The sequence below is a fragment of the Pacificispira sp. genome (assembly GCF_965228185.1).
GTDB lineage: Bacteria > Pseudomonadota > Alphaproteobacteria > UBA8366 > Aestuariispiraceae > Pacificispira.
This window is the reverse complement of sequence record NZ_CBDDHE010000011.1, coordinates 1-55,941: the sequence shown is the minus strand read 5'-3', so window position 1 is coordinate 55,941 and position 55,941 is coordinate 1. Positions and strand designations below refer to the sequence as shown.

The window sequence follows — 55,941 nt, the reverse complement described above, 5'->3', positions numbered from 1 at the left end:
CCGCAAGCCGGTGCAGGACGACGGAACGGTGATTTGGGATGTTCTGTTCTCGATTTAGTTCTTGACTTGTTCTCATTAATTTCTAAACTGAAGACCAAGAACAGGGCACACGTGTGTCCGCGTCCCGGAACCCGGCCCTGCCGGACAATTCTTCGGCGGACCGGCCCTGATCACCCCCGGCCGATAACCGTCCCGTCCCGCAATCGCGCGCTCCGGCGCCGCGTGCGGCGACCTCCCCCATCTGCCTGCGCACGTTCGGCACTGCCGCGTCCGCCGGGCGGGACGGCCGGTCTTCCCGGCCGCCATGCCCCAAAGTCCAAGGTCCAGGCTCCCCGGCCAACCTGTCTCGGCAGCGACAACCGGACCCGTAAGGAACCGCATTTCCGGAAAACTCTGAAAGGAAACCAGACATGTCCACGACTGTGGAACAGTCCTTTTCCCGGCAGTTCGAGGCCGAGGTCCATCTCGCCTATCAGCGCATGGGATCGAAGCTTCGCAACACCGTGCGCACCAAGGACGGAATCAAGGGCAGTTCGACCACCTTCCAAAAGGTCGGCAAGGGCACGGCCTCCACCAAGGCACGGCACGGCAAGGTGCCGGTGATGAATATCGATCATGTGCCGGTCGAAATCGCGCTTCAGGATTATTACGCGGGCGATTGGGTCGACGCGCTGGACGAGATCAAGCTGCGCCACGACGAACGGTCCGTTGTCGCCAATGCCGGCGCCTATGCGCTGGGCCGCAAGACCGACGAGCTGCTGATCGCGGCGATGGAAACCACGCCTTCGTCGCAAGACTCCGAAGACGGCACGACCGGCCTGACCAAGTCGAAAGTGTTGGAAGCCTTTGAAATGCTGGGCGCGCTGGACGTGCCGGACGACGGTCAGCGTTACGCCGTCATCGGTTGGAAGCAATGGAGCGACCTGCTGGATATCGAGGAGTTCGCCAATGCCGACTATGTCGGCAGTGACGACCTGCCCTGGCGCGGGACGCAGGCCAAACGATGGCTCGGCACGCTGTGGATGCCGCATTCCGGCCTCGCCCTCTCCGGCGGGGTGCGCAACGGCTACTGGTATCACAAGACGGCGGTTGGTCATGCCATCGGCCAGGACGTGAAGGCCGACATCACCTGGCACGGCGACCGCGCCGCCCATTTCGTCAATCACATGATGAGCCAAGGCGCCGGCGTTATCGACCCGACCGGGATCGTCCGCCTGCCCTGCCTTGAATCGTAATCGAAAGGACGCCGCATCATGGCTTTCAAATCCCAGGACCTGAGCGTGATCGCCTATGCGAACGGTTTCACGCTTTGGCATTACACCACCCCGGATCTGGCCGCCGAGGTCGATACGTCGGGTTACTTCAACGACGCGGCGACCATGCTTCGGGTCGGCGACATGATCCTGGCCAATACCGATACCGACAGCGGCCTGTCCTCCGGCATTCTGCATATCTCGGCAAATGATGGCGGCACCGTCGATGTCGACAACATGACCGCCGTCGGCGGTGCCGATACGGACTGATCGGCTTCTTTCATTCCCTCCAACTGGGCCGCCGGTTTCCGGCGGCCCGTTCTTTTTCGGGAGGCCGCGATGGCTTTGAACAGTATTCAGTTGGCCAGCCAGGCGTTGATCAAGATCGGCGCGATGCCGATTTCCAGTTTCGATGATGGTTCGGCGGAAAGTACCGTCGCGGCGGCGCTCTATGCCACGACGCGCGATGCGCTGTTATCCGCGCATCCCTGGAACTTCGCGACGGCGCAACGTGACCTGCCGCGCCTCGAAATCGGGCCGGTCGCGGATTACGGCTGCGCCTTTCAGCTTCCCGTCGATTTCCTGCGCGCGCTGTCGGCCGGCGGGGGCGGGCGGGGGCGCGGCATCGAATACCGGATCGCGGAGAACCGACTGCATGCCGACGTACCCGCAATCACGCTGACCTATATCTACCGGCCGGTGGAAAACGCCTTCCCGGCCTTCTTCGATGAGGCCCTGATCGCGCGACTGGCAGCGGAGTATTGCCTGCCGCTGACGGAGAGTACCTCGCGGGCCGAGGCGCTGCACCGGTTGGCGGAGGAACGGGTCCGCACCGCGCGTTTGATCGACGCACAACAGGACACGCCCGCCCGGTTCGACGACTTCACGTTGGTGGAGGTCCGGGGCTGATGGCGCGCGTCAAGACGATCAAGACCAACTTCACCGCCGGAGAAATTTCGCCCCATCTTCTGGGGCGCGGCGACCTGACCGCCTATCAGAACGGGGCTGCGAAACTGCGCAATGTACGCATTTTCCCGACCGGCGGGGTCACGCGGCGGTCCGGCCTGCGTTTCGTATCCGCCGCGCCGGGGCCCGGTCGGCTCGTATCCTTCGAATTCAATACGGAACAGGTCTATCTGCTGGTCTTTACCGATTTCCAGGTATCGGTGTTTTCCGGTGACGCGAAGATCGCGGATCTGGCGACGCCCTGGTCCGAGGGCCAGTTGGCGCATCTGACCTGGACGCAAAGCGCGGACACGTTGCTGCTGGTTCATCCGGATGTGCCGCCGAAGCGTCTGACCCGCAAAGCCGCGCTGGACTGGACGCTGAGCGATTGGAAGTTCCACGAAAAGGACGGACGGATCTTTCAACCCTTCTATCGGTTCGCCGACGAGGAGATCACGATCCAGCCCAGCGCCACGACGGGCCAGGTCACGCTGACCGCGTCGCAGGACATCTTCGAGATCGGTCATGTCGGAACGCGGTTCCGCTTGTCCGACAAGGAAGTCGAGATCAATTCGGTCGGCGGCCCGCGGACGGCGGTAGCGACCGTCCAGGAAACGTTGATCGGGACCGGGGCGCAGAAGGATTGGGAGGAGGCCGCTTTCTCTCCGGTTCGGGGATATCCGGTCTGCTGCTGCTTCCATCAGGACCGCCTGGTGATCGGCGGCAGCCGCGATCTGACCAACCGGCTCTGGCTGTCGAAATCCGCCGATCTGTTCAATTTCGACCTGGGGGAGGCGGAAGACGACGAGGCGATCGAATTCGCCATCCTGTCGGATCAGGTCAACGCGATCCGCGCCGTCTTTTCCGGCCGCCATCTGCAAGTCTTCACCTCCGGCGCGGAATGGATGGTCACCGGCGATCCGCTGACACCGTCCGCGATCCAGCTGAAGCGTCAGACCCGTGTCGGGTCGCCGGTGGATCGATCGATCCTGCCGCGCGACGTGGACGGTGCGACCTTGTTCGTATCCCGCAGCGGGAAGGAGTTGCGCGAGTTTCTGTTCACCGACGTGGAGCAGGCCTATCAATCGAATGACCTGGCCGTCTTGTCCGGAGAGATGCTGCGCGATCCCGTCGACCAGGATTTCCACAAAAGCGAACGCATCATGTATCTGGTCAACGGTGACGGCAGTCTGGCGCTTGTCACCGTCTTCCGGCCGGAAAAAGTGACGGCCTGGTCCCTGACGACCACGGACGGCGCCTTCCTGTCGATCGCCGTGGTCGGAGAAGACGTCTATACCCTGATCGACCGGCACGGCCGCCATTCCATAGAGCGGTTCGACGCGGAACTGCTGACCGACTGCGCCTATAGCGGGACGGTCGCGGAAGGCGATGACGGGCGACGGATCTGGAACGCCCTGCCATGGCTTGAGAATTGGGAGGTCGACATCATCGCCGACGGGGTCGTTCGCGGCCGTCAGGCGGTTTCGAACGGTGCCGTCACCCTATCCGATCCGGCTTTCCGGATCGAATCAGGCCTGCCCTACAGCCACCATATCGAGCCCCTGCCGCCATTCCTGCAAGGCGCATCGGGCATCAGCCAGGGCACCGCCTTCCGGTTGGTGCGGGCAACGTTCCGCATGCTCGATACCGCCGCCTTGTCGGTCGATACCGGCAGCGGATTGCGCTCACTGTCCTTCGAATACTTTGGCGAATCCCGTTTCGATCAGCCGATCCGCCGTGTGACCGGGGACCGCACCGTTCGGGCTTTGGGCTGGCGGCACGGTGACCCCAAGCCGCTTTGGCGGATCGAACAGGCGGATCCGTTGCCCTGCACCCTGCTTTCGGTCCTGACCGAAATTTCGACAAACGGCTGAGCTTGGAAGGAGCCCATCATGGCCGCAGCCCCCGCCTTGGCGATCGCATCCCTTGTGATGTCCGCCGCGCAGACCGTCGTCAGCGCGAAACAGGCCAGCGCCAGCCGAAAGGCGCAGGCCGCCCGCATCGAACAGCAGCAACAGCAGGCCGCCCTGCAGCAACGCATCGACGAGCGGAATCTCGAACGAAAACGAAAGCAGGAGATCGGTGCCGCCCGCGCCAGATTGTCTGCCTCAGGCGTCGGCACAACGGGCGGGTCCGGTGAGGCCGTTCTGCGCGGCCTTAACGGCGCCTTCGACCGACAACTTTCCGAAGGCCGGGCGCTCTACGATTCCGGGCAAGCCGGCGCCGGCAGCTTGTTGGACGATAAGTATGGCGGCATCCAGTCGATGCTGTCGTCGGGCCAGCAATTGGTCGGCATCGGCCAGCAGATCGTCTCAATGAGCGGCGACTGAGACAACTACGGCCTGGCCGCCATCCCCCTATTGTGAATGGACCAAGACCATGAATGACCCCCTCTCCGGCGGAACGCCGTCCCGTATTCAATACATTCAGGCCGAGCCGGGCGGCATGCGGATTTTCGACTATCCGTTTCAGATTCTCGCGGACTCCGACCTTACGGTCGCGGTCAACGATGCGATCCTCGACCCGGAAACCTATTTTGTCAGTGGCATCGGCAATCCCGGCGGCGGTGAGGTTTCGCTGACCGAGCCCCCTGAAGTGGGGTCCCGAATTACCCTTTGGCGGGCCATGCCCTTCACCATGGACGAAGCGTTTGCGACCGGCACCGAGATTCGCGCCGCAGCTTTGAATGGTGCTTTCGGGCGGCTGACGATGATGGTCCAGCAGGTTGCAGATGAAACCGCCAATGCGGTACGCGCCTCGATCACCGATCTGGAACGCGACCTGACCCTTCCAACGGTCGCCGAACGCGCCGGTCGCTATCTGAGTTTCGATGCCGATGGTCGGCCGGAAGCCGTGACCGCCCGCTTTATCGGCGACATGCGGAACTTGGGTCTGGTCTATCTGGGCGCGTATTCCACGATTGCCGCGCCGACCAACCGGCTCAACGGGACGTCCCTGCAGGTGGGCGACCTCTATTTCGATATCGACGCCGACGAGATGAATATCTGGCGGGCCGGGGGATGGACGACGGCCGCTGCACCTGACGCGACCCTATTCCGGCATGACGGAAGCCTGGCCATGAGCGGCGATCTCGATATGGGCGGGCACGATATCGTCAATCCCGGATTGATTGACGGACGGGATGTCGCCGCGGACGGGGCGGTGCTCGATGCGCTGAAAGAGATTATCACGGATTGGGAGTTCACGACCCGCTATATCGCCATGCGCAATGCCTGGGAGATCGCCCAATTGCGCGGCCTTACGGTACATGCGCTGGCGAACACCTATCTGGACACGTTCCAGGATTTGAGCGGCGTCGAAACCGGCATGATGGCCATCGGCTCGAACGAGGGCACCGTCATCAGCGGCACCGACGGATCTATAAATGCCGTGAACGGTCTCTGGGGGCCGGATTACGCGTTCGACGGGCGCGCCCATGATACGGGCGCCCAGGCCACCGGAGGCCCCACCTTCTTCTATATCGGCAAGGATTGGGGTGCCGGCAACGCACGGACGATCACAAAAATCCGGGCATGGGGCGAACCCGGCGCGCTGGGCTTCGCGGCGCAAGCCACCACCTGTGCCCTTTCTTTCCAGGCCTCCAATACCGGTGCCTGGGCGGGGGAGGAAACAACCCTGTGGTCCGATCCCAGTTTCGCAGATCCAGGCGGCGCGTTCGTTGAGGTTGAGATTGCCGACACGACAAGTGCTTGCCGGTTTCATCGCTTTTTGATCGAAGAAACGGAGGAGGCCCAGGAGCTACAGGTCATGAACCTCACCTTGTTTGAGGGGCTGGACCTTCCGCTTTCGTCATCCGGGATTCGTCTCGATCAAGTGAATGGCGGCCTTGCCAATGGCGATGGCCCGCATTCCGTCTTGTCTTCTACGGAGCATTGGTCGACTCGAACCGGGTTCGCCCATTCCGGAGATGTCATCAGCGTCTCACCGAATGCCGGTGCAATTCGAACGAAACTACCCCTGATCGGGAATTTCGATGTGGAACTCACCTTGGGAACGGTGTCCTCCAATCGTCTCTGGCGGTTCGGCCTGTTCGCGCAGGGCGAGATCGCCAGTTTCGACCCCTCCCTGGTCCTGGGTGGACTTCCGATCGATCCCGCTTCCACCGCGGGTATCGGAATCGACAATGGCATCGGCTTGTCGCTCGAACAGGATTTTCTTCAGATTCTGAAAGTCCAGAACAATGTCGCTGGCCCGGACGGTTCGGCAAGTGTCGGACTCTTGTCTGGAGATCGCCTGACCGTTCGTCGGCGAGCAGGCGTTTTGAGCATTTTGCTCAATGACACCGGTGTCATCGAAACCACCCTTGATCCGGCAACCGCCTACTACGCTGTGCTGGGATCCGGTGCCGAAGCCTACGATTTCGAGAGCCTGTCCTGGACGGAATGGCGGGACGAACCCATGGCGTTGATTTCCGCACCGATCCTGACGGACGGTATCGTCAATGACCTCCATATTCTGGTTGAAACGGAAGGTCTGTATCGCGGCGAGAACGCTCTGCCTCTGTCAAACGACTTTCTGGCGGCCCCTTGGATCCAGGCCGGCGCGACCCTGGAGGTTCTCTCTGATCAATCCGGTCCCCACCAGGGCTTTCGACTGACGGAAACCGAAACGCCCGGTGTCCACGCCCTGATCCGGATCGTGCCGATCCGGCCGGGACAGACCTATACCGCATCGCTCTTTGCCAAAGCAGCCGAACGAACAAGGCTTCGCTTGCTTTGGGGCAATCAATCCACCAGTCGTTATGGATATGCCATTTACGACTTGGAGTCTGGAACAGTCGGCAATCCGGTTTCGATCGGTACAGCCTCGCCTTTCACGGCAACGATCATCCCGGCCGGTAGCGGCTGGTATCGATGCGTTCTGACGGGCTTGCTGGACACCAACTCCAACCAAGGACAGTTCAGCGTTTACTGTTTGAATGATTTCAATCAGACACACTATCCTGGAGTACTTACCTCGGGCCTCACTGTTTCCGGAGCTCAATTGGAGGCTGCCGAGACTGTCGGCCCTTACTTTGAAACGTCGAATATGGTGCCGGGACCTCGCCCGGTCCTAGGGCGGGATGTTGAAATCTCGATTAGTTCGGATGGCGGCAATTCGTGGGAAGATGCGAAACTGGTCCGTCCTCCACTTCAATCATCCGACCATCTGATTGCACATTATTTCGCTGAATTGACCGGCGTTCCTCAAGGCGACGATCTGAGGATCAGATTCAATCTGGATCGCGTGGAAAGCGTCCGGCTTAAGCGTTGGGCGCTACAGGCAGACTGTCCCCTTTTGTTGAACGACTGAAACTCCCACTAGTACGGAAGGACGCCAATTATGGAACCCGAAAGCCGGGACGCGAGTTGGTACCGAACCCAATTCATTCAGCCAAGCGGTTCAACCAACCGGGAGTTTCGGGCTGATCTTCCGCTAGGACCGAACTGCCGGCCGCATGTCTCTGTCAATGATCGTATTTTGTCAGGTCGGCAGTACGTCCTGATGGATATGCCTGACGGTGGCATCACCGTAACCCTTTCCGAAATTCCGAAGTCGGGCGACGTCATTACGATCTGGGTCTCGCCCGAAGACACGTCTGCAGCAAGCTTTTTGCCCGGGCAATCGGTCCAGAATGCGGCGATCAATGCCCAGATTCTGCGTCTAATCGAGTCTGTAACCGCCATCCGAAACCGGGCCGGTACAGCACTTCGATTCACCAAGACGGATGTCTCGATGGCGCAAAGCCCACTGCCACATGTCATGTCCCGGGCCGGTAAAGTATTGGGTTTTGATCTGGATGGACACCTGGTGGCGGAGGGCGCACCGCCCCCAGCCATGCCGGCTCTCGAAAGGCCTTGGCTGCTGGATAGCTCCCCCGAAAGCGGCCTGCCGCTCACAAGGCCCGGCGACTTGGCATTGCGCGTGGGTGATCTTGTAAGGGATGTCGGAACAGGGACCCTCTTTGCTTGGGCGGGTGATTCCTGGCGACCGTCCTATTCCGCCCTTTCGGACTATCTGCCGCTTAATGGAGAATCCTCAGCGACTGGCCCATTGCAGCTTGCGAATTTCGCGGTAATCGGCGCGGAACGGATCGCCGGTCGGTCAATCGGGACCGACGGAGATGACGTGGAGAACCTCAACCGGCATGCCAACGCATCGCTAGTCCACCTTGCGAATCTGGCGGAAAGAAACGCTTGGGATCTTTCGACGGTTCAACTTTCCGCGCCCGGAGCCGTCGCCAATCTCTACTTGGACGATTTCGCGACGCCCCAGGGTATTGCCTCTGGAGAGAACGGAAACATCGCGATTTGGGACGATCAGGATTGTGGGACGGTCTTTGTCCGCAAGGCTGGCAGACTGGCCGTGCAATCCGGTTCGACCAGCAGTTTTCAGTACATTGCGGCCCGGAGCTCTCGATCCAATGGGCGCATCTACGTCGAGTTCATTCACACCAAAACCAAACCGGTCGCCTCCGCCCATACCTGGCACGGCCTCCGTCTGGTCGGGACAACGGCTGTGAGCGGCAATCCACCGCCGTTGGGCTATATTCTATGTGCCAATGACGGGGACGTCTTCGACGGGTATTCCGGGTTACCACGCGGCCAAAGTTTCACGGAAGCCTGGCCCGCCAACCATGTCGGCGATGGCGCGGTCGGCACCCTTGCGGTGGACATCGACCGGGGAGAGGTCTGGATCGGATTCGTGGCCCCCGACCTGTCGACCTGGTGGCACGGCGATGGCGACCCGGATACCGGGGAACGACCAACCGTCCGGTTTCCGCCAGGCGCCGCCGTGGCATTGGCCTGCGGGCTTTGGGGCGCGGAGCCGTTCGAGGTTCTGCTCAATGCCGGGCAGCAAAGCTTTGCCGGGTCGGTGCCAACGGGATTCCGGGCAGGTTGGCATGATGGCGATGCAGACAATGTCGTGTCGGACCATGTCGACCTGGATGCGGAATCGCGCACATGCCGACCTGTTCGGACAACCCTGGCGACATTGAATCCCAATGTCGAATGGACTCAAACCCCGCATTGGTATGGCTATCGCAACCCCGTCGTCAGCCAGCGGGCACATATCGGCCGGTCGTCCTGGCTCCTGGAAACCGGCGGCGCCGGGTCCCCGACGATGCTTCACCTCGATTGGAGCAAGGAACAGAACCAGAAGCTCATAAATGCCACGCAAATCGAAGTCTGCGTATCGGTCGCCAGTTCGCACATGACGTTTGGTGGGGCGGGATACGGCACCAATATCCAAACCGGCTGGGTCGACGACCATGACGCACCAGCCCACCATATGCGCCTGGGAGCCTACTTGCTGGCGGGCAGCGTTCAATCACTCGTCCATCCCGGCGGTAGTCTGGTCAACCCGTGTCCGCATATCGCCTTGGCAGATGACACCTGGTACGATTTGACCTGGCGCCTGACCAAGCCCGCCGGATTTGCCGCCTCTACCCAAAATCTGGAATTCCTGATCGACGGCGACATCGCCTGGACCGGCAGTTTCACGGCAAACCCGGCCCTCGCAGTGGAAAACGGCATCTGGGCAGGATCGAATGACGGCCTGCAGTACTTCCATCAGCATGATGGCTACCCCTATTGGACAAGCGCGCTCAGCGACTGGTCGGTCCGCACGAGTTTCGACACGCCGCAACCGATGTCGCTGATCTCCCGGCCCGTTCTATGCGAAGCGGTGCCCGGGAAAGTGCGGCTGCTGGCGGAAATTGGAAACCTGAGCGGTCTGACGGAGAATCAGGATTTTGCCTTCTCCATCCGGCGAGACGACAGCGGCGACTGGCTACCGGTTCCGGTCAGCAAAAGGTATCAGACCGGCATCGATCGCTGGATTTGCGAAGGCGAGTTAGACTTGACCGAAGCTGCGGGAGGCACCCGCCTGCGCGTGCGCCTGCAAACCTTCAATCAATCCGACCCTGTCCTTCACCGTTGGCTCTTCGCTGCGGACACGCCATTTTATCAATAGAACAAAAAGGGATCAATTATGCCACAGATCATTGAATCTAGCGGGCCGATGAGCGCGGTTCGGCGCATCCGAATGGAAGCGGAACGGCGCATCGCCCGAGGTATCCTGGTAAACGGCGTGGCCTTTCGCGCCGACGACGCCTCGACACAGCGGGTCGGAGAGTTGCTGCAATCCTTCCGGGACGGTCTGATCGGACCGGACGGCGCCCGTTTCCGCACCGCAAGCGGCATCGACCTAATCCTGCATTCCGTCGACGCGGCCCGCCGCATTCATGAGGCCCAGCGCCGATACCGCGCCGCCTGCCTCGCCAGTTCGGCGGCGTTGCAGGAAACCCGCCCGGACGATGTCGCCAGCGATCGGCACTGGCCCTCACCGGAACAGGTCGATCTTTAGATCCCAAACCCCACCCCATCTTTGGAAGCGCCCCGCCGATGGCGGGGATTTTTGTTTCCGGTTGTCGCTTCAACGCAAGGATTACCGACAGTGAAGAAGTCCCATTCAAAGCGTGCCCGGCCCAGACGGGGGCGGGTTCGCACCATGCGGTCCCAGTTGTTGCAGAAACTGCCGACAATGTTGGATGCCGCAATCGAGGCCTATCAGCGCATTGCGGAAACACCGCCTTCCGACGACCCGAAACTGTTCGCCGCCTCCCAGACCGCCGCCAAGGCCGCCCTGGCGCATATCGAGCAGATAATGGATCTGGCGGAATCGGCCCTGAAGAAAGAGGACGCCCAAACCGGTCCGGGTTCCGGCGAGATCGAGTCGCTTCTGAAATCGGCCCGCCTTGCGGTGGCACAGGATCGCCGCGACCACCCCGAAGCCGGGGACGGCAGGACCGATGAGTGACTGCACCTTTCCGGAGTTCGTCTGGATCTGGAACCGGTTGCAGGGCCGGGATCTGCCGGTTCTGCACCGAACGATCTGCGATTGGCTGGACCGGCGTTGGCGGGACCGGGACCGGAGGCTGCTGCTTCAGGCCTTCCGGGCCGCCGGAAAATCAACCTTGGTCGGTCTGTTCTGCGCCTGGCTGCTGAGAGTTGACCCCAATATCCGCATTCTGGTCCTGGCGGCCGAACAGGATCTGGCGGGCCGAATGGTGCGCAATGTCAAACGCATCATCGAGCGGCACCCGCTGACGTCGGGTCTGAAGCCGGATCGCGCCGACCAATGGGCCTCCGACCGGTTCACCGTGCGGCGGTCGCTGGAGCAGCGGGACCCGTCGGTGCTGGCGCGCGGGATCGGCGCCAACCTGACCGGCAGCCGGGCGGACGTGATCATCTGCGACGATGTGGAAGTGCCGAATACCTGCGACAGCGCGGGAAAGCGGGCGGATTTGCGCGCGAAGCTGGGGGAGGTGGATTACGTTCTGACACCGGACGGAACGATCCTGTATGTCGGAACGCCGCACAGTTACTACACGATCTACGCGGAGGAAATTCGCCCCGAAATGGGAGAGGAAGCGGCTTTCCTGGAGGGTTACCGGCGGCTGACGATCCCGATCCTTTCCGGGGACGGCCGCTCCGCCTGGCCCGACCGGTTCGATCTGTCCAAGATCGACCAACTGCGCCGCCGTCATGGTGAGGCGAAGTTTCAGAGCCAGATGATGTTGCGCCCGGTGAACATCGCGGGCGCGCGGCTCGACCCGGACCGGATGCGCATCTATGACGGTCAGCCCGACCTGATCGAGCGGAACGGCGAGACAGTCTTGATGCTGGATGGCGAACGGATGCTGTCCGCCTCGGCCTGGTGGGACCCGGCCTATGGTGCAACGGCGCGTACGGATTCGTCGGTTGTCGCCTGCGTCTTCACCGGTCGGGATGGCCGCTACCGTCTGCACCGGGTTCAGTACCTGACCGTCGACCCGCAGTCGGAGCTGGACGAGGCGCGGCAGCAATGCCGCGCCGTCGTGCGCTTCATCCGCCGCAACCACCTGCCGTCCCTCACTGTCGAGACCAACGGGATCGGCAAGTTTCTGCCTGGGTTGCTGCGCCAAGCCCTGGGCGAGGCGCGTGTGCCTTGCGCGGTGCTGGAACACCATTCCCGCGACAACAAGGATACCCGAATTCTGTCGGCTTTCGATGCCGCCCTGGCAGCCGGACAGATCGCCTGCCATCGCAGCGTGATGGAAACACCTTTTCCGATGGAGATGCGGGAATGGCGCCCCGGCCTGTCAGGACGGGACGATGGGTTGGATGCCGTCGCGGGCTGTTTGAACGCGGAACCGGTGCGTCTGCCGCGCCATGCGGCTGCTTACTCCCGGCGCGATTGGCGCGGCTCGGGCGCGGTCCGGGCGGAATCGGATTTCGACGTCTAACCCCCTCACCAAAAAGGAAACTGCCATGAACGGCACGTCGATCGACGTGATCTGGTGGATCACGGTCGTGGAGTTACCGGCATTGACCGGGCTGTGGTGGCTGGTTTGGCGCACCCGCCGTGACCAGGACATCGCCATGGACCAGCACCGCCGCCGCCTGGACGCGTCCGTCGCCCAGGCCCGCGAGGCGCTGGCCGCCTACAAGCTGGAAGTCGCCAAGACCTACGCTTCCACCAGCCAGCTGAAGGATCTGGAGGAACGGCTGACCGACCACCTTCTGCGCATCGAATCCAAGCTTGATTCCCAAACCCTGACCGTAAGGAGACACCAATGACGGCTTTCGAAACGCCGCCGCACATTGCCGCCCAGGAAACGGCAATCGATACCCTCGCCCGCACGATCTGGGGAGAGGCCTATGCCGAACCGGTTCGGGGCAAGGAAGCCGTGGCCGCCGTTGTGATGAACCGGGTCAAACAGGCCCGCAGCCGTTTCGGCTTCGACTGGTGGGGCGGAACCGTCGTCGAAGCCTGTCTGGGACCGGAACAATTCGAATGTTGGCGGCATTCGCCCGGCGCCCGGCGCGATCTGATGAATGTCCGGCCGGACGATCCGGTCTTCGCGGTCTGTCGCCGCATCGCCTGCCGTGCCGTACGCGGCGCATTGGTGGATCCGACCCGCGGGGCCGTGCGCTATCACCGTGCACAGGAAACGCCCTGGTGGGCCCATGGTCTGGAACCGACGATCGCCATCGGACGGCGGCTGTTCTATCGCGATCCGCATGAGATCCCGGACGACGACGGCGCGGACACAATGTCTCTGTTCGACGAGGTACCGGCATGATTCCGATGCTGCTGGCCCAGATCGGCCTGCCGCTGCTGGTTAAAGCCGTCGGCGGGGCCCTGTCCGAATCCGGCAATCCGGTCGCCAAGGCGGCCGGTGCCGCCCTGACCGAGGTCGAGGCCGAGATCGGCGCGGGCCGCCTGTCCGGTACCGACCTTCAGGAGGCCAATCGCCATGTGGAACGGATCGCGGAAATGGCGGCACAGACCGACCGGACCTGGCTGGAACAGGTCAACCGCACCATTCGGGCCGAAGCGCAAAGCGATGACGCCTATGTCCGCCGCATGCGCCCGACCTTCGGCTATATCATGGCCCTGACCTGGGCCGCGCAGATGGGGGCCGTCGCCTATGTCGTCGCTTTCGAGCCGGACAAGGCCGGCCCCGTCATCGCGGCCATCGCCTCCCTGGGCACGATCTGGACCGTCGGTCTCTCCGTCCTGGGCATCTATGTCTACAAACGGTCGTCCGAGAAACTTGCCGCCCAGGAGGATCGGCCTGGATTTCTTTCGACGCTCATCGGCCGGTTGTCCGGCCCTTCCTGACCCGGCGCTTCCTGACGTCGGCTCCGAGGCCGTCAGCGGGCTCTTTTCCTTCCGACCCCCATCGGGCACAGTTTCGGCAATCAAAAACGAAGCCCCGCACCGCGCCAAGGAAGGATTCAGATGACGAACCCGTTCGAAACCGGACTGGACCGGAACGAGGCCAATTATACGGCCCTGTCACCGCTGAGCTTTCTGAAGCGTGCCGCCCGGGTCTTTCCCGACGGCGAAGCGGTGGTTCACGGTCCGGCCGTTTTCACCTGGTCGCAGACCGAGGCCCGGTGCCGGCGGCTGGCCGCGGCCCTGGCACAGCGCGGCGTCGGGCCGGGCGATACGGTCGCGGTCATGGCGCCCAACGTGCCCGCGCTCTATGAGGCGCATTTCGGCGTCCTGATGCTGGGCGCCGTCCTGAACGCGCTGAACACGCGGCTGGACGCGTCGACCATCGCCTTCATCTTGAATCACGGCGAGGCCAAGGTCCTGATCACCGACCGGGAATACGCCGACACGATCAAGCCCGCCCTGGCGGAGGCCGGCCGCGATATCCTGGTGATCGACATCGACGACCCGCTGGCCGCCAGCCGGGGCGAGGCGCTGGGCGAGATGGAGTACGAGGCCTTCCTTGAAACCGGCGACCCGGATTTCGACTACAGTCCTCCCGCCGACGAATGGCAGGCCGTGGCACTGAACTATACCAGCGGCACGACCGGCAATCCGAAGGGTGTCGTCTATCACAGCCGGGGTGCCTATCTGCTGGCGCTGGGCAATGTGGTGACCTGGGGCATCAACGGCGCGGCGCGCTATCTCTGGACCTTGCCGATGTTCCATTGCAATGGCTGGTGCTTCCCCTGGACCCTGGCCGCGATTGCCGGAACCAGCGTCTGCCTGCGCCAGGTCAGCGGGGCCAACATCTTCAACGCCATCGCCGATCAGGGCGTCACCCATTTCTGCGGCGCGCCGATCGTCCTGGGCATGGTGATCAACGCCAAGCCGGAGGAACGGCGCGAACTGCCGCATAAGGTCGAGGTCATGACCGCCGCCGCCCCGCCCCCCGCCGCCGTGCTGCAGCGCATGGAGGAACAGGGCTTCCACATCACCCATGTCTATGGTCTGACCGAGGTCTATGGCCCCGCCGTCGTCTGTGACTGGCATGCGGACTGGAACGCCCTGCCGCCCGAGGAGCGGGCGCGGTTGAAATCCCGTCAGGGGGTGAATTATCACGTGCTGGAGGATCTGATCGTCGCCAATCCGGAGACGCTGGAACCGGTACCGATGGACGGTCAGACGATGGGCGAGGTCTTTTTCCGCGGCAATGTCGTCATGCGCGGCTATCTGAAGAACCCGAAGGCGACCGAGGAGGCGTTCCGGGGCGGCTGGTTCCATTCCGGCGATCTGGGTGTCTGGCATCCGGACGGCTATATCGAGCTGAAGGACCGGTCCAAGGACATCATCATTTCCGGTGGCGAGAACATTTCCACCATTGAGGTCGAGAACGCGCTTTACGGTCATCCGAAAGTGCTGGAAGCCGCCGTCGTCGCGCGGCCGGACGAGAAATGGGGCGAGACGCCCTGCGCCTTCGTCACCCTGCGCGACGGCGAGATCGCGACGGCGGAGGAAATCATCGACTTCGCGAAGGAAAAGCTGGCGCGCTATAAATGTCCGCGCCACGTGGTCTTCGGACCCCTGCCCAAAACATCGACCGGCAAGGTTCAGAAATTCGTCCTGCGCGACCGCGCGGCGGAAATCTAAAGGGGGGAAACATGGAAAGCGTGCGCAACGAACGCAGCGTCTATCTGAACGGCGCGTTCGTGCCGGAAAGCCGGGCCCTTCTGTCCTTTCGGGATTCCGGTTTCGTCTATGGCGACGCGGTCTTCGATACGGCGCGGACCTTCGACGGACGCCTGTTCCGTCTGAAGGAACATGTCGACCGCCTGTTCGACAGCCTGGCCTATTGCCGGATCGCCATCGATCTGGACCGCCAGGATATCATCGACGCGACGGAAGAACTGGTCCGGCGCAACCGGCCGCTGCTGGCGCCGGGTGAGGATTACTGGGTGTCGCAGCGGATTTCCCGCGGTGTGATGCAGTTGGACGGCGAACCGCCGATTCAGGACGGCCCGACCGTCCTGATCGAATGCACGCCTTTGCCGCTGCGGGCCCGGGCGGCGATGTTCCGCGACGGGATCGAGGCCGTGATCGCGCCCCTGAAACGCATCCCGCCGGAAGCGCTGAGCCCGAATGCGAAGATCAACAATTACATGAATGCCATGCTGGCCCAGCGCGAAGTGACCGCCGTGCGGCCCGGCGCCTGGGCACTGCAGCTGGATATGAACGGGAACCTGGCGGAAGGCATCGGCTGCAACGTCTTTTTCGTCCGCAACGGCAAGGTCCAGACCCCGCGCACCGACTATATCCTGCCGGGTGTCACGCGCGGCGCGGTGATCGACCTGTGCCGGAACAACGGCATCCCGGTTGAAGAACGCGACATCCCGTTGCATCTGGCGACGACGGCGTCGGAATCCTTCTTCACCTCGACCAGCCTGTGCGTCTGCCCCGTGCGCAGCCTGAACGGACGGCCCTATTTGGGATCGGCCGGGCCGGTCACGAAGCGGATCATGGGGCTGTTCGCGGACCTGGTCGGCATGGATTACGCCGCCCAGTATCTCAGTTTCCTGCGCGACGGCCAAACGCGCACCGGCTTCTGATAAAGAGTCCCGGCGACGCCTTTTGGTTGCGTATTAACAAATTCGAATATTTAAGGTATAATTTCGGCAACTCGCTACCGAATATGCTCGGCAGTGTCTGGATTCCGGCCGAATCGACGATCCGCTGAACGTTCCGGGGACCGGGCGCGCTTGGAAGGGGATCGGCAAGCGGGACGATGTCGAGACACTGCGAGTATGAGGAGGCAGGAGCATGTCGATATCTCGTTGCGGTGAGATTTTCCGGGCATCCACAATCCTGTCGGAGCAATCGGGCCGACCCTGTCGCCGCGCGACGCAAGGCCAGTCGGCAGCCCGGCGCCGATGGCGAATTTGCGGCGCCGGGATTCTGACGGCTTTGGTCATGGTGTGGCTCGTCCTGGCGGCGACGCCGTCCCGGGCCATGGCCCAGTTCTATCAGGGGCCGGTTCTTGACGCGGTTCATGTCGACACACCATTCCATGCGCAGGACACGCTGGTCTGGTGCTGGGTGGCCACCGCCAAAATGGTCGTGGAATCGCTCGGCGAATACGCGCCGAACCAGTGCGAGATGCTGGAACAGGTTTATGGCGCGCCCTGCTGTTCCAATCCGGGATTGTGCAGCCGCCCCGGCCATATTTCCGAGATACAGAATCTGATCGCGACCTTCGGCTATTCCATGAGCCGCCTGAGTTCTCATGGCGACGGTCAGCAAATCTTCGACATACTGCAATACACGGGCGCACCGATCGTCGCCTGGGTCGACGGCAGCCATTTCGTGGTCATCACAGGCATGACGGTCGCGCCGTCCGCAGTTGGTCCGTGGGGGATTGTTCGGATCTACGATCCGATCCGGGGGCGTTTCGATCAGGATTGGCCCGTCTTTTCGAGACGCCTGGGGGCGATTCTCTATGTCGATTGACGACATGCACGCGGCGAGCGGGTCGGCGACGCCGGACATGACCCTGTCCGAACGCGTCCATGTGCTAGAGGAACGCACTCGCCCAAAATCGAAAGGATTGGTCGATCACGTCAAGGATTGGGGCGGCGTCGCCTCGCTGGTGATCGCGCTGCTCTACAGTTTCCCGCTCGGGCTCTGGGACCGCTTCATCGTGTCGGAGAAAGTCCGGACGGCCCGCGAGATTTCCGAGCTACGCGCCGTGGTCGAGGAATCCACGATCATCTTGTCGGATGGCGCAAGGGCCCTGTCCGCGATTGTCGATCCGTCCTTGCGGGACATGGTCCAGCGCGCCTTAAACACCCGGCTCTATATCGTCATGTCGCGGCACAAGGAGGCGCTCGGCAGGCATATCGACGCCTTCACGCCCCCGGAAGCCCTGGTGATCGGCTATAACTTCCAGATCACGAACCAGCACGAGGCCGCGATTGACTTCTTCCGCTTCGCAAAAGAGCGCGCCGAGGCGGACGAGGTGACCCGGCTTGAAGCCGTCAGGATGGAGGCCAAACTCTTCTTCCTGCCGGGAAACATGCAGGACAGGGCGAAGGCCCGGCAATTGTACGACGCAGCGGCAGCGCAGATGCATGCGTCGCTCACCCCGCTTAATGCCGGCACCTATCTCACGCTGCTGTCGGAATGGGGAATGTTCGAACTGATCGACGGCGACTGGATGTGCGGTCAGGAGAAAATCCGGGCAGTCCATATGACCTATCCGCAATTCGCCCCCTTTCTGAACGATCAGGGCAACTTTCTGCGGATGATCGCGCAGCGAACGCAGCCGCTTGCCCGAAGGCCGGATCAACCGGCCGAAGGATGCTGACGGCAAGAGCCGACACGATTAAGGCAGTGCGGCCGGTTCCGGGTGAAGCGGGGTCGCGGCAGGCACTGTCCTTCGGGATCCCGGATCTGTCAGCCGCGCGCCAGCGCCCGCATCATTTCGGCGACCTTGGACTGCAGCCGGTCGTCGCCGATCCGCTGCCAGTCGCGGGCGACCTTCGACGCCTTGACGTTCAGCGGCCCTTCTTCGGGCAGGACAGCGACGTCCTGAAGCCGCCCCAGACCTTCGAAGAAGGACGAGACGGGAATGTCGAGCACGTCCGCGATCTGCACCAGCCGCGACGACCCCATGCGGTTGGTCCCGCGTTCGTATTTTTGAATCTGCTGAAAGCTGACGCCCACCCGTTCGCCAAGCGCCTGTTGCGACAGGCCCTTGCGGATCCGGAACTCGCGGACCCGATTCCCAACGGTGACGTCTACTGGATGCGGCATAATCATGTACCCTTTGTCTTGTTGTGGCCGCGGCAACGCCCCTATGCGCCGTCCGCGGAGAACGCCCTTCCATCGACCTAACGCTCATCTCCCGGAATTCCTCCCATTCATTCAAGGATTCCGGAAATTTTCAAATTGAATTACTTTGCGCAGCACGCCTTACAGGTTTGTTTATTAACCTCAACCCATAAGATAAAAATAATACTGATTTTTAGACAAATACGCAGAAACAACTTATACTAAACTTAACCTTCCATCTTCCAAGTAACACAACGAAACCGACAGCCCGCGACCATCGGCACGTGCAGAATCCGACATCCCTACTTGCCAGTAGTTGTTCGCGTCGGAATGACCATTAAAATTGTGAGATCGGCAGAAATCGCAAGACGCCGATTGGGGTAATTTTCGGTCAAAAATATGACCGGCCGTCGATTCGGCCCGGCCAGGGCGCCGAACACCCCTGAATTGGCCCATACGACAAGGCGCACGAGCGGGGCTGTCATCCCAGCGTGTCGCCGCTGGATGTACGGTCCGACCCCGCCCGAAACCGCGCCGAGATGGCCGTCATTCGTCCGGGCAGGTCGGAAGCCACCCAAACCACCGCACAGAACCGTCCCCGAAAGTCCTGAAATCGGTCCTGCGATATTGGCGGTTGGGCAGTGGAAAGAAGGGCGCTACGCGCCGAGCGCGTGCAATTCGTCCTTGATTTGGAGCTTTTTCTTCTTGAGCGACAATAGCTTCGCTTCGTCCGGCATCGGCCTGGCGTTTTCCGCCATAAGGTGCTGATCGATCTGGGCGTGTTTGGATTTCAGACTTTCGATGCGGTGGACGGTGCTCATTGCAACAAGTCTCCCTCAGTTTCCAACATGGCCTAACCGGTTCGGCCGTCGGACTGACGGCTGGACGGAGGCCCGATTGGGGAGACCAAGGCGCGCACGCTTGGTTTGCGTCGAAGGCGACGGTAAGTGTCTCCGGCGACAGAAATCACGTGCGGATGGGTATGAAACCTCCCTTTTTCGCCTTGTTGCGTCTCTCGCGTCGCCCCGCATGCCTGCGGAGCCTCGGAACCTGCGCCCGGCGGGGTCGTCTTGGCGACACTGCGTCCGAAAGACGGACCGAACGGTTCCGGATACCGATCGTATAGCCGCCAGAGATGGCTGGCGGATTGCGATGGTATCTCTATCTTCTAAGATACTATACCCAGGATCGATGTGAAGGGTGAATCGATGGTGCAGCGCAAACTCGTTGTCGGAATCAGCGGCGCCTCCGGCGTGATCTACGGCATCCGCATGCTGGAAGCCCTGCGTGCCGCCGGGGTCGAGACCCATTTGATCCTGTCCAAGGCGGCGGAAATGACCCTGGCCTATGAGACCGATCTGAAGCCCCGCGACCTGCGCGACATGGCGGACGCATCCTATGCCATCGGCGATGTCGGCGCGCCCTGCGCCAGCGGATCCTTCCCGTCGGACGGCATGGTGATCGCGCCCTGTTCGATGAAGACGCTGGCGGAAATCGCCACCGGCGTGACCGGCACCCTGTTGAGCCGCGCCGCCGACGTGATCCTGAAGGAACGCCGCCGGCTGGTCCTGATGACCCGCGAAACGCCGCTGACCCTGGTTCACCTGCGCAACATGACGACCGTGACGGAAATGGGCGGCATCATCGCCCCGCCCGTGCCGGCCTTCTATGCCAAACCCGACAGTCTGGACGCCATGGTCGATCATTCGGTCGGCCGGGTCCTGGACCTGTTCGGCATCGAAAGCGACCTGGTGCGCCGCTGGAAGACCGAAGAAACCACCCGCGACGCCGCCGGCGCCTGAATTGCGCCGGTTCAGGGGCCGGTGAAGCCCTCACCCACCCTGCCGACCGCCCTGGATTCCCGCCTGCGCGGGAATGACGGCCGGGATGCACCATAAGACTTAAACGCGGTGGGCAACGGCCCCTTATCGGCCTCAGCGTTCCGTCATTTGCGTCACGCCAGTTTGCGCCGGACGGCAAACATGAACGAAACCCGTGTTCCTGCGAAAGCAGGAACCTTCGATGATCCGGCACCAAGCAACGTCAAAGAAGGCTCCTGCTTCCGCAGGAGCACGACAGGTGCGGGCAGGAGATACCGCCGGGACGCACCACAAGATTGAAACGCGGAGACCACAGAGTTTCCGCAGAGGGCGCAGAGACCGGCTGTGGCCTCTCAGCGGCCTCAGCGCCGCCTCCGCGTCCTCCGCGTTCCGTCTTCAACCTGCTACCCGCCGCGTAAGGAAAGCGACCGTCAACCCTGGCCGAAGCCGGCGGGTTGTTTGCCGCCGATCGCGGCGGTGATCGACGCGGCGATGCGGCCGATCAGGGCGCCCAGTTCCGGCAGTCTTTCGTCCGGGATCCGTGCCTGCGGGCCGGAAATCGAGATCGCGGCGACCGGTTCTTCATATTCGTTGAAGACCGGCGATGCGACACAGCGCAGGCCGACAGCATGTTCCTCGTCATCGACGGCGAAGGCGCGCGACCGGGCGCGGGCGATATCTTCCAGCAACGCGACGCCGTTGCGCACCGTCTTGTCGGTGTATTTGGCAAAGCCGAGCGACTTGATCTTCTCGCCCGCCGCATCCGGGGACAGTCCGGCCAGCATGGCCTTGCCGACACCCGAGGCATGCAGCGGCGCCCGGCCGCCCGGCGGGGCCAGGGCGCGCATCATCTGGCGGCTTTCGACCTGGGAGAGATAGATCGTCTCCGTCCCGTCGAGGATCGCCAGATTGACGGATTCGCCGCTTTCCTCCATGGCGCGGTACATGAAGGGCCGGGCGATGCCGACCATGTCGCGGTTGCGCAGGAAGCCGGTCCCGACGATGAAGGCCTGAACCCCGGCGAACCACAGGCCGCGTTCGGCATCCTGGGTCACATAGCGGCGCGATTCCAGGGTCTTCAGCAGCCGGTGCGCGGTGGACGGGGCCAGATCGGCGCGCTGCGCCAGATCGCCCAGGGTCACGCCCTCGGCATGGGCAGCCACATCCTCCAGAAGGGCCAGGGCGCGGCTCAACGACCGGACGCCGTCGCCGCCGCCGCTGCCGCCGCCATCCCCCGCCGGCCGGCCGCGCCGCCGGGACGGTTCGGCTTCCGTTTTCCGCAAGTCTTCACTGAAATCCGTCATACCCGGCCGCTCTTTCGGTTTTGGCTGAATTTTTATTTTTCCGCAGAATGGAAATGCTTTCCCTGATGTGCCGCGCCGGGTGGGATTTTTCAAGCAATCATCGTTACGCTTGATTATCGTGCGCTGCGGTATGACTCTGGCCCCGGGTCGACTGTCTCATTGCCAAGGAGTCCGCGCCGATATGCGCCGTCAACACCGTACCAAAATCGTCGCCACTCTGGGTCCCGGCACCGGCGATGCGAAATCCATCGCGACCCTGTTCCACGCCGGCGCCGATGTATTCCGGCTGAATTTCAGCCATGGCGCCCATTCGGAGCATAAGGCCCGCCTGGACGCGATCCGCGAGCTGGAGCGCAGCAGCGCCCGCCCGATCGCCGTGATGATGGACCTGCAGGGCCCCAAACTGCGCATCGGCACGTTCAAGGGCGGTCCGATCGAGCTGCGGGAAGGCGCCGCCTTCCGGCTGGACCTGGACGAGGCCGAAGGGAATACCGACCGCGTCACCCTGCCCCATCCGGAGATTTTCCAGGCCCTGGAACCGGGCGCGGATCTGCTGCTGGACGATGGCCGTATCCGCCTGACGGTGGAACGCTGCGACGCCAAATCGGCCGATTGCCGCGTCGCGGTCGGCGGGCCGCTGTCCGAACGCAAGGGCGTCAACGTGCCGGGCGTGGTGCTGCCGCTGTCGCCGCTGACCGAGAAGGACCGGGCCGATCTGGCGTACGGGCTGACCCTGGGCGTCGACTGGGTCGCGCTGAGCTTCGTGCAGCGGCCGGAGGACATCGAGGAGGCGCGCGCCCTGATCCAGGGCAAGGCCGGGATTCTGGCCAAGCTGGAAAAGCCCGCCGCGATCGACAAGCTGGACGAGATCGTCGCCGCCGCCGACGCGCTGATGGTGGCGCGCGGCGATCTGGGCGTGGAAATGCCGCCGGAAGACGTGCCGGTGCAGCAGCGCCGCATCATCGAGGCCTGCCGCCTGGCCGGGAAGCCGGTCGTCGTGGCGACCCAGATGCTGGATTCCATGGTCGAGCGCCCGGTGCCGACCCGCGCCGAGGCCTCCGACGTCGCGACCGCCGTCTATTCCGGTGCCGATGCGGTCATGCTGTCGGCCGAAACCGCCGTCGGGGACTATGCCGAAGAGGCCGTGGCGATGATGAACCGCATCATCGAGCGGGTGGAAAAGGACCCGGTCTATCGCAAGGGCCTGGAGGCGCAGCGCCAGAAGCCTGAGCCGACCACCGCCGACGCCGTCGCCACCGCCGCCGCGCAGATGGCGACGACCCTGGCGGTGAACGCCATCGCGACCTATACGACATCGGGTTCGACCACCCTGCGCGTCGCCCGCGAACGGCCGCCCGCGCCGATCCTGGGCCTGACCCCGCGCGACGACACCGCCCGCCGCCTGGCCCTGGTCTGGGGCGTCCATCCGGCCCGCGTGCCCGATGCCCAGGACCTGGATGACATGTCCGCCACCGCGACCCACCAGGCCAAGATCGACGGGTTCGGCAATGAGGGCGACCGTATCGTCATCACCGCCGGCGTCCCCTTCAGCACCCCCGGCAAGACCAACCTGCTGCGCATCGCCCGCATCGGCGGCGCGTCGGAGACAAGTTGAGGCTTCGCCTCTAACCCCGCCCGTTAATCCCGGTTAAAGAACGCGCGATCCCCGGTCGCGCGGCGAAGCCGTTTGGGCCGTTTCAGCTACTCCAGATTTTTTCCGGAAAGCGATACTCGTTTTTCGAGTATACTCATTGTTTCCACCGTGGAGAGGAGGATTTCATGCCAGCCCCATCCCATTACTTTGAGCGCCTGTGCGGCGTGCCCGTGCATTACGACCGTCCGCCCGTGGCGGACTATGGCAGCCTGGGCGTGCCGCGGCGGTTCTATGCGACGCCGGCGACCGAGGCGGCGCTGGACGCGCTGTTTCAGGAGGTTTTCGCCCTGGCCCCGCCGCGTTTCGGCGCGCCCGTCGCGATCCTGAGCGCCGGGGCCTATGTCGACAAGCCTGGCCAGCACGGCGCGGGCAAGGCCTTCGATCTGGACGGCATCCTGTGGCAGCACCGCCGCTTCCTGACCAGCGAGCAGCGCCAGGACAAGGTGCTCTATCTCGGCATCCAGGCCTGCTGCCTGCGCCATTTCGGCACCGTGCTGGGCTACAATTACAACACCGCCCACCAGGACCACCTGCATATCGATCTCGGCCGGCCCGTCGCCTTCCGCGAGTCCAAATCGGTCACGTATTTCTATCAGGAAGTCCTGAACGCCTTCTTCGACAAGAACCTGATCATAGACGGCGAATACGGGTCTGGCACCAACGACGCCCTGCGCGCGGCGCGCACGAGCATGGGCCTAGGGTCGATCAGCAAGGTCGACAATTACCGCGCCTTCCTGGCCGGAATCGCCGCGATCGTGAAGGACACGCTGGCGGTCCAACCGGAAACCGCCCTAGTGTAAGTCAGGGGCCAGGACAGAGGTATACCGCAGAGCCATGAGACGCAGACGCGCCAAACGCGGTTTCCGACGCACGGCCTTCGTCTTCGGTTCGATAGGGCTTCTTCTCGCTATTTGCCTGCTTTTACTCGCAGAGGCCCTTCATTCCGAAGTTTCCTTCGGCCCGCAGTTGCTTCTGGTTTCTCTTTTTCTGGGCCTTGTCAGTGGCCTCGCCCTGCTTTGTGCCACGGTCGTCCAGGTTGCTCTGCTCATCCGTGCGGGCGACGACGGCAGCGAATCGGGTGGATGGAGTTGGGGCGATGGCGGCGCTGACGGAGGCGGCGGCGAGTAACGCCTATTCCGCCGCTTCCACCTGTTGCTCGATCCGGGTGACCTTGGCCGCGCAGAACTTGAATTCGGGGATTTTCCCGAACGGGTCGAGTTGCGGGTTGGTCAGCATGTTGGCCGGGCCCTCGGCGAAGCAGAAGGGGATGAAGACCATATCCTCGGTCACGTCCCGGTCGGCCCGTGCCTTGACCTTCACGGCGCCGCGGCGGGTGTAGACCTCGACATAATCGCCGGGTTTCACGCCGTTGCGCGCCAGCCAGCGCGGATGCAGATGGGCGACCGCCTCCGGCTCCAGCGTATCCAGGACCGTCGCGCGCCGGGTCATGGCGCCGGTATGCCAATGTTCCAGCAGCCGCCCGGTGGTCAGGACCATCGGATAGTCGTCATCCGGCAATTCCGCCGGCGGGACCAGATCGGTCGGCACGACCTTCACCCGGCCCGATGCGGTCGGGAAGCGTTCGGCGAAGATGATCTCGTGGCCCGGATGGGTCTCGTCGTCGCAAGGGTAGGTGACGGCGTTCTGGGTCTCCAAACGCTCCCAGGTAATGCCGTTCAGCGATTGCATGATTTCGCCCATTTCGGCGAAGACGTCCTTCGGGTGCTGGTAATTCCAGTCGAGGCCCAGGCCGCGCGCGATCTGCTGGATCAATTCCCAATCCTGGCGCGCCTCGCCGGGCGGGGTCAGGGCCGGGCGGGCAAGCTGCACCTGGCGGTTCGTATTGGTGAACGTGCCCCATTTCTCGGCCTTGGCGGAGGCCGGGAAAACCACATCGGCGTGATAGCAGGTCTCGGTCAGGAAGATATCCTGGACGACCAGATGCTCCAGCTTGGCCAGCGCCTCGCGGGCATGTTTCGCATCCGGGTCCGACATGGCCGGGTTTTCGCCCATGATATACATGCCGGTGATCTCGTCCTCCAGAATGGCATGGACGATCTCGACCACCGTCAGGCCCCGGTTCGGGTCCAGCTTGGTGCCCCAGAAATTCTCGTACATCGTGCGGATTTCCTCCGCTTCGACGGACTTGTAATCCGGGAAGACCATCGGGATCAGGCCGGCATCGGACGCGCCCTGGACATTGTTCTGGCCGCGCAGCGGATGCAGGCCGGTACCGGGGCGGCCGACCTGGCCGGTGATCGCCGCCAGCGTGATCAGACAGCGCGAATTGTCGGTGCCGTGCACGTGCTGCGACACGCCCATGCCCCAGAAGATGATCGACTTTTCGGACCGGGCATAGGTGCGGGCGACCTCGCGGATCGTTTCGGCGTCGATGCCGCAGACCGGGGCCATTTCCTCCGGCGAAAAGCGTTTCGCGTTTTCCTTCACCGCCTCGTAATTGTCGACGCGGGCCTGGACGAATTGCTCGTCGACCAGGCCTTCCTCGATGATCGTGTGGATCATCGCGTTCAACAGCGGGACGTCCCGGCCCGGCGTGAACTGCAGATGCTTCCAGGCATAGCGCGCCAGGTTCTGGCCGCGCGGATCCATGATGATCAGTTTCGCGCCGCGCTTCGCCGCCTGTTTCAGGAATGTCGCCGCCACCGGGTGATTCTGGGCCGGGCGCGCGCCGATGACGATCATGCAGTCGGCGTCCTTGGCCGCCGTGAAGGGCGCGGTGACGGCCCCGGAATTCACGCCTTCCATCAGCGCCGCGACCGACGAGGCATGGCACAGGCGGGTACAGTGATCGACATTGTTGGTGCCGAAACCGGTGCGGACCAGCTTCTGGAACAGATAGGCTTCCTCGTTCGAACCCTTGGCGGAACCGAACCCGGCCAGGGCCTTGCCGCCCTTCTCGTCCCGGATCTTCTTCAGGCCGTTGATCGCGACCTCCAGCGCCTCCTCCCAGCTCGCCTCGCGGAAATGGGTCAACGGGTTGGCCGGGTCGATTTCCATGTCCCAGGCCTTGCCGACGCCCTCCTTGCGGATCAGCGGCTTGGTCAGGCGGGCCGGATGGTTCGCGTAATCCATGCCGAACCGGCCCTTCACACAGAGCCGCTGTTCGTTGGCCGGGCCGTTCTTGCCCCGGACCTCGACAATCTTGTTGTCCTTCACATGGATTTCGGTCTGACAGCCGACGCCGCAGAACGGACAGACGCTGTCGACGACCTTGTCGGCCTTGCCCAGATAGACCTGATTGTCGTCGACCTTGGTTGCCGGCATCAGCGCGCCGGTCGGGCAGGCCTGGACGCATTCGCCGCAGGCGACGCAGGTGCTCTCGCCCATCGGGTCGTCGAAATCGAAGACGATCTTGGCGCCATGACCGCGATAGGCCATGCCGATGACATCGTTGACCTGCACTTCGCGGCAGGCGCGGACACACAGATTGCAGTGGATGCAGGCGTCCAGATTGACCCGCATCGCCGGGTGGCTGGCATCCGTCGCGGGGGTGGCACGGCGCGGGAAGCGCGACGTTTCGACATCCATCCGGTCGATCCAGGTCCAGAACTTGCTGTCGGTCTCATGGGCCTCTTCGCGTTCCGGCTGGTCCGCCAGCAGCAGTTCGAAGACCATGTCCCGCGACGCCTTGGCCCGCGCCGAGGCGGATTTGACCACCATGCCTTCGCTGGGCTTGCGGATGCAGGACGCCGCCAGGGTGCGCTCGCCCTCGATCTCCACCATGCAGGCACGGCAATTGCCGTCGGCGCGATAGCCCGGTTCCGGCTGCCAGCACAGATGCGGGATCTCGACGCCCGCACGCTGGGCAACCTGCCAGATGCTTTCGTCGCCATAGGCGGTCACGTCGCGGCCGTCGAGCTGGAAAGTGACGGTTTTCAACGCGGTATCGGGCATGGTCGGTCCTCTGTCTACGCGGATGTCGGGGCGCGGGTGCACAGTGTCACCGGACAGGCGCCGCCTGTCCAGCCGTGCCGCAGAGTGCCGCAGGGACCGTGGGAATTATAGCCAATATGCGGCGTCGAGGGAGATAGGAGCGTCAAGCGCCCCGGCGGCCGGTCAGGGGCCGCCGGTATTGAACGCTCAGCTCTGCGGCTCCAGGGCGTAGCCGGCGGAGCGGACGGTGCGGATCACGTCGGCCTCGCCGCCTTCGTTCAGGGCCTTGCGCAGGCGGCGGATATGCACGTCGACGGTGCGCAGCTCGACATAAACGTCGCGGCCCCAGACGGCGTCCAACAATTGTTCCCGGCTGAAGACCCGGCCCGGATGCTCCATGAAATGGCGCAGCAGGCGGTATTCCGTCGGGCCCAGCTTGATCTCGCGGCCGGCGCGGTGGACGCGGTGGGCGGCCAGATCCATCTGCAGATCGGCAACGCTCAGCGCCTCGTCCGACAGGGCCGGACGCGACCGGCGCAGCAGCGCGTGGACGCGGGCGGTCAGTTCGGCGGGCGAGAACGGCTTCGTGACGTAATCGTCGGCGCCGGAATCGAGGCCGCGAACCGTATCCGCCTCTTCGCCGCGCGCGGTCAGCAGGATGATCGGCAATTGCTTCGTTGCCGGGCGGCGGCGCAACTGGCGGCAGACCTCGATCCCCGACAATTGCGGCAGCATCCAGTCCAGCAGGACCAGATCCGGCGGGTTTTCCTCGATCGCGACCAGGGCTTCCTCGCCGTCGGACACGGCGTCGACCTCGAAACCCTGATGTTCGAGATTGTAGCGCAGCAACGTAACGACCGCAGTTTCGTCTTCGACGATCAGGATCTTGGGTTTCATGCCGCTCATCGGTTTGACCCCTCCGTGATCCCGGATGGCATCAGGCATCGCTCTCGTCCTTGTCTTCTCTAAGGTCGTCATCATCGTCGTCACCGTCTTCGTCTTCCGGCTGAAGCGTCGCATAGTTCGACGCATCGGCCTTCGGGCGCCGTTCGCCCAGGGCCACGCCTTCGACCTGGAAATGGATGGTTTCCGCGATATTGGTCGCGTGATCGCCGATCCGTTCCAGGTTCTTGGCGATGAAAAGAAGATGCGTGCAGGGCGTGATATGCCGCGGATCTTCCATCATGTAGGTCAGCAATTCGCGGAACAGGCTGGTATAAAGCGCGTCGACATCCTCGTCGGCTTCCCAGACCTCGATCGCCTTGCCGGTGTCGCCCTGCAGATGGGCGTCCATGACGTCCTTCAGCATGGCCTGAACCGGGCGGCCGATCCGCACCACGCCGCGCAGCAGCGGTTCGGCGGGCAATTGGTTCAACGCCAGGGCGCGCTTGGCGATATTCTTGGCGTAATCCCCGATCCGTTCGATATCCGACGAGGTGCGCAGCGTGGCCACGATATAGCGCAGATCGTTGGCGACCGGCTGGCGCAGGGCCAGCATGCGAACGACGAGGCTCTCGATCTCGCGCTCCAGCGCGTCGATTTCCTTGTCGCCGTCCTTGACGGTTTTCGCCAGCGCGTTGTCGCGTTTTTCGATCGCGGTCAGGGCATTGGTAAGCTGACTTTCCGCCAAACCGCCCATTCGGGAGATCAGCTTGGTCAGCTTTTTGAATTCCGCGTCATAGGCGGCAACGATGTGGCCGTGGGATACGTCTGCCATGATTTTCGTACTTTCTGTGAGAATCCTGTCGGGCCGCCGTCATCGGCAGGCCCGCCCAGTATACAGGATTCGTGCGATATCAGCCGAAACGGCCGGTGATATAGCCCTGGGTGCGTTCGTCCTTCGGATTGGTGAAGATCTGCTCGGTCTCGCCGTACTCCACCAGATTGCCCAGGTGGAAGAAGGCCGTCTTCTGCGAGACACGCGCCGCCTGCTGCATCGAGTGGGTCACGATTGCGATCGTGTAATTTTCGCGCAACTCGTGGATCAGGTCCTCGATCTTCGCCGTGGCGATCGGATCTAGGGCAGAACACGGCTCGTCCATCAGGATCACTTCCGGCGCGACCGCGATGGCGCGCGCGATACACAGGCGCTGCTGTTGGCCGCCGGACAGGCCGGTACCGGGCGAATCGAGCCGGTCCTTGACCTCTTTCCACAGGCCGGCCTTCTGCAGCGAGGTCTCGACGATCTCGTCCAGTTCCGCCTTGTTGCGGGTCAGGCCGTGGATACGCGGACCATAGGCGATGTTCTCATAGATCGACTTCGGGAAGGGGTTCGGTTTCTGGAAAACCATCCCGACCCGCGCGCGCAGATAGACCACATCGACGGAACGGTCGTAGATGTTTTCGCCGTCCATCGTGATGTCGCCGGTAACGCGGCAGATATCGACCACGTCGTTCATTCGGTTCAAGCAGCGCAGAAAAGTCGACTTGCCGCAGCCTGACGGGCCGATCAGCGCGGTGACCTCACGCTCCATGATGTCGATGTTGACGTCGAACAGGGCCTGCTTCTCGCCATAGAAGACGCAGACGTCCCGGCCCTTCACCTTGACCTCGCCAGTACCGGCCTTAACCGGGGCTCCGACAAACTTCGAGTCGTCCTCGGTGGGTTCGGATGCAGTGTCAGACATGTTCGTGGACATCTTTTCCTACCATTTTCTTTGAAAGCGTTGACGGAGCACGACTGCCACCAGGTTCATCACGACCAGGAATCCGATCAGTACCAGGATCGCCGCAGAGGTTCGGGCAACGAAGCCCCGTTCCGGGCTGTCCGCCCAGATGAAGATTTGTGTCGGCAACGCGGTCGCCGGATCCATGATCCCGCCGGGATCGGACGTGATGAAGGCGTTCATGCCGATGAGCAGGAGCGGCGCCGATTCTCCCAGCGCCTGAGCCAGGCCGATGATCGTCCCGGTCAGGATGCCGGGCATCGCCAGCGGCAAGACATGGTGCTGAACCACCTGCTGATGCGACGCGCCGATGCCGAACCCACCTTCGCGGATCGACGGCGGCACGGCCTTCAACGCGGCACGGGTCGAGATGATGATGGTCGGCAGCGTCATCAGGGACAGAACCATGCCGCCGACCAGCGGCGCGGATCGAGGCAGCCCGAAGAATTGGATGAAGACCGCCAGACCCAGCAGACCGAAGACGACCGACGGGACCGCCGCCAGATTGTTGATGTTCACTTCGATCAACGCCGTGATCCGGTTCTTCGGCGCGAATTCCTCCAGATAGATCGCCGCGGCGATGCCGACCGGGAAGCTGATCAGGAAACAGACCAGAAGCGCGTAGAACGACCCGACGATGGCGCCGGACATGCCGGCCAGTTCCGGGAACCGGCTGTCGGCCGAGAAGAACAGGGTCCAGTTGAACGGTGTGCTGATCCGGTCTGCGGCGACAAGCTTGTCCCAGACGCCGACCTGGAAATCGTTCACCTTGCGCTGGTCTTCCGGCACGTCGCGCGGAATGACCCCCTTGTGGAACTGGTCGAACGCATCGGAAACCGGCACGGTGACCGAAATCGTTTTCCCGATCAGGTCCGGATCGTCCAGCACCAGATCGCGCACCTGATATTGTGCGCCGTTGGACGGGATCTGGGACAGGGCCCTAAGGTCGGTGCGGGACTGAACTTCCGGGAACATTTCTTCCAGCGACCGCCGGACGACGACGCGGAAATTCCCCTGCTGGATTTCGTCCGCCTTCACCAGTTCCGGGTCGATCGTCACTTCCAGATCGATATGCGTCTGGATGAAGGACGATGCCCCGGTATAGAGCAGCGAGGTGAACAGCACGCCCAACATCAGGATCGCCAGGCCGATCGCCCCGATTCCATAGGCCTGCAGCCGGATATTCGCACCGCGTCTACGCTGATTGTGCTTCTTACGCGCGCCCGTGGCGACGTCGTCTGAAACTTGAGTTGCCATTTTCGATTTGCCCCCGGATCAATCGTATTTTTCGCGGTATTTCTGCACGATGCGCAGCGCGAAGACGTTAAGGCAGAGCGTGACGACGAAGAGCACGAGACCCAGCGCGAACGCCGCAAGCGTCTTCGGGCTGTCGAATTCGGTATCGCCGATCAGCAATGTGACGATCTGCACCGTCACCGTGGTCACGGATTCGAAGGGGTTGGCGGTGATCTTGGCGATCAGGCCGGCGGCCATGACGACGATCATGGTCTCGCCGATCGCTCGGCTGGCGGCCAGCAGGATGCCGCCGACGATGCCGGGCAGCGCCGCCGGCAGCAGCACCGAGACGATGGTTTCCGCCTTGGTCGCCCCCAGGCCGTAGGATCCTTCGCGCATGGAATGCGGCACGGCGCTGATCGCGTCGTCCGACAGCGACGAGACGAAGGGGATGATCATGATCCCCATCACCGCGCCGGCGGCCAGGGCGCTGTTCGGTGCCACATCGAGGCCGATCGCGGCCCCCATGGAACGCATCGCCGGCGCCACCGTCAGAACCGCAAAGAACCCGTAAACGACGGTCGGGATACCGGCCAGGATCTCCAGGATCGGCTTGACCACCGCCCGGACACGGCTCGACGCATATTCCGCCATGTAGATCGCGCTCAGGAGTCCGATCGGCACCGCAACGCACATCGCGATGATCGAAATCAGGATCGTACCGACAAAGACCGGCACCGCCCCGAATGCGCCCTCGCCCGCGACCTGATCGTCGCGCATGGCGATCTGCGGCTCCCAGCTGAGCCCGAAGAAGAATTCGTACCAGGGAACCAGCTGGAAGAAGCGGAAGGCTTCGAACAGCAGGGACATGATGATGCCGACCGTGGTCAGGATCGCGAAGACCGAGCACAGGATCATCATCCAATTGACGATCCGCTCCACGCCGGTGCGGGCCCGGAAATCGCTATGCAGCCGGCTGCGCGTCAGGCTGAGCCCGAGGATCGCCACGAAGGCGCAGGCCGCGACCATCGCCCATTCGGCGATCGACTGCCATCCGTTCAGCGCTGCGGCTGCGGCCCGGACATCGGGGCTGGGCTCGCCGAAAATTTGGCCTGCCGCCACGGATCGCACTTCGCTGATCAGCAGATTGCGTTGCGCCTCGCTGCGGCCTTCGATGGCCGATTCGGGGAACGACCCGAGGATCATGGTGTCGAGGACCTGGCCCTGCAGCGCGGCCCAGATCAGAAGCAAAAGAATGGCGGGAAGGGCCGCCCAAAGACCGACATAGGCGCCGTGATAGCCGGGCAAGGAGTTCAGCCGTTCCGCGCTGCCCGCGGGGGCCATTCGCCGCGCGGCACTGGCCGCGATCATATAGCCAAGCACGGCGAGCGCGACGATCACGATCAAGGAGATACCGAACATTTTGTCCCCCCAGAGGCCGGCGCCCGCAACAGATCGGGCGGTCGGAAAAAAGCTACTCGGAACTTACCGACGGTTGCCGCACGCGCCCGGGTTGAGCGCGTGCGGCTTCCGAAGGTATTCGCTGATTACGAGCCGTAGCGCGTCATCATCGAGCCGCTCATCACGGCGTTCTTCAGTTCTTCACGCTTGGCGTCGTCCAGAGCGACCAGACCGCGCTCTTTCAGGTAACCGGCCGAACCCATGGCGTTGTCGCTGACATATTCCGACAGGAACTCTTCCAGGCCCGGGATCACACCGCGGTGGGCGTTCTTGACGTAGAAGAACAGCGGACGCGACAGCGGGTAGGAACCGTCGGCGATGGTTTCGAAGCCCGGCGAGGTGCCGTTGATCTGGACGCCCTGCAGCTTGTCCTGGTTTTCGTACAGGAAGGAGTAGCCGAAGATGCCGTAGGCGTTCGGGTCGGCTTCCAGGCGCTGAACGATCAGGTTGTCGTTCTCACCGGCTTCGATGAACGGGCCGTCCTGACGCATGCGGTGGCATTTCGTCTTGGCTTCGTCCTTGCTCAGCGCGGCGTGTTCCGGCAGCTCTTCACAGCCGACTTCCATCGCCAGTTCGACGAAGGCGTCGCGCGTGCCGGAGGTCGGGGGCGGGCCGAAAACCTGGATGGCGACATTCGGCAGGTCCGGATTGACGTCCGACCAGTTCTTGTGCGGGTTCGCAACCCACTGACCGTCGACCGGAACTTCCGCGGCCAGCGCCAGGAAGATGTCTTTCTGGGTGACGGAAATCTGCTGGCCTTCACGGGACACCGCGATGGACAGACCGTCATAGCCGATCAGGGCTTCGGTGATGCTGTCGACGCCGTTTTCCATGCAGGTCTTGAATTCGGACTCTTTCATCGCGCGCGACGCGCCGGTGATGTCCGGATGATCCGCGCCGACACCGCCGCAGAAGATCTTCATGCCGCCACCGGTACCGGTGGATTCCACGACCGGCGCAGCATTGCCGGTTTTCGCGGCATATTCTTCGGCGACAGCCTGGGTGTACGGGAACACCGTCGAGGAACCGACGATACGGATCTGGTCACGGGCCTGGGCGGCACCGGCAAACGCAACGGCACCAAGCGCGGCAACCGCGAGCGTCGTCTTGAAACCTTTCATGTCTTCACTCCATTCTGACTAGGGTCAGGCTTTGTTCGGAAGTTTCCGTCGATGGGAATTGACGTCGTGAACTCCTACGTGCCCCGGATGATTTCGCGGCACATACCACTCCTCGCTTCGCCTTTGGATTTGGCTCGCCGCACGCGAGCCCGTGCGTCTCCGCCCCCCATGACGTTGACGCCTCATTTAACGGGGAGTGCTGACGGTTTTGTGATGCGCAGGAGACGTTTTCGTTACACAAGCGAAAATTGGTCTATACGATAATGTGTCAGGCAGACAGTCGATCTGGCCGGGTTCGGCCTGAATCATCCTTGGATTCCAGAGATTTATCATCCTGGGTTTCGCGTGTGACCGCAAATGGCAGCGTTACGGAAAAGGTGCTGCCCTTGCCGATTTCGCTCGTCACATTCAGCCGGCCGCGATGCCGGTTCAGAATATGTTTCACAATGGCGAGGCCAAGTCCGGTTCCGCCCAGCTCGCGGGACCGCGCGGCATCGACGCGATAAAAGCGCTCGGTCAGCCGGGGCAGGTGTTCGGGCGGAATGCCGGCGCCCCGGTCGATCACGTCCACGGTCAGCCGCCGCTTGTCGCGCTTCCGGACCCGGACCGTGACCCGCTTGCCCTTCGCGCCGTATTTCAGCGCGTTGTCCAGAAGGTTCTGGAAGACCTGGAACAGCTGATCCGAATCGCCCCGCACCGGCGGAATAGTCTCATCCCAATCGGTTTCGATCTCGACGCCCAGCTTTTCCGCCTTCTGTGACAGCATCTCGATCAGCCGGCGCAGCAGATCGGGAATCGCGACCTCGCCGCGCGGTCGGCTGTGCTCGTCCAGTTCGATCCGCGACAGGCTGAGCAGATCGGAAATCAAGCGGAACATCCGCTCCGACTGCTCCTGCATGATGGCCAGGAAGCGCTCATGCGCCTCCGGATCGTCCTTCGCGGGACCGCGCAGGGTTTCGATGAAGCCGGTCAGGCTAGTCAGCGGCGTGCGCAGCTCGTGGCTGACATTTGCGACGAAATCGACGCGCATCTGTTCCGACCGGCGCAGCGCGGTCACGTCCTGGAAATCGATCAGCACGATCGGCGCGTCCCGTCCCGCCGGCATGCCGGGCGGCGGATCGACCGGTTCGACGCGCACGATATATTCGGTTTCGACCGGCACCGGCAGTTTCAAATCGACCGATTGCGGCCCGTCGCCTTCGATCGTCCGGTCGATCGCGCTCAAGAAGGCGGGATCGCGCAGACCGTCGGCGATGTCCCGTCCGGTCAGATCGGTATCGACCAGGGCATGCGCCACCGCATTTGCCCGCACGACGCGCCGGTCCCGGTCCAGGAAGAAGATCGGATGCGGCAGGGACGAGACGATCCGATCCGCGACCGCCGCCTTGTAGCTGAGCGCGTCGAGCTGCGCCTGGGCTTCGGCGGTCAGCCGATTCAGGCGGCGCATCACGATCTTTTCCGCCGTCAGCCGGCGGCGCACGGCGATCCCGGCGCCCAGCAGGATCGCCAGCCCCAGAATGGCCGCGACATGGATCGCAATGACCCCTTCGGACAGCATCAATGCCAGGACGATGGCCGCCGGGGCGACGGCCAACAGTATCGATCTGATCCAGGATCCCGACATGGCGTACCAGCGTCCTAGTCGATGGCGTCGTGGGCGGCCAGGGCCGCCAGCGAGACGAGGTCGCTGACGCTGCTGCCCATCTGGGCGACCTGCACCGGATGGGCGAGGCCCAGCATCAGCGGCCCGATCATCGTGCCGCCGCCCAGGCTTTGCAGCATCCGCGTCGCGATATGGGCCGAATTGATGCCCGGCATGACCAGCACATTGGCGGGACCCTTCAGACGGCAGAAGGGATAGAGCCGCTGCATCAGATCGTAGTCCAGCGCCGCGCTGGGCGAGATTTCGCCGTCATACTCGAAATCGACCTGTTCCGAATCCAGGATATGGACCGCGTCCCGCACCCGCTTGCCGCCCGGCCGGTCCGGATTGCCGAAATTCGAGGCATAGAGCATGCCGACACGCGGCTCGTGACCCAGGCGCCTGGCATAGGCCGCGGCTTCCTTTGCGACTTCCGCCAGGATGCGTCCGTCCGGCAATTCGTTGACCGAGGTATCGGCGATGAAGATCGTCCGGCCGCGCGCCACCATGATGGTCAGGCCCATCGCGGTATGACCCTCGGCGACGTCGATCACCATGCGCACGCCTTCATAAGCGACGTTGAAGGCGCGCGTCGCCCCGGTGACCACGGCGTCGACCTTGCCCTTGGCCAGCATGCAGGCGGCGAAGACGTTGCGGTCCTGATTCACCAGCCGCTGGCAGTCGCGATGCAGAAAGCCCGACCGCTGAACCTTGGCATAGAGGTAATCGGTATACTCTTCATTGTCGGAGCTGAGCCGCGCATTGTGGATTTCGAACTGGATCGATGCGTCCAGGCCCAGTTCCCGCGTGGTCTCGCGGATGCGGTCCTCGCGCCCGACCAGAACCGGCGTGCCGTAGCCCGACGTCTGGAACAGCGCCGCCGCGCGGATCACGCGGGGATCCTCGCCTTCCGCGAAACAGACCCGCTGCGGGTTCTGGCGCACGCGTTCGAAGATGAAATGCAGCATGTTGGCGGTCGGGTCCAGACGCGCCTTCAGCTCCTGGCGATAGCCTTCCATATCCATGATCGGGCGGCGCGCGACGCCGGACTTCATCGCCGCTTCCGCCACCGCCGCCGGGACGGCGACGATCAGCCGGGGGTCGAAGGGCACCGGGATGATGTAATCCGGCCCGTATTGCAGCGCCTGACCGCCATAGGCATTCGCGACCTCGTCCGGCACGTCCTCGCGCGCCAGCCGGGCGATTGCCTCGGCCGCCGCGATCTTCATGTCGTCGTTGATCGTCGTCGCCCGCACGTCCAGCGCGCCCCGGAAGATATAGGGGAAACCCAGCACATTGTTGACCTGGTTCGGATAATCCGACCGGCCGGTCGCCACGATCGCGTCCGGGCGCACCGATTTGGCGTCGTCCGGGGTGATTTCCGGATCGGGATTGGCCATCGCGAACAGGATCGGCTTATCCGCCATGGACTTCACCATTTCCGGCGTCACCGCGCCCTTGACCGACAGGCCGAAGAACACGTCCGCGCCGTCCAGCGCCTCGGCCAGGCTGCGCGCGTCGGTGACGGCGGCATGGGCCGATTTCCACTGGTTCATGCCTTCCTTGCGGCCCTGATAGATCACGCCCTTGGAATCGCACAGGATGACATTGTTGGCAGGCACCCCCATCGCCTTGACCAGTTCGGTGCAGGCGATCGCCGCCGCACCGGCACCGTTCACCACCAGCTTCGTGTCCCTGATGTCGCGGCCGGTCAGATGCAGCGCGTTGATCAGGCCGGCAGCGGCGATGATCGCGGTGCCGTGCTGGTCGTCGTGAAAGACCGGGATGTCCATCTCTTCGCGCAGGCGCTGTTCGATGATGAAGCATTCCGGCGCCTTGATATCCTCCAGATTGATGCCGCCGAAGGTCGGACCCAGAAAGCGCACGCAGTTCACGAATTCGTCGACATCCTCGGTCCCGACTTCCAGATCGATGGAATCGACGTCGGCGAAACGCTTGAACAGCACCGCCTTGCCTTCCATCACCGGCTTGGACGCGAGCGCCCCGATATTGCCGAGGCCCAGCACCGCCGTGCCGTTGGAAATCACCGCCACCATGTTGCCGCGCGCGGTATAGTCATAGGCTGTGGAGGGATCTTCGGCGATCCGAAGGCAAGGCGCCGCCACCCCCGGCGAATAGGCCAGGGACAGGTCGCGCTGCGTCGTCAGAGGCTTGGTCGGCGCCAGTTCGATCTTGCCCGGCCGTCCCTGGGCGTGGAACTGCAGCGCATCCTCTTCCGTGATCTTCTTATCGGCCATTATCTCCTCCGGGGTCTTTCGGGGCCGTTATTCCCGCAGACCTTGTTCTGTTAACGCATGTTATAGGTCTAGCATGCGAAAGGGATTATGACAGTGTTTCCAATCGGGTTACCTGAACCGTCTTTTCTTGGACGTTGAAGCACCCTATCCTTGGCAACACGGTTAACCGCGAAGTCAAACGCGGGCGCGCGGCCGACAAGACAAACCGGCGGGAAGAGGCGACGGTACGACATGGCGCAACAATCCGGCATGGCCAGCCAGGAATATCTGCTGCTGGACTACGCACAGCGTCTGGAACGCCACCGGGACGGCCGGCGTGGCGTGCATGTGCATTTGTCCCGTCTGAAGCCCCAGAACCGGCGCGAACACCATATCCGCATTGCCCTGAACACGCTGGACGACTTCGTATCGACCTTCGAAGGTCAGTCCTTCCTTTTGGGCAATAACGACCTGATTTTCGTGGTCAAGGGCGCGACCCTGCAGCAGATGGACGACGCGGTCATGCGCCTGCGCTATCTGTTCAGCGACGATCCGCTGACCCAGGCGGAGCCGGATTCCGACGAGGGTCATGGCAGGTTCGCCACGCTTTACAATATCGAAGGTCAGTACGCGAAGTTCATGGACTTGTGCGAGCGCGTCTTCGAAGAGGAGCGTGCCCGCCAGAAGCGCCTGCAGCAGATGGCGGAACAGACCGGCGAAACCTTCGAGGATGCGCGCCGGCCGCTGAAACCGGAACAGCTGGGCCGGCTGGAAGAATTCCTGGAACGCGCCGACCTGTCCAGCGTCTTCCGGCGTCAGGCGGTCAGCGTCGTCCACAAGGAATCCCCGCCCAAGCCGATCTTCAATGAGCTGTTCATCTCGATCTACGATCTGGCCAAGACCGTGCTGCCGGATGTCAATCTGGCGGCCAACCGCTGGCTGTTCCAGCACCTGACCCAGACGCTGGACCGCCGCGTTCTGAAGATGCTGGCCCGGGCCGACGACCGGACCTTGCATTCGTCATTTTCGATCAACGTCAATGTCGGCACCTTGCTGGCCCCGGAATTCCTGGATTTCGACGCCAGCCTGCGCATGGGCAGCCGCGGCACGCTGGTCGTCGAACTGCAGCTTCTGGATATTCTGTCCGACTATTCCTCCTTCCTGTTCGCCCGGGATTTCGTGCGCGAAAAGGGCTACCGAATCTGTCTGGACGGGATCACGCCGGAACTGACCCGCTTCGTCGACCGCCAGTTCATGGAAATCGACCTGGTCAAACTGTCGGCCGGGTCCGTCTTCGATTCCGGCGGCAGCCAGGATCTGCGGGCCGATATCGCGAAACAGGTGGACCGGATCGGCAAGGGCCGGGTCATCCTGTCGCGGTGCGACAACGAGGCGATGGTGCGGACCGGCCAGTCCATGGGTATCACCATGTTCCAGGGCCGCTATCTCGACGCCGTCCTGCAGCAGATGTCGCGCACCAAAAGTCCGCCCGCACCGCGCGTCGCGCGCCGCTGACCTGACTGCATGGAACAGGTTGCCGCCTTCCTGGACGCCGCGTCCGGGCTGATGCCCCAGACCCTGCCGATCGCCCTGATTCTGGCCCTGGCGATGCTGTTCGACGCGCTGGTCGGCGATCCGCGCTGGTTCTATCGCATCGTGCCGCATCCCGTCGTCCTGATCGGCAAGCCGATCGGCTTCCTGGACCGCCGCCTGAACCGCGAGGGGCGGCCGGAAACGGACCGGATGATCCGCGGCGCGGTGACCGTCTTCTTCGTCGTCGGGTCGGCGGCCGGCATCGGCTGGGCGCTGGCCGCGCTGTTCGAAGGCCATGCCTGGGGCTGGGCGGCGGAAGCGCTGGTCGTCGGCATTTTCCTGGCGGCGCGCAGCCTGCACGATCATGTCCGCCGCGTCGGCAAGGCCCTGCGCAGTGACGGGCTGGAAGGCGGCAGGCGCGAAATCGCCCATATCGTCAGCCGCGACCCGCGCAGTCTGGACCGTCACGGCGTCGTCCGGTCCGGCATCGAATCCCTATCCGAGAATTTCAGCGACGGCGTCATCGCGCCGATCTGCTTCTATCTGGTCTTCGGCCTGCCCGGCCTCTTGGCCTATAAGGCGATCAACACGCTGGACAGCATGATCGGCTACAAGACCGACCGCCACCGCGCCTTCGGCTTCGCCGCCGCGCGGCTGGACGATATCGCCAATTGGGTTCCGGCGCGGATCAGCGGGCTGCTGGTCTGCCTCGCCGCCTGTTTCACGCCGACCGCCTATCCGGTCCAGGCCGTGCGCACCATGCTGCGCGAGGCCAAGAAGCACAAATCGCCGAATGCCGGCTGGCCGGAAGCCGCCTTCGCGGGCGCCATGGGTGTCGCGCTGGGCGGGCCGCGCACCTATCCCGGCGGCCAGGTCGTCGGCGTCTGGATCGGCGAGGATTTCCCGGCACGCCTGGAACCGCGCGACATCGACCGCGCCCGCGCCCTCTACATCGTCGCCAACCTGCTGGTCTGGTTCGCGGCCCTGATGGGCGGATTGGCCGTGCTGCTATGACGGCAGGACGATCGTAAAGGTCGACCCCGCGCCCGGTTCGCTTTCGACCTCGATCCGGCCGGCATGGCGTTCGACCAGCTCGTGCGACAAGCGCAATCCGAGGCCCGTCCCCGTCTCGCCCTCCGTCCCGGCCACAGACAGTTTCTGGTCCAGCGAGAACAACACCCTCCTGGTTTTCGCGTCCATGCCGATGCCGGTATCGGTCACCGCGATCCGCGTTTCCGTATCGGATTGCGCCACCGTGATCCGCACCCTATCGCCGGACCGCGAGAATTTCAGCGCGTTGCTGACCAGATTGCGCAGGGCGGTTTCGATCATTTTGCGATCCGCGCGCAGGCTCAGCTCCGGCGACATCTCGGCCGTCAGATCGATCCCCTTCTGCCGCGCGACAGGCGCGAACAATTCGGTCACATCCGCGACGGAGGAATTTAGCGGATAGGGTTGCGGGTCGTAAGACATCGCCCCCTGCTGCAAACGGGCCCAGGACAGAAGATTTTCCAACAGCTTGTGCAGGTTTTGCGCGGCCGTGCTGATGTCGCCGCCATACTCCGCGATCGTCTCGCGCGGCAGGGTCGAGATCCGGCGCTTCAGCAGGTCCGACATGCCGATCAGGACGCTGAACGGCCCCATCAGGTCATGCGCGATGATGGAGAAGAACCGGTCCTTCTGACGGTTCAGATCGGACAGGGTGTCGTTCGTATCCTGCAATTCCCGGGTCCGGGCGGCGACCTGGGATTTCAGCTCCGCCTCGGAACGTTCCAGTGCCAGGCGGGCCTGCTGTTCGGCGGCGACCTTCTGACGCTGCAGCAGGCGGATCCGGTCGGCCAGCGCCAGCGCGAACAGGACCGCCTCGCCCAGCAGACCCATCCAGGCGATGCGCAGGGTCAGGTCGTTGGTCGGGGCGAGCCCGACGAACCGCCCGATCAACAGCGCCACGGAAACGAACCAGACCGCCCAGGCCAGGGTAAAGATGCGCGCCGAAGTTTCGCCGCGCCACCACAGGATCGCGCCATAGACCGGCAGCATGGTCAGGGCCAGACCGCCGGTCATGACCGTCTGCGCCGCCAGCGCGCCCTCGCCCGCCAGGAACAGGATCGGCGGCAGGGCGAAATAGGCCATGACGACCCGCAGCACCCTATCGAAACGCGGGGTCAGGCGCCGCGTCTCCAGGAAGGTGCGGCTGAACTGCACCACCAGCATGAAGGCCAGGGCGGAAAACAGCGGCGCGGCGAATTCCCCGACGCCCGGCCGGTCGGGCCACAGGAATCGGTTGCCGAAACCGGACGCGGCGGCGAAGGCAAGCTGGGTCGCGGCGAAATAGGCGAGATACCAGAAATAGACCCGTTCCCGGACCACCGCGAAAATCACGACATTGTACAGGAACAGAAGCATCGCCCCGCCGGCGAAGAGGCCCAGCACCATCCAGATCGCATGCTGCTTGGTGGCATAGGCTTTCGGGGAGGAGACCTGGAAATAGACGTCGATGCCGTCGCCGTATTCGTGGTGCAGCCGGACATAGATGGTGCTGGTTTCGCCCGGCCCGGTCATCAGCGGCGCGGCAAAGCCTTCCCCCGGCAAGGGCCGGCTGTCATAGGGCAGGCGGTCGCCCATCGCGACATGATCGACCGATCCGTCGCCGCGCCGGTGGTACAGATCCACATAATCGGTCAGCGGAAAGGGAAAGTTGATCACCCATTCGACCGGTTCCGGACCGGGATTGACCGCTTCGAAGCGGACCCACCAGGCGGACCGGGTGATCCCGACCGACGTGGACTTTCCGTCCAGCGGTTGGAATTCGCCATCCAGCATTCCCTTGAGAACCGTCGCCGGTTCGATGTCTCCGGCCGGGTCTTCCAACAGGGTGGCATGGTCCATCGGCGCCTGAACCGGCATGCCGGGAGAGAGGGGAAGCGGTTCCGCCCGGGCCATCCCGGTGAAAACCAGTGCGATCAGCAGCGCGATCGTCACCCCCATCGCGCCGCGTGCCGCGGCCTTCGAACCCGCCATGCCCCCACCCCGGTTTCTTATCGGGTCACAGCCCGACCGCCGCTTCCTTTTCCGCCCGCAGCGCGTCGAGCCGCAGCCGCTCTCGCTTGCCGATCCGTTCGCTTTCCGACTTGAGCTGCCCGCAGGCCGCCAGAATGTCTTGCCCGCGCGTCTTGCGGATCGTCGCCACCGTGCCGGCGCGGTGCAGGATCGCCAGGAAGGATTCGATCCGCGCCGGGTCGGAACATTCGAATTCGCTGCCCGGCCAGGGGTTGAACGGGATCAGGTTCACCTTCGACGGGATGCCCTCCATCAGGCGCAGCAGGGTGCGCGCATCCGCGTCGCTGTCGTTCACGCCTTTCAGCATGACATATTCCCAGGTCACCCGGCGCGAGGTCGTCAGACCGGGATAGCCGCGCACCGCATCCATCAGCTCGGCAATCGGATATTTCCGGTTGATCGGAACCAGCCGGTTGCGCAGCTCGTCATTCACCGCATGCAGCGAGATCGCCAGCGACAGGCCCAGCTCCGCCCCAACACGGCGGATATCCGGCACGACGCCGGAGGTCGACAGCGTGATCTTGCGCCGTCCGATGGCGATCCCATCACCGTCGGAGACCAGGCGCATCGCGTCCATGACGCTGTCGGTGTTGTACAGCGGCTCACCCATGCCCATCAGCACGATATTGCTGATCCGGCGGCCGGCCTCCTCCGTCTGGGCCCAGTCGCCCAGCGCGTCGCGCGCCAGCATCACCTGGCCGACGATATCGCCCGGCGTCAGGTTGCGGACCAGTTTCTGCGTCCCGGTATGACAGAAGGCACAGGTCAGCGAACAACCGACCTGGGAGGAGATGCACAAGGTGCCGCGGTCGGTTTCCGGGATGAAGACCATCTCGGCCTCGTTCCCGTCCTCGTAGCGCAGCAGCCACTTTTCGGTGCCGTCCTTCGATTTTTGATGCATCGAGACCTTCGGCCGGTCGATCCGGCAGGTCTCCTCCAACTTCGCGCGGAACGCCTTGGACAGGTTCGTCATATCCTCGAACCGCGCGGCGCCGCGATTGTAGATCCAGTGATAGAGCTGCTTGGCGCGGAAGGCGGGCTCTCCCATATCCTTCACCAGCGCCGCCAGGCCGTCGCGGTCCAACCCGATCAGGTTCGGGCGCGCGTCGGGCTCCGGCGCCAATTGGCCGCCGGGCATGAAATCCTGCAAGGACGCTGCATCGCTCATCATCGAAATCCTGCAAATTTGCGGCAGGTCATACTCCCCCTGCCCCGGTCGTGTAAACTAACAGGCGCAAGAACCGAGGAGAAAACCCATGGCCTTCGAAGACTATAAAGCAGAAATCGCGCTTCTGATGTCCCAGATCGACGGCGACCCGGGGGATGTGCACGAAATCCACATGCGCCTGCACACGCTGCTCAATACCCTGCGCGCGGAAGGCCTGCCGGTTCCGGACGACCTGCGCGACCTGGAAGAATACCTGGACCGGCAGTTTTCGACCGGCGGCGGTGGCGATCGCGGCGACGCCTGATCAGTTCACGTTGCAGGCGGCGTTGATCGCCTTGTTGGCGGCCGTGAAGCCCGACAGCGAATAGGTGTCGGTTGTCTTCGTGCCGCGCGCCGACGTGCCAACCACGACCATCGACGACCCGGCCCGCATCGCGTTGATCAGTTTCGGCTCGTCATCTCGCCAGGCATAGGCGCCCTCGCCGCTGGCATAGAGCCGGAAGGTGCTGCCGCCGATAGTCACTTCGACCGTGCTGCCGTCCTTGATCGGATATCCCATGTGAAAGCCGACCTCGCCGGTTGCGCCTTCCTTCGGGCGGTGCATCACGAAGGCCCAGATTTCGCCGCGCTTGGAATAATCGCCCTCGTCCTTCGACGGCTGCGACGCCATGGTGCAGCGCGTCCCGCCACCTTGGGAATAGCTATAGGCCTGCCAGGCGTTGAACGTGCCCAGATCCTTGTGATCCTGCGCCGCCGCACCGGTCGCCGCCGCAAGGCCGACCGCAATCGGAAGGACCATTGCCGCCAATTTGCCGGCCATCGCGACGCGCTTGGTATTCGCCATTGTCACCCTCGCACTCTGATAACAGTATAATAGGGATGGTGTCGGACCGTGCCCCAGAAATAGGACCTTTTTTTGACGTTGCCAATGATCCGGCTATGAAAATTCCCCGTATCCCCTTGCATGGAACAAGCCGTGCTGAATCCCCGCAGTCCCGCAGCCCCGCCAATGGCGGTGCGGCCGGCGCTGAATTTTGCGGAGGTTCCGGCACAGCGTTCCGGGCGTTCGAAGATGACACAGACCGCTAATCCGGACGCGCAAAGTCTTGCCGAATGGATGCGGCGCCTGGCGGAAGACCAGGATCGCGACGCCTTTGCGGCGCTGTTCGAATATTTTGCGCCCCGCATCAAGGCCTACATGATGCGCAGCGGATCGGACGACGTCTCGGCCGAGGAGTTCGCGCAGGAGGCGATGTTGATGGTGTGGCGCCGGGCGGCCAGTTTCGACCCGGCACAGGCATCGGTGGCGACCTGGGTCTTCACCATCGCCCGGAACAAACGGATCGACGCCTTCCGCCGCAACAACCGGCCGGAGCTCGATCCTGACGACCCGCTTCTACTGCCGGCCGCCGAGCCGATGCAGGACGACAAGCTGGAGGAAGACCAGACGGCGGATGCGATTCGCACCGCGATGGCGGATTTGCCCGCGGAGCAGGTTCGGATGCTGAAAATGGCCTTCTATGAGGATAAGGCCCATAGCGAGATCGCCGAGGAGACCGGTCTGCCGCTTGGGACGGTGAAATCGCGGCTTCGCCTGGCAATGGGCAAGCTGAGGACCATACTAGGAGACTCTGAATTATGACGGCTGCTTTGACTTCGGGGGGAGCCATGCGGGCGGTGGAACCGTCGCATCACCTTTCGGATGATATGCTGTTGGACTACGCGGCAGGGTCGCTGGACGAAGCGACGAGCCTGATCGTGGCGACGCATCTGACCTATTGCCCTTCCTGCCGGAAACGGGCGGCGGAACTGGACGCCCTGGGTGGGACGCTGTTGCGCGACGTCGCGCCGGTTTCGTTGTCCAAAGGCTCTTTGGAGTCGGTTCTAGCGCGGCTGGACCAACCGGCGGAACCGGCGCCGGTGCGCGCCGCCCTTCCGGCCAACGACAACCCGCTGGTACCTGCCGTCCTGCGCCGTTATCTGGGCGGCGACCTGGACGCGGTGACCTGGAAGAATCTGGGAATGGGGGTCCAAACCTCCGAAATCGCAATGAACGTGGAGGGCAAACGCGCCTTCCTGCTGCGCGTCCCGGCCGGCAAGGCAGTGCCGCATCATACCCATGACGGCAACGAATTCGTCCTGATCCTGCGCGGGGCCTATAATGACGAGATCGGCCGCTTCGCCCGCGGCGATCTGGCAATCAGCGACGGGTCGATCAAGCACAAGCCGGTCGCCGAACCCGGCGAGGATTGCATCTGCCTGGTCGTGGTCGATGCCCCGATCCGGCTGACCGGGCCGATCGGCGCCATTCTGAATCTGTTCGTGAAGGTCTGACCGGAGCTCTGGCCGGGATCTTCCGCAGGGGCTCGCGCCCCGGCCCGTTGCATCGTAAAGTCGCGCCATGCTGCGCGCCCTGACCCTTCTTCTGATCTGCCAGTTGCTGGGCGAGGCCATCGCGGTCCTCGCCAACTGGCCCATTCCCGGCCCCGTGCTCGGCCTCGCCTTCCTGCTGGCGGGGCTGCTGATTCTGCGGCGGTCGCCCGACTGGCTGCAGGACACCTCGGCCGGGCTGTTGAAACATCTGTCCCTGCTGTTCGTCCCGGCCAGCGTCGGCCTGGTCCAGCACGCAGACCGCCTGAAGGTCGAGTGGTTGCCGCTCGCGGCCGGGGTGATCGTCAGCACCGTCGCGGCGATCGCCGTCGGCGCGGTGGTCTTCGTCGCCGTATCCCGTCTGATCGGCGCCCCGGCGGAAGGGGAGGACCGCAAGGCATGATCGGCGCGACACAGGATATCTGGGTCTATCTGGCCGAAACGCCGCTGCTGTGGCTGACCGCGACCCTGATTGCCTATGGGATCGGCCATGCTGCCTTCACCCGGTCGGGCAGCAACCCGGCGGTCAATCCGGTGGCCATTGCGGCGGCGCTGCTGATCGCATTGCTGGTCGCGACGGACACCGATTACGACACCTATTTCGAAGGCGCCCAGTTCGTTCATTTCCTGCTGGGTCCCGCGACCGTCGCCCTGGCGGTGCCGCTTTATACCCACCTGCCCCGGGTCCGGCGCGCGGCCCTGCCGATGCTGGCGGCCCTGGTCGCCGGCGTGGTCACCGCCGTCGGCACGGCCTTGGCCGTCGCCTCGCTGCTGGGCGCGGACAGCGAAAGCCTGTTGTCGCTGGCGCCCAAATCCGTGACCTCCCCCATCGCGATGGGGATCGCGGAGCGGATCGGCGGCCTGCCGTCCCTGGCGGCGGGATTGGTCATCGCGACGGGGATCGTGGGGGCCATCGTGGTCACGCCGCTTTTGAACCTGATGCGCGTCCGCGATTGGCGTGCCCGGGGTTTCGCCGTCGGCATCGCGGCGCACGGAATCGGCACGGCCCGCGCCTTTCAGGTCAACCCGATCGCCGGGGTTTTCGCGGCCGTCGCCATGGGTTTGAACGGCCTGACGACGGCGCTTTTGGTGCCGCTGATCGCGCATTTGTTACTATGACCGCGACGATTTGGCGTCTTGAGATAAGGGCCCCCGCTTCGTACGTCTTGGGGTAGTGATCCGTTCCCTCCGCGGAGGCCTTGAATACCATGCAGCGCAAAACAATTCCGCTGATCGGCGCCATGCTGGCCGCACTGGCCGCGATCGGTCTGGCCGCCCTTGTCGTCTGGAATCAGCTCTCCGGCAGCTCGGACGGCGTTGTGCGTGGCGACGGCGAGGCCTTGGTTGCGCCGGGATTGGAGGTCGGCGGTGCGTTTGAACTGACCAATCATAAGGGCGAAACCGTCACCCAGGACACGTTCCAGGGTCAGTTCCTGCTGGTCTATTTCGGCTACAGCTCCTGCCCTGACGTCTGTCCGACGGAATTGTCCAGCATGGCGGCCGCCATCGATATCCTGGCGGAGCGGGACGCCGCGGCGGCCGAAAAGATCACCCCGGTCCTGATCACCATCGATCCGGCCCGCGACACGGTGGACGTCCTGAAGGACTATGCGCCGGCCTTTCACCCGCGTCTGGTCGGCCTGACCGGCAGCGACGAGGCGATCGAGGCCGTGGCACGGAAGTTCCGCGTCTATTACGGCCGGGGCCAGCAGATCGACGACGAATTCTATCTGATGAACCATTCCGGCTATGTCTATCTGATGGGGCCGGACGGCGGGTTCGTGACGATGTTCAACGGCGGCACCGCGCCGGAATCGATCGCCAACGCCCTGCAGCGCTACGTCGCTGCCGCAAAGACCAGCTGACGGTCCCCCTCGCCCGATTATTCGAACGTCGCCTTGACGCCAATCCCTGTCGGCGCCGCGCTTGACCTGTACGCCGCCGTGGCGCTACTGATAATTCTTGAAGACGCGTTCGGTTCTCCTTCATGGGTCACGAAGGCCTTGGAGCTAAGAGGGAACACGGGAAGGATTTACCCATCAGGGAATCCGCGCCCGGGCTGCCCCCGCAACCGTGAGCGGCGAGCGGTATCCACCTCGCCACTGGCACACCAGCCCGGATCGGGACATGTGCCGGGAAGGCAGGATGCCGCATCGACCCGCGAGCCGGGAGACCTGCCGAGCGTCGATGGCATCTCGAACGACCGTCGGGTGTGACGGGAGGAGACAAAATGAACGATCGCATTCAGGCCACCACCGCCGACCATCTCGAAACCGAATCCCGGACCCGCGTTCTGGCGGCATCGGTTGCGGCGGCGCTGTTCGGCGGCTTCCTGTTCCTGGGTATCGGCTTCGCGCATTCGGACACGATCCACAATGCGACGCATGACGCGCGGCACGCCTTCGCGCTGCCCTGCCACTAAGCCCCGACCGAATTCAACGATATGTTTCGGCGCCTTTTCGGCGCGGCATTCGCCGCGGGCATCGTCGCGGGTCTAGCGATCAGCGCGATTCAGGAATTCACCACCACCCCTATCATCCTCCATGCCGAGGAATACGAGAACGCGGGCACAGAGGCCGCCATCCCGGAATCCGCGATCCCCGAGACGGCGGTCTTTCGGGTCGCCGGCACCGGCGCGTTCCACGGATTTACCATCTACAAGGCCCATAGCGGCGAAGACCACGGCGACGAATCCTGGGGCCCGAAAGACGGGCTGGAACGCTCCCTCTTCACCGCCGGGACCAATATCACGATGGGGATCGCCTTCGCCCTCATGCTGACGGCGGCCTTTGCCGTCCATGGCGGCGCGATCAGCGGACGGATCGGGCTGCTTTGGGGGATCGGCGGCTTCGCCGTCTTCACCCTGGGCCCGAATCTGGGCCTGCCGCCGGAAGTACCCGGCAGCATGGCCGCCGAACTGGGGGTGCGGCAGCTCTGGTGGATCGGCTGCGCCGCAGCGACCGGCATCGGCCTCTGCCTCATGGTCTTCGGCCGCAAGCTGCCACTGACGGTCCTTGGCGTTCTGATCATTGCCGCCCCGCATATCGTCGGCGCGCCGCAACCGGCGGAAGTCGGCGGCGGCGTCCCGCCGGAAATCGCGGGCCATTTCGCCGCCGCCTCCATCGTCGTCGCGGCGATCTTCTGGGTCATGCTGGGCTGGCTCAGCGGCACCTTCTATCAGCGGTTCTCGGGCACCTACGCCTGACCGTGACCCGGTTTCGGGTTCAGGACGCCTTCGCCTTCCGGGCGAGGGCGTCCAGACCGAGCACCAGCAGCCCCAGCGCCAGGCCCCAGAAGGCCGACCCGATCCCGAACAGGGACAGGCCGGATGCCGTCGCCACCAGCGTCAGCACGGCGGCGAAGCGGGTTTCTTCCGGCGCCAGGGCGGCGCTGAGCGAGCCCATCAGCGGCCCGACCAATGCCAGCCCGGCCACGGTCACGATCACCGCCGACGGCAGTGCCGCGAAGGCGGCGACCAGGGTCACGCCGACCCCTGCCAGGATCAGATAGCCCGCGCCATAGAACAGCCCCGCCTTCCAGCGTTGCGCCGGATCGGGATGCGTGTCCGGCCCGGTGCAAAGCGACGCCGTGATGGCGGCCAAGGTGGTGGTATGGGCGCCGAACGGCGCGGTCAGCAAGGACGCCATGCCGGTAACCGCCAGGGCGGAACGGGCCGGCGGCGTGTAACCCGCCGCCGACAGGACGGCGAAGCCGGGCAGGTTCTGCGACGCCATGGACACCAGGAACAGCGGCACGCCGAGCCCGATCAGCACCGCCGGATCGAATTCCGGCCGGATCAGGACCAGCGTCGCAACCGTCAGATCGCCGTCCAGCGGCGCGACCCGGCCGAGGACCAGCGCCCAGGCCACCCCCGCCGCGATCACCGCCAGTACGGCCCAGGTGGCACTGAACAGGCGGACCACCAGAAAGACGCCCACCAGCGGCAGGACCAGCAACGGATCGCCCGCGGCCGCGTCGAAGACGCCGATCGAAAACCCGATCAGGACGCCCGCCAGCATGGCCGCGGCGACGGCGGTCGGGATCTTGGCGATGGCATCCGCCAGCGGCTTGACCGCGGCGCTCAATACGATCAGCGCGGCGGCCAGCAGAAAGGCCCCGACCGCCGCCTCGATGCCGATGGTCGGCGCCCCGGCCACCATGGTCGCGCCGATCAGCGCCGCCCCCGGCGTCGACCAGGCAGTGACGATCGGCATCCGGTGTAGGATAGACAGGACCGGGCTGGTGACCGCCATGGCAAGGCAGAGCGCGGTGATCCAGGACGCGGTTTCGGCGGGACTGGCCCCGACCGCGCGGATACCGGCCAGCACGATGGCCACGCTGCCGCCGAATCCCACCAGAACCGCGACCAAGGCGTTGCTGAACACGGAGAATCTCATTCCCCCTTACCCCTCTTTCTCGAATACCATCAGAAAATTGTTCGCCGGCATCGGCACATCGGCACGCAGGCGCAGTCCGGCCGCCGACGCGATCGGCAGGATATCGCCTTCCAGATCGCGCACCCCCCATTCCGGGTCGCGCGCCCTTAAAGACGCATCGAAATCGGCGTTGCTGGGCGCGGTATGGCGACCGTCGCGAGAGAACGGCCCATAGATCAACAGCGGCCCACCCGGCGGCAACAGCCGCCCCGCGCCGCCGATCAGGCCGCACGCCGCCGCCCAGGGGGCGATATGGATCATGTTGGCGCAGAAGATCGCGTCGACCGGCCGGTCCGGCGTCCAGTCCGGCCCTGCGACATCCAGCCGCTGTGCCGGCGCGATCCGCGCGCAGCCGGCCTCGCTGGCATAGCCGTCGATATCCGCAAGCGCGGCCGGGTCCAAATCGCTGGGGCACCAGACAAGCCCGTCCGGCAGGCGCGGCGCGAAATAGGCCGCATGTTCGCCGGTCCCGGAGGCGATCTCCAGAACCGTGCCGGTTTGCGGCAGATGACCGGTCAACCGGGATAGGATGGCATCCCTGTTGCGCAACGTCGCAGGCGCATGGCGCCGCGATCCGGTGGACGACATGTCACGGACCTGTTGAAAAAAGTTGCGCAGACGGACCTCAGTCTAATATCAGACGGGGGCGTGTAAAGAAATGGCTGTCCGCCACACGCTCAGCAGGTCGGGAATACGGAAGGGATCGACATGACTTACGTCGTCACGGAAGACTGCATCAAATGCAAACACATGGATTGTGTGGAAGTCTGTCCCGTGGATTGCTTCTATGAAGGCGAGAATATGCTGGTCATCCATCCGGACGAATGCATCGATTGCGGCGTCTGCGAACCGGAATGCCCGGCGGAGGCGATTCTGCCCGATACCGAGGCCAATGCCGAGAAGTGGCTGGAGCTGAACAAACAGTATTCCGAAGTGTGGCCGAACATCACCCAGATCGGCACGCCGCCCGCCGATGCCAAGGAATGGGAAGGCGTTCCGGACAAGTTCAAAAACTACTTCTCGCCCAATCCCGGCGACGGAAGCTGACACCGCGCGGCGCCGGCGATTTCATACGCCGGCGACCGGCATTTTTGCGTGCAGTGCACAAAAATCCCGCAAAAATCGCGATTCCGGACTCGGAAAACCGCAGATTTTGTGATATATTCTATCTAGATATGGAGAGTTTCCGGCTTCCTGCCGCGATTGCACTTGGCTGCGATAGGGCCGATGCCGTCGAATTCGCGACGGTACTTTCCAAAGGCTGACGATCCCGACGTTCGATCCCGCACCGGTTTCGACGCAGGGATTTTCGGTCGGAATTTCCCGGAGACGGCCGTCGGCCCGGGAAATACCACTGCCGGGTTCGGCATCCGCGATCGGAACCTCAAAGGCGGGCGATCGCCCGCGGCGGGACCGATGCGGCCACATGGATGGATGTGACGGTAGGGTATAAGGAAGTAGGAATGTCTCAGAAAAGTGCCTATTCGAAGGGTGATTTCGTCGTCTACCCGACCCATGGGGTCGGTAAGGTACTGGGCGTCGAAGACCAGGAGATCGCCGGTCAGAAAATCGAACTCATCATCATCGAGTTCGACAAGGACCGGATGACCCTGCGCGTTCCCGTCGCGAAAGCGGACAAATCGGGCCTGCGCAAACTGTCGTCCCCGGAGATGATGAAAAGCGCGCTGAAGACGCTGAAGGGCAAGAGCCGCGTGCGCCGCACCATGTGGTCGCGCCGGGCCCAGGAATACGAAGCCAAGATCAATTCCGGCGATCCGGTGGCGATCGCGGAGGTCGTGCGCGACCTGTTCCGCAACGCCAATCAGCCGGACCAGTCCTACAGCGAGCGTCAGCTCTACCAGGCGGCGCTGGACCGTCTGGCCCGCGAATTCGCCGCGGTCGAAGATCTGGGCGAAGAGGAAGCGGCGCTGAAACTGGAAGAAATGATGGAGAAGGCCGCGGCCTGATCCGAAGTTTCGCCGCGCCATCACGGCACGGCATCGCACGGGCCTCGGTCTCTTCCGGGGCCCGTTTCGATTCACGAGACGTCCGGACGGCGCCTGGATGCTTCCACCGTCGGAGAATCTCGACTAGGGTCCGCACAGGCGGGGTCGCCCGCCGGTATTCTTTAGGCAACCCGGTTTCCATCCTTCCATGAGCCAATCGTCGGATCGATTCACCGTATTGCGCGCCGTCGACCGGATCTGGGCGATCGGCGCGATCCATGGCGATATCGACGCGCTGACCCAAATCCACGATCGGATCGTCGCCGACACCCGTCAGGGCGACCGGATCGTCTATCTGGGCAATTATTTCGGCTATGGCGTTCAGGGGCCCGGGGTGCTGGAAGAGCTGTTGAGCTTCCGGCGCTGGTTCCTGTCCTTCTATCCCTATCGCCATGTCGACGATATCGTCTTTCTGCGCGGCGCGCAGGAAGAGATGTGGTGGAAGCTGATGCAGCTTCAATTCGCGCCCAATCCGCGCGCGATCCTGTCCTGGATGGGCGAACGCGGCATCGCGGCGCAGCTCGCCGGTCTGGGTTTCGACCTGGAAGATGGATTGAAGAAGGCCGAGGAAGGCACGCTGGCCCTGACCTATTGGACCAACAAGCTGCGCGAGACCGCGCGCGCCCTGCCCGGCCATGACGCGCTGATGAACGCGATCAAGCGCGCGGCTTATACCGAGGACGGATCCTTGCTGTTCGTTCATGCCGGGCTGGATATCGAAAAGCCCCTGGCGCGGCAGACCGACGCCTTCTGGTGGGCGTCCCGCAGCTTCGAGGAGATCGACCAGCCCTATCGCGGTTTCCGCCGGGTGGTGCGCGGCTTCGACCCGAAAGCCGGCGGCATCGTCGAGGGCAAGCATACCCTGTCGCTCGACGCCGGTGCCGGACGCGGCGGACAACTCGCGGCCGTGCTGTTGAGCGCGGAGGGCGACATCCTGGAACACCTGCTGGTCTGATCTAATTTGATCCTGGCCGGAACGGACGGGTCGGCACGCGACAGATTATTGCGCCGCAGCATCTATGCCGGATCGGAAAAGCACTTATCCGATCACGAATACGTCATAGCCCACTGTAATCCTCGTCATTTCATGATCCGTTGTCATGGACGATCCGTATCGTTCTGTGGGGGGTCAAGAGCGTCCTGCCATCCTGGCAGAGACGTCGACGCGGATCCGGCGCCATTTTGTCGTGGCGCACGGAAAGGAGCAGGACCATGGCACATCTCGACGATCCGGCAACGCAACGCGCCAATATCCGTTTTATCCGGCAATCCATGAAACAGCCCCTGCTGTCGCGGGAGCTGGAAATGGAGCTGGGTCGGCGCTGGCGCGACGACGGCGACGAAGCCGCACTGCACGAACTGGTCAGCTGCTATACGCGGCTGGTGATCAGCATGGCGGCGCGCTTCCGAAATTACGGATTGCCGATGGGCGATCTGGTTCAGGAGGGCAATGTCGGCCTGATGCAGGCCGCCGCCCGGTTCGAGCCGGAACGCGATGTGCGCTTTTCCACCTATGCCAGCTGGTGGATCCGGTCGGCCATGCAGGATTATGTGCTGCGCAACTGGTCGATCGTCCGGACCGGCACGACCGCCGCCCAGAAATCCCTGTTCTTCAACCTGCGCCGCCTGCGGGCGAAAATCGCCGACGCGTCGGCGACGCAACTGACCCCCGACCAGCGCCGTACCATTGCCGAGGAGCTGAACGTCAATATCGGCGATGTCGAACAGATGGAAAGCCGGTTGTCGGCCGGCGATCAGTCGTTGAACGCCCAGGTCGGCGAAGACGGCGACGAGGATTGGATGGGATTCCTGCCCGACGAAGGGCCGAGTCCGGAAGAGGTCGTGACCGGCCTGAAGGACGCCGAAAGCCGGTCGCGCTGGCTGCGCGAGGCGATCGGCGAATTGAGCGACCGCGAACAGACCATCATTCGCCGCCGCCGCCTGGTCGAGGACGGCGCGACGCTGGAAGAATTGGGCAAGGTTCTTGGGGTCAGCAAGGAGCGCGTCCGCCAGTTGGAGCATCGTGCCCTGCAGAAGCTGAAAGTATCCATCGAACGGCGCGTCGACCGGCCGATGGACCTGCTTATGGAAGCGTGATCCCGGTCGGGTCCCGGATTTCCATGAACGGTCCGTTCCAGGACCGCAACCAGCCGCGGACCATGACCGCCCTGCCCGGCAATGTGCCGACAGGCTCGCCGCGCGCCGCCAGCTCCCGGCGCAGCGAGCGGTCGAGACCGGCCGTGAAATCGACGCGCCAATCCGGGCCGAATTCCAGATGGTCGCGGTCTCCGACCGGCGTCACCTTTCGCACGATTCCCGAGACGATCTCAAACCGGTCGACCGCGAAGTCCGGCGGGTCGGCCGCCTGGACGGCGAAATATCCATCCGACCAGAACCCGTTGCCCGCCATCCGCGCCCGCGTTTCCGCCCCGATCAGGGCCGCGATCCGCTCCGGTTCCGCCCTCGGTTCCGGGAAGACGCGCACCATGCCCGCCGCACACAGGCTTTCCGCCAGATCCATACCGTCGACCGCGACGCGCGCCCGCAGCCGGCCATGCCGGTCCTGCGCCGGGTCCGACAGATCGACCCGCAGCGCCCGGCCCAGGGCCAGATCCGCCAAACCCCGTGCGGCGTCCCGGATCGGCCCGGTATCCGCCATCGCCTCGTGGCGGTCCGGACCGGGCGGCAGGATATGCGGCAAAACCACCCGCCGCCCATCGGCAAGCCGCAGCATGCGGCCGTCCTCCGCCGCGGCGGCCTCCGCCAGAAAACTCAATGCCCCCGCCGGGGCCGCGCCCCAGACCCGCCCGCCGCCGAATGCCAGCGCGCCGGCGGCGACAAGGCCGGTCAGGGCGGCGCGGCGCGAGAAACGGCTTTGCCCTGCCCGATCCCAATCGGCATACTGCACCGCGAAAGCGCCCTTCCTGAAACTCCTCATCGACAGGACCCTTCATGTCCCGAGATCGGCTTTATCCCGCCATCGAACCGAATCGACGCGGCCATCTGGAGGTCGAGGCGCCTCATAGTATTTATTGGGAGGAAAGCGGCAACCCTGACGGGATTCCCGTCTGCTTCCTGCACGGCGGCCCCGGCGCGGGCACGACGCCCGGACATCGCCGGTTCTTCGATCCCGACGCCTATCGCATCGTGCTGCACGACCAGCGCGGGGCCGGACGGTCGCGACCGGCGGCGGAAATCCGGAACAACGATACCGGCCGCCTGATCGAGGATATCGAGACGCTGCGGGAGATGCTGGACATCGACCGCTGGATCGTCTTCGGCGGGTCCTGGGGGTCCAGCCTGGCCCTGGCCTATGCCCAGGCCCATCCGCACCGCGTCCTGTCCATGGTCCTGCGCGGGATTTTCCTGTGCCGGAAGAAGGAGATCGACTGGTTCCTGCATGGCATGGGCACCTTCTTTCCGGAAGAGCACGCCCGCTTTCTGGGACATCTGGCACCGGAGGAACGGGCCGATCCGCTGGCCGCGTATAATGCGCGCCTGAACGATCCGGACGAGGCGGTCCACGGCCGCGCGGCGGA

At 63.7% G+C, this 55,941-nt stretch carries 54 protein-coding genes and 1 riboswitch; of the genes, 36 read left to right on the top strand and 18 right to left on the bottom strand.

The genetic code is table 11. The annotated features are described in order from the left end of the window. Positions 1-410: 410 nt before the first annotated feature. The 17 genes from ACO06O_RS21380 to ACO06O_RS21300 all read left to right on the top strand — a co-directional run bounded on the left by ACO06O_RS21380 (position 411) and on the right by ACO06O_RS21300 (position 18,327). The gene (locus tag ACO06O_RS21380) at positions 411-1,235 is read left to right on the top strand and encodes a phage capsid protein (protein ID WP_421884667.1); all 825 of its coding nucleotides are present in this window, start codon (positions 411-413) and stop codon (positions 1,233-1,235) included. Positions 1,236-1,253: 18 nt separating this feature from the next. Next, positions 1,254-1,523 carry a hypothetical protein gene (locus tag ACO06O_RS21375; RefSeq protein ID WP_421884665.1) on the top strand — a complete coding sequence of 90 codons (270 nt, stop codon included), beginning with the start codon at positions 1,254-1,256 and terminating at the stop codon, positions 1,521-1,523. A 69-nt stretch (positions 1,524-1,592) separates the two neighbouring features. Beyond that, a complete protein-coding gene (locus tag ACO06O_RS21370; RefSeq protein WP_421884662.1) occupies positions 1,593-2,162 on the top strand; it encodes a hypothetical protein in 570 nt (189 codons plus the stop codon). Further along, on the top strand, positions 2,162-4,072 hold the full coding sequence (locus tag ACO06O_RS21365; RefSeq protein ID WP_421884659.1) for a hypothetical protein: 1,911 nt from the start codon (positions 2,162-2,164) through the stop codon (positions 4,070-4,072). Before ACO06O_RS21370 ends, ACO06O_RS21365 begins: the two co-directional genes overlap by 1 nt. Positions 4,073-4,090: 18 nt before the next feature. Then, on the top strand, positions 4,091-4,528 hold the full coding sequence (locus ACO06O_RS21360; protein WP_421884656.1) for a hypothetical protein: 438 nt from the start codon (positions 4,091-4,093) through the stop codon (positions 4,526-4,528). Between the two features lie 49 nt (positions 4,529-4,577). Further along, complete coding sequence (locus ACO06O_RS21355) at positions 4,578-7,511, top strand: phage head spike fiber domain-containing protein (protein ID WP_421884653.1); 2,934 nt, start codon at positions 4,578-4,580, stop codon at positions 7,509-7,511. A 198-nt stretch (positions 7,512-7,709) separates the two neighbouring features. Next, positions 7,710-10,175 carry a hypothetical protein gene (locus tag ACO06O_RS21350; RefSeq protein ID WP_421884650.1) on the top strand — a complete coding sequence of 822 codons (2,466 nt, stop codon included), beginning with the start codon at positions 7,710-7,712 and terminating at the stop codon, positions 10,173-10,175. Positions 10,176-10,193: 18 nt separating this feature from the next. Next, positions 10,194-10,568, top strand: a complete 375-nt coding sequence (locus ACO06O_RS21345) for a hypothetical protein (protein WP_421884647.1) — start codon at positions 10,194-10,196, stop codon at positions 10,566-10,568. Between the two features lie 144 nt (positions 10,569-10,712). Then, positions 10,713-11,021: a hypothetical protein gene (locus tag ACO06O_RS21340; protein WP_421884645.1), complete on the top strand. Its 309-nt coding sequence runs from the start codon at positions 10,713-10,715 to the stop codon at positions 11,019-11,021. Next, on the top strand, positions 11,014-12,489 hold the full coding sequence (gene terL / locus ACO06O_RS21335) for a phage terminase large subunit (protein WP_421884642.1): 1,476 nt from the start codon (positions 11,014-11,016) through the stop codon (positions 12,487-12,489). Before ACO06O_RS21340 ends, terL begins: the two co-directional genes overlap by 8 nt. 25 nt (positions 12,490-12,514) lie before the next feature. Continuing rightward, positions 12,515-12,823, top strand: coding sequence for a hypothetical protein (locus tag ACO06O_RS21330; protein WP_421884639.1), 309 nt, complete (start codon positions 12,515-12,517; stop codon positions 12,821-12,823). Then, positions 12,820-13,329, top strand: coding sequence for a cell wall hydrolase (locus tag ACO06O_RS21325; RefSeq protein ID WP_421884636.1), 510 nt, complete (start codon positions 12,820-12,822; stop codon positions 13,327-13,329). Before ACO06O_RS21330 ends, ACO06O_RS21325 begins: the two co-directional genes overlap by 4 nt. Beyond that, the gene (locus ACO06O_RS21320) at positions 13,326-13,871 is read left to right on the top strand and encodes a 3TM-type holin (RefSeq protein ID WP_421884633.1); all 546 of its coding nucleotides are present in this window, start codon (positions 13,326-13,328) and stop codon (positions 13,869-13,871) included. Before ACO06O_RS21325 ends, ACO06O_RS21320 begins: the two co-directional genes overlap by 4 nt. A 120-nt stretch (positions 13,872-13,991) precedes the next feature. Continuing rightward, complete coding sequence (locus ACO06O_RS21315; protein ID WP_421884630.1) at positions 13,992-15,617, top strand: acyl-CoA synthetase; 1,626 nt, start codon at positions 13,992-13,994, stop codon at positions 15,615-15,617. Between the two features lie 11 nt (positions 15,618-15,628). After that, positions 15,629-16,573, top strand: a complete 945-nt coding sequence (locus ACO06O_RS21310; protein ID WP_421884628.1) for an aminotransferase class IV — start codon at positions 15,629-15,631, stop codon at positions 16,571-16,573. A 211-nt stretch (positions 16,574-16,784) separates the two neighbouring features. Beyond that, the gene (locus tag ACO06O_RS21305) at positions 16,785-17,471 is read left to right on the top strand and encodes a papain-like cysteine protease family protein (RefSeq protein WP_421884625.1); all 687 of its coding nucleotides are present in this window, start codon (positions 16,785-16,787) and stop codon (positions 17,469-17,471) included. After that, positions 17,461-18,327, top strand: coding sequence for a hypothetical protein (locus tag ACO06O_RS21300; RefSeq protein ID WP_421884623.1), 867 nt, complete (start codon positions 17,461-17,463; stop codon positions 18,325-18,327). Before ACO06O_RS21305 ends, ACO06O_RS21300 begins: the two co-directional genes overlap by 11 nt. A gap of 89 nt (positions 18,328-18,416) precedes the next feature. Here ACO06O_RS21300 and ACO06O_RS21295 read toward each other — a convergent pair whose 3' ends face one another. After that, positions 18,417-18,776: a helix-turn-helix domain-containing protein gene (locus ACO06O_RS21295; protein ID WP_421884620.1), complete on the bottom strand. Its 360-nt coding sequence runs from the start codon at positions 18,774-18,776 to the stop codon at positions 18,417-18,419. Positions 18,777-19,450: 674 nt separating this feature from the next. Beyond that, on the bottom strand, positions 19,451-19,615 hold the full coding sequence (locus ACO06O_RS21290) for a DUF465 domain-containing protein (RefSeq protein WP_420419423.1): 165 nt from the start codon (positions 19,613-19,615) through the stop codon (positions 19,451-19,453). A 387-nt stretch (positions 19,616-20,002) separates the two neighbouring features. On the opposite strand from ACO06O_RS21290, the gene ACO06O_RS21285 reads away from it, so the two are divergent. Continuing rightward, positions 20,003-20,596: a UbiX family flavin prenyltransferase gene (locus ACO06O_RS21285; protein WP_420419422.1), complete on the top strand. Its 594-nt coding sequence runs from the start codon at positions 20,003-20,005 to the stop codon at positions 20,594-20,596. A 449-nt stretch (positions 20,597-21,045) separates the two neighbouring features. On the opposite strand, the gene ACO06O_RS21280 is transcribed toward ACO06O_RS21285, so the two are convergent. Then, entirely contained in the window at positions 21,046-21,918 is an 873-nt protein-coding gene (locus tag ACO06O_RS21280; RefSeq protein ID WP_421884617.1) for an IclR family transcriptional regulator domain-containing protein, read from the bottom strand. A gap of 181 nt (positions 21,919-22,099) precedes the next feature. Here ACO06O_RS21280 and pyk point away from each other — a divergent pair, with 181 nt between their 5' ends. The 3 genes from pyk (at position 22,100) to ACO06O_RS21265 (ending at position 24,700) form a co-directional block, all read left to right on the top strand. Beyond that, a complete protein-coding gene (gene pyk / locus ACO06O_RS21275) occupies positions 22,100-23,533 on the top strand; it encodes a pyruvate kinase (protein ID WP_421884615.1) in 1,434 nt (477 codons plus the stop codon). A 164-nt stretch (positions 23,534-23,697) separates the two neighbouring features. Further along, entirely contained in the window at positions 23,698-24,372 is a 675-nt protein-coding gene (locus ACO06O_RS21270; protein WP_421884613.1) for an extensin family protein, read from the top strand. Positions 24,373-24,406: 34 nt separating this feature from the next. Then, positions 24,407-24,700, top strand: a complete 294-nt coding sequence (locus ACO06O_RS21265; RefSeq protein ID WP_421884610.1) for a hypothetical protein — start codon at positions 24,407-24,409, stop codon at positions 24,698-24,700. A 3-nt stretch (positions 24,701-24,703) separates the two neighbouring features. Here ACO06O_RS21265 and fdhF read toward each other — a convergent pair whose 3' ends face one another. The 9 genes from fdhF to ACO06O_RS21220 form a co-directional block, all read right to left on the bottom strand. Beyond that, positions 24,704-27,487, bottom strand: a complete 2,784-nt coding sequence (gene fdhF / locus ACO06O_RS21260) for a formate dehydrogenase subunit alpha (RefSeq protein ID WP_421884607.1) — start codon at positions 27,485-27,487, stop codon at positions 24,704-24,706. Between the two features lie 186 nt (positions 27,488-27,673). Next, positions 27,674-28,411 (bottom strand): phosphate regulon transcriptional regulator PhoB, encoded by a 738-nt coding sequence (gene phoB, locus ACO06O_RS21255; protein WP_420419416.1) that lies wholly within the window; start codon positions 28,409-28,411, stop codon positions 27,674-27,676. Then, entirely contained in the window at positions 28,404-29,183 is a 780-nt protein-coding gene (gene phoU / locus ACO06O_RS21250; RefSeq protein ID WP_421884605.1) for a phosphate signaling complex protein PhoU, read from the bottom strand. The genes phoB and phoU overlap by 8 nt, the downstream gene beginning before the upstream one ends. Before the next feature lie 79 nt (positions 29,184-29,262). Further along, positions 29,263-30,093, bottom strand: a complete 831-nt coding sequence (gene pstB / locus ACO06O_RS21245) for a phosphate ABC transporter ATP-binding protein PstB (protein ID WP_421884603.1) — start codon at positions 30,091-30,093, stop codon at positions 29,263-29,265. Positions 30,094-30,111: 18 nt separating this feature from the next. Then, a complete protein-coding gene (gene pstA, locus ACO06O_RS21240; RefSeq protein ID WP_421884600.1) occupies positions 30,112-31,389 on the bottom strand; it encodes a phosphate ABC transporter permease PstA in 1,278 nt (425 codons plus the stop codon). 18 nt (positions 31,390-31,407) lie between these two features. Next, a complete protein-coding gene (gene pstC / locus ACO06O_RS21235) occupies positions 31,408-32,790 on the bottom strand; it encodes a phosphate ABC transporter permease subunit PstC (protein WP_421884597.1) in 1,383 nt (460 codons plus the stop codon). Positions 32,791-32,915: 125 nt separating this feature from the next. Next, a complete protein-coding gene (locus ACO06O_RS21230; protein ID WP_421884594.1) occupies positions 32,916-33,950 on the bottom strand; it encodes a PstS family phosphate ABC transporter substrate-binding protein in 1,035 nt (344 codons plus the stop codon). Positions 33,951-34,218: 268 nt separating this feature from the next. Beyond that, positions 34,219-35,574: a phosphate regulon sensor histidine kinase PhoR gene (gene phoR, locus ACO06O_RS21225; protein WP_421884591.1), complete on the bottom strand. Its 1,356-nt coding sequence runs from the start codon at positions 35,572-35,574 to the stop codon at positions 34,219-34,221. A 14-nt stretch (positions 35,575-35,588) separates the two neighbouring features. Further along, positions 35,589-37,850, bottom strand: a complete 2,262-nt coding sequence (locus ACO06O_RS21220) for an NADP-dependent malic enzyme (RefSeq protein WP_421884588.1) — start codon at positions 37,848-37,850, stop codon at positions 35,589-35,591. Positions 37,851-38,081: 231 nt separating this feature from the next. On the opposite strand from ACO06O_RS21220, the gene ACO06O_RS21215 reads away from it, so the two are divergent. Both ACO06O_RS21215 and cbiB read left to right on the top strand, forming a co-directional pair. Next, on the top strand, positions 38,082-39,344 hold the full coding sequence (locus ACO06O_RS21215) for an EAL domain-containing protein (RefSeq protein WP_420419408.1): 1,263 nt from the start codon (positions 38,082-38,084) through the stop codon (positions 39,342-39,344). A 9-nt stretch (positions 39,345-39,353) separates the two neighbouring features. Then, a complete protein-coding gene (gene cbiB / locus ACO06O_RS21210; protein WP_421884585.1) occupies positions 39,354-40,376 on the top strand; it encodes an adenosylcobinamide-phosphate synthase CbiB in 1,023 nt (340 codons plus the stop codon). On the opposite strand, the gene ACO06O_RS21205 is transcribed toward cbiB, so the two are convergent. Both ACO06O_RS21205 and rlmN read right to left on the bottom strand, forming a co-directional pair. Further along, positions 40,371-42,383, bottom strand: a complete 2,013-nt coding sequence (locus ACO06O_RS21205) for a sensor histidine kinase (RefSeq protein WP_421884582.1) — start codon at positions 42,381-42,383, stop codon at positions 40,371-40,373. The two genes, cbiB and ACO06O_RS21205, sit on opposite strands and share 6 nt — an antisense overlap. Positions 42,384-42,408: 25 nt before the next feature. Then, entirely contained in the window at positions 42,409-43,590 is a 1,182-nt protein-coding gene (rlmN, locus tag ACO06O_RS21200; protein WP_420419405.1) for a 23S rRNA (adenine(2503)-C(2))-methyltransferase RlmN, read from the bottom strand. Positions 43,591-43,678: 88 nt separating this feature from the next. Between rlmN and ACO06O_RS21195 the strand changes: the two genes are divergently transcribed. Next, on the top strand, positions 43,679-43,894 hold the full coding sequence (locus ACO06O_RS21195; RefSeq protein ID WP_420419404.1) for a hypothetical protein: 216 nt from the start codon (positions 43,679-43,681) through the stop codon (positions 43,892-43,894). Here the strand turns inward: ACO06O_RS21195 and ACO06O_RS21190 are convergent, their stop codons facing one another. Further along, positions 43,895-44,434, bottom strand: a complete 540-nt coding sequence (locus ACO06O_RS21190) for an invasion associated locus B family protein (RefSeq protein WP_421884579.1) — start codon at positions 44,432-44,434, stop codon at positions 43,895-43,897. Positions 44,435-44,662: 228 nt separating this feature from the next. On the opposite strand from ACO06O_RS21190, the gene ACO06O_RS21185 reads away from it, so the two are divergent. The 7 genes from ACO06O_RS21185 (at position 44,663) to ACO06O_RS21155 (ending at position 49,165) form a co-directional block, all read left to right on the top strand. Next, positions 44,663-45,232 carry a sigma-70 family RNA polymerase sigma factor gene (locus ACO06O_RS21185; protein WP_421884576.1) on the top strand — a complete coding sequence of 190 codons (570 nt, stop codon included), beginning with the start codon at positions 44,663-44,665 and terminating at the stop codon, positions 45,230-45,232. Next, a complete protein-coding gene (locus ACO06O_RS21180) occupies positions 45,229-45,924 on the top strand; it encodes a ChrR family anti-sigma-E factor (protein ID WP_420419401.1) in 696 nt (231 codons plus the stop codon). Before ACO06O_RS21185 ends, ACO06O_RS21180 begins: the two co-directional genes overlap by 4 nt. 67 nt (positions 45,925-45,991) lie before the next feature. Further along, complete coding sequence (locus tag ACO06O_RS21175) at positions 45,992-46,363, top strand: CidA/LrgA family protein (protein ID WP_421884573.1); 372 nt, start codon at positions 45,992-45,994, stop codon at positions 46,361-46,363. Further along, entirely contained in the window at positions 46,360-47,079 is a 720-nt protein-coding gene (locus tag ACO06O_RS21170) for an LrgB family protein (RefSeq protein ID WP_420419399.1), read from the top strand. Before ACO06O_RS21175 ends, ACO06O_RS21170 begins: the two co-directional genes overlap by 4 nt. An 89-nt stretch (positions 47,080-47,168) precedes the next feature. Further along, entirely contained in the window at positions 47,169-47,825 is a 657-nt protein-coding gene (locus ACO06O_RS21165) for an SCO family protein (protein ID WP_421884570.1), read from the top strand. A 93-nt stretch (positions 47,826-47,918) separates the two neighbouring features. Beyond that, a riboswitch (cobalamin riboswitch) is annotated at positions 47,919-48,156 on the top strand. A gap of 34 nt (positions 48,157-48,190) precedes the next feature. Next, positions 48,191-48,382 (top strand): CbtB domain-containing protein, encoded by a 192-nt coding sequence (locus ACO06O_RS21160; protein WP_420419397.1) that lies wholly within the window; start codon positions 48,191-48,193, stop codon positions 48,380-48,382. Between the two features lie 21 nt (positions 48,383-48,403). Continuing rightward, complete coding sequence (locus ACO06O_RS21155; protein ID WP_421884567.1) at positions 48,404-49,165, top strand: CbtA family protein; 762 nt, start codon at positions 48,404-48,406, stop codon at positions 49,163-49,165. A gap of 19 nt (positions 49,166-49,184) precedes the next feature. Here the strand turns inward: ACO06O_RS21155 and ACO06O_RS21150 are convergent, their stop codons facing one another. After that, positions 49,185-50,357: a benzoate/H(+) symporter BenE family transporter gene (locus ACO06O_RS21150; protein ID WP_421884565.1), complete on the bottom strand. Its 1,173-nt coding sequence runs from the start codon at positions 50,355-50,357 to the stop codon at positions 49,185-49,187. A gap of 6 nt (positions 50,358-50,363) precedes the next feature. Then, positions 50,364-50,984: a DUF938 domain-containing protein gene (locus ACO06O_RS21145; RefSeq protein ID WP_421884561.1), complete on the bottom strand. Its 621-nt coding sequence runs from the start codon at positions 50,982-50,984 to the stop codon at positions 50,364-50,366. Between the two features lie 120 nt (positions 50,985-51,104). On the opposite strand from ACO06O_RS21145, the gene fdxA reads away from it, so the two are divergent. The 4 genes from fdxA (at position 51,105) to ACO06O_RS21125 (ending at position 54,499) form a co-directional block, all read left to right on the top strand. Continuing rightward, positions 51,105-51,443, top strand: a complete 339-nt coding sequence (fdxA, locus tag ACO06O_RS21140) for a ferredoxin FdxA (protein WP_421884558.1) — start codon at positions 51,105-51,107, stop codon at positions 51,441-51,443. A gap of 416 nt (positions 51,444-51,859) precedes the next feature. Beyond that, positions 51,860-52,363: a CarD family transcriptional regulator gene (locus ACO06O_RS21135; RefSeq protein ID WP_420419392.1), complete on the top strand. Its 504-nt coding sequence runs from the start codon at positions 51,860-51,862 to the stop codon at positions 52,361-52,363. 187 nt (positions 52,364-52,550) lie between these two features. Continuing rightward, positions 52,551-53,357, top strand: coding sequence for a hypothetical protein (locus tag ACO06O_RS21130; RefSeq protein WP_421884555.1), 807 nt, complete (start codon positions 52,551-52,553; stop codon positions 53,355-53,357). A 257-nt stretch (positions 53,358-53,614) separates the two neighbouring features. Beyond that, positions 53,615-54,499, top strand: a complete 885-nt coding sequence (locus ACO06O_RS21125) for an RNA polymerase factor sigma-32 (RefSeq protein WP_420419390.1) — start codon at positions 53,615-53,617, stop codon at positions 54,497-54,499. Here ACO06O_RS21125 and ACO06O_RS21120 read toward each other — a convergent pair. After that, positions 54,486-55,340, bottom strand: coding sequence for a thermonuclease family protein (locus ACO06O_RS21120; protein WP_421884552.1), 855 nt, complete (start codon positions 55,338-55,340; stop codon positions 54,486-54,488). The two genes, ACO06O_RS21125 and ACO06O_RS21120, sit on opposite strands and share 14 nt — an antisense overlap. Before the next feature lie 14 nt (positions 55,341-55,354). Here ACO06O_RS21120 and ACO06O_RS21115 point away from each other — a divergent pair. Further along, on the top strand, positions 55,355-55,941 hold a 587-nt coding region (locus ACO06O_RS21115), incomplete at its 3' end, for an alpha/beta fold hydrolase (RefSeq protein ID WP_421884550.1).

Coding starts and splice junctions, on each gene's coding strand:
- ACO06O_RS21380 (WP_421884667.1), top strand. CDS start 411: ATGTCCACGACTGTGGAACAGTCCTTTTCCCGGCAGTTCGAGGCCGAG.
- ACO06O_RS21375 (WP_421884665.1), top strand. CDS start 1,254: ATGGCTTTCAAATCCCAGGACCTGAGCGTGATCGCCTATGCGAACGGT.
- ACO06O_RS21370 (WP_421884662.1), top strand. CDS start 1,593: ATGGCTTTGAACAGTATTCAGTTGGCCAGCCAGGCGTTGATCAAGATC.
- ACO06O_RS21365 (WP_421884659.1), top strand. CDS start 2,162: ATGGCGCGCGTCAAGACGATCAAGACCAACTTCACCGCCGGAGAAATT.
- ACO06O_RS21360 (WP_421884656.1), top strand. CDS start 4,091: ATGGCCGCAGCCCCCGCCTTGGCGATCGCATCCCTTGTGATGTCCGCC.
- ACO06O_RS21355 (WP_421884653.1), top strand. CDS start 4,578: ATGAATGACCCCCTCTCCGGCGGAACGCCGTCCCGTATTCAATACATT.
- ACO06O_RS21350 (WP_421884650.1), top strand. CDS start 7,710: ATGCCTGACGGTGGCATCACCGTAACCCTTTCCGAAATTCCGAAGTCG.
- ACO06O_RS21345 (WP_421884647.1), top strand. CDS start 10,194: ATGCCACAGATCATTGAATCTAGCGGGCCGATGAGCGCGGTTCGGCGC.
- ACO06O_RS21340 (WP_421884645.1), top strand. CDS start 10,713: ATGCGGTCCCAGTTGTTGCAGAAACTGCCGACAATGTTGGATGCCGCA.
- terL (WP_421884642.1), top strand. CDS start 11,014: ATGAGTGACTGCACCTTTCCGGAGTTCGTCTGGATCTGGAACCGGTTG.
- ACO06O_RS21330 (WP_421884639.1), top strand. CDS start 12,515: ATGAACGGCACGTCGATCGACGTGATCTGGTGGATCACGGTCGTGGAG.
- ACO06O_RS21325 (WP_421884636.1), top strand. CDS start 12,820: ATGACGGCTTTCGAAACGCCGCCGCACATTGCCGCCCAGGAAACGGCA.
- ACO06O_RS21320 (WP_421884633.1), top strand. CDS start 13,326: ATGATTCCGATGCTGCTGGCCCAGATCGGCCTGCCGCTGCTGGTTAAA.
- ACO06O_RS21315 (WP_421884630.1), top strand. CDS start 13,992: ATGACGAACCCGTTCGAAACCGGACTGGACCGGAACGAGGCCAATTAT.
- ACO06O_RS21310 (WP_421884628.1), top strand. CDS start 15,629: ATGGAAAGCGTGCGCAACGAACGCAGCGTCTATCTGAACGGCGCGTTC.
- ACO06O_RS21305 (WP_421884625.1), top strand. CDS start 16,785: ATGTCGATATCTCGTTGCGGTGAGATTTTCCGGGCATCCACAATCCTG.
- ACO06O_RS21300 (WP_421884623.1), top strand. CDS start 17,461: ATGTCGATTGACGACATGCACGCGGCGAGCGGGTCGGCGACGCCGGAC.
- ACO06O_RS21295 (WP_421884620.1), bottom strand. CDS start 18,776: ATGCCGCATCCAGTAGACGTCACCGTTGGGAATCGGGTCCGCGAGTTC.
- ACO06O_RS21290 (WP_420419423.1), bottom strand. CDS start 19,615: ATGAGCACCGTCCACCGCATCGAAAGTCTGAAATCCAAACACGCCCAG.
- ACO06O_RS21285 (WP_420419422.1), top strand. CDS start 20,003: ATGGTGCAGCGCAAACTCGTTGTCGGAATCAGCGGCGCCTCCGGCGTG.
- ACO06O_RS21280 (WP_421884617.1), bottom strand. CDS start 21,918: ATGACGGATTTCAGTGAAGACTTGCGGAAAACGGAAGCCGAACCGTCC.
- pyk (WP_421884615.1), top strand. CDS start 22,100: ATGCGCCGTCAACACCGTACCAAAATCGTCGCCACTCTGGGTCCCGGC.
- ACO06O_RS21270 (WP_421884613.1), top strand. CDS start 23,698: ATGCCAGCCCCATCCCATTACTTTGAGCGCCTGTGCGGCGTGCCCGTG.
- ACO06O_RS21265 (WP_421884610.1), top strand. CDS start 24,407: ATGAGACGCAGACGCGCCAAACGCGGTTTCCGACGCACGGCCTTCGTC.
- fdhF (WP_421884607.1), bottom strand. CDS start 27,487: ATGCCCGATACCGCGTTGAAAACCGTCACTTTCCAGCTCGACGGCCGC.
- phoB (WP_420419416.1), bottom strand. CDS start 28,411: ATGCCTGATGCCATCCGGGATCACGGAGGGGTCAAACCGATGAGCGGC.
- phoU (WP_421884605.1), bottom strand. CDS start 29,183: ATGGCAGACGTATCCCACGGCCACATCGTTGCCGCCTATGACGCGGAA.
- pstB (WP_421884603.1), bottom strand. CDS start 30,093: ATGTCTGACACTGCATCCGAACCCACCGAGGACGACTCGAAGTTTGTC.
- pstA (WP_421884600.1), bottom strand. CDS start 31,389: ATGGCAACTCAAGTTTCAGACGACGTCGCCACGGGCGCGCGTAAGAAG.
- pstC (WP_421884597.1), bottom strand. CDS start 32,790: ATGTTCGGTATCTCCTTGATCGTGATCGTCGCGCTCGCCGTGCTTGGC.
- ACO06O_RS21230 (WP_421884594.1), bottom strand. CDS start 33,950: ATGAAAGGTTTCAAGACGACGCTCGCGGTTGCCGCGCTTGGTGCCGTT.
- phoR (WP_421884591.1), bottom strand. CDS start 35,574: ATGTCGGGATCCTGGATCAGATCGATACTGTTGGCCGTCGCCCCGGCG.
- ACO06O_RS21220 (WP_421884588.1), bottom strand. CDS start 37,850: ATGGCCGATAAGAAGATCACGGAAGAGGATGCGCTGCAGTTCCACGCC.
- ACO06O_RS21215 (WP_420419408.1), top strand. CDS start 38,082: ATGGCGCAACAATCCGGCATGGCCAGCCAGGAATATCTGCTGCTGGAC.
- cbiB (WP_421884585.1), top strand. CDS start 39,354: ATGGAACAGGTTGCCGCCTTCCTGGACGCCGCGTCCGGGCTGATGCCC.
- ACO06O_RS21205 (WP_421884582.1), bottom strand. CDS start 42,383: ATGGCGGGTTCGAAGGCCGCGGCACGCGGCGCGATGGGGGTGACGATC.
- rlmN (WP_420419405.1), bottom strand. CDS start 43,590: ATGAGCGATGCAGCGTCCTTGCAGGATTTCATGCCCGGCGGCCAATTG.
- ACO06O_RS21195 (WP_420419404.1), top strand. CDS start 43,679: ATGGCCTTCGAAGACTATAAAGCAGAAATCGCGCTTCTGATGTCCCAG.
- ACO06O_RS21190 (WP_421884579.1), bottom strand. CDS start 44,434: ATGGCGAATACCAAGCGCGTCGCGATGGCCGGCAAATTGGCGGCAATG.
- ACO06O_RS21185 (WP_421884576.1), top strand. CDS start 44,663: ATGACACAGACCGCTAATCCGGACGCGCAAAGTCTTGCCGAATGGATG.
- ACO06O_RS21180 (WP_420419401.1), top strand. CDS start 45,229: ATGACGGCTGCTTTGACTTCGGGGGGAGCCATGCGGGCGGTGGAACCG.
- ACO06O_RS21175 (WP_421884573.1), top strand. CDS start 45,992: ATGCTGCGCGCCCTGACCCTTCTTCTGATCTGCCAGTTGCTGGGCGAG.
- ACO06O_RS21170 (WP_420419399.1), top strand. CDS start 46,360: ATGATCGGCGCGACACAGGATATCTGGGTCTATCTGGCCGAAACGCCG.
- ACO06O_RS21165 (WP_421884570.1), top strand. CDS start 47,169: ATGCAGCGCAAAACAATTCCGCTGATCGGCGCCATGCTGGCCGCACTG.
- ACO06O_RS21160 (WP_420419397.1), top strand. CDS start 48,191: ATGAACGATCGCATTCAGGCCACCACCGCCGACCATCTCGAAACCGAA.
- ACO06O_RS21155 (WP_421884567.1), top strand. CDS start 48,404: ATGTTTCGGCGCCTTTTCGGCGCGGCATTCGCCGCGGGCATCGTCGCG.
- ACO06O_RS21150 (WP_421884565.1), bottom strand. CDS start 50,357: ATGAGATTCTCCGTGTTCAGCAACGCCTTGGTCGCGGTTCTGGTGGGA.
- ACO06O_RS21145 (WP_421884561.1), bottom strand. CDS start 50,984: ATGTCGTCCACCGGATCGCGGCGCCATGCGCCTGCGACGTTGCGCAAC.
- fdxA (WP_421884558.1), top strand. CDS start 51,105: ATGACTTACGTCGTCACGGAAGACTGCATCAAATGCAAACACATGGAT.
- ACO06O_RS21135 (WP_420419392.1), top strand. CDS start 51,860: ATGTCTCAGAAAAGTGCCTATTCGAAGGGTGATTTCGTCGTCTACCCG.
- ACO06O_RS21130 (WP_421884555.1), top strand. CDS start 52,551: ATGAGCCAATCGTCGGATCGATTCACCGTATTGCGCGCCGTCGACCGG.
- ACO06O_RS21125 (WP_420419390.1), top strand. CDS start 53,615: ATGGCACATCTCGACGATCCGGCAACGCAACGCGCCAATATCCGTTTT.
- ACO06O_RS21120 (WP_421884552.1), bottom strand. CDS start 55,340: ATGAGGAGTTTCAGGAAGGGCGCTTTCGCGGTGCAGTATGCCGATTGG.